Here is a 45,570-nt window from a genome sequence, read left to right as displayed (position 1 = left end):
CCCCATCATCGGAAGACCTCGACCCCTACCCAGCCACGACACGCCCAACCCCGCCCACAACACCTACACCCTCAAATGCGAAGAGCCACAAAAGTCCCTGCAGATCAGTCGCTGGCGCTTCCTTCGCCGCGCAGCTCGTCGAGCATGCCCGCCGTGAAGATGCCCGAGGGCAGGGCAACGACGGCGACGCCCATGAGCGAGGAGATCATGGCGATGGCACGCCCCACGTCGGAGGTGGGGTAGAGGTCGCCGTAGCCGACGGTCGTCAGGGAGACGACCGCCCAGTACACGGCATCGAAGAAGGTGTTGAAGGTTTCCGGCTCGACTTTAAAGATGACGAGGGCGCTGACGAGGATGTAGCCGATGGCCAGGCAGAGGACGGCGAGCAGCGCCTCCCTCTCTTTCTCGAGCACGGCGGCGATGGCGGAGGCGCTCTTCGAGTAGCGAATGAGCTTGAACATCCGCAGGGCCCGAAACAGGCGGAGGACTCGCAGCGTGCGCAGCGCGTCGTTGAGGGCATTGAAGACTGGCAGGATCGACAGCAAGTCGATGACGGCCATGGGGGTGAAGGGATAGATCAGGAACGACAATGCGCCCTTGCCGAGCTTCAGATCCGCCGTCGCCCATCGTGCCAGGTAGTCGGCGATGAACACGAGGACGCAGGCGTACTCGATTGTCTCGAGGACGGGGCTGGATTCCTTGAAGCACAGGGGGAGCAGGCTGGCGATAATGAGCACGGTCATGACGCGCCCGCACCACATTGCCGCTCCACCATCACCATCCAGCAGAGAGTAGAGACGTTTCCGCACCTTTAACACTCCTCATTGATATGCGAGTCACTCGCCGACACCACGCACTGTAGCACCGCGCCGAGGCCCACCGACCACACCCCACACACAGTTGTGGGCCGCTCACAAACAGCACAAGAACGCCTATCTCGTCAAATACTCAACGAACTTCCCCGCACAAACACCATACATATCAATTATTTACGCGTAAGGTAGTGGGCATGGCAACAGATGCATGCACGCTGTTCGCGACACTGATCGACACGGAAGTTCGCGCTTGGAGCGCCGTTGAATCCGCCCTTTCCGAGGCGGGAAACGCGCTCACACTCGGCCGCTTCCTCGTCCTGCGCACAGTCCGCGATACCCCCGCGTGCCGCATTCAGGAGGTCGCGGCGAGTCAGGGCATCACCCTGGGAGCGGCCTCGCGCCTCGTGGATCGCCTCCACCGCGACGGGCTGCTGCACCGCACCCCGTACGAGCATGACCGGCGCGCGACCATCCTGACGGTGACAGAGCAGGGCCTGGCGCACCTCGAGGAGGCCTGCGCGGTCGTCGAGAAGGAGCAGGAGCGCCTCTTCGCCCCACTCTCCACAGCCCAGCGCGAGGAGCTGACGCGCTGCCTCGCGCTCATCGCCGAGGCTGCCAAGGAGCGCGCATGATTCGCTTCGACCACGTCTCCAAGACCTACCCGGGCGGCACACGCGCCGTCGAGGACTTCTCCCTCACCGTCGAGCAGGGTTCCACGACCGTCTTCCTGGGCACCTCGGGCTGCGGCAAGACGACGCTCATGCGGATGGTGAACGCGATGGTCACCCCAACCTCGGGCAGGGTATTCGTACGAGACCAGGACGTCGCAGGCGAGGACCCCGTGCGCCTGCGCCGCTCGATCGGCTACGTCCTGCAGGAGGGCGGCCTCTTCCCCCACCGAAGCATTGCCGACAATATCGCGACCGTCCCGCGCCTGGAGGGCGCCACGAAGCATGCCTCCCGCGAGCGCGCGCTCGAGCTCCTCGAGCTGGTGGGCCTGGATCGCGAGATGGCTGATCGCTACCCCGCCCAGCTGTCGGGCGGCCAGCGTCAGCGCGTGGGCGTGGCTCGGGCGCTGGCCAATCGCGCGGACATCCTGCTGATGGACGAGCCCTTTGGCGCGCTGGATCCGATCGTGCGCACAGAGCTGCAGTGCGAGCTGAAGGAGATTCAGCGGGTGCTGGGCACAACGATCCTCTTCGTGACGCACGACGTGGACGAGGCGTTCACGTTGGGCGACCAGGTTGCCGTCCTCTCGACGGGTGGCCACATCGAGCAGGTGGGGACGCCCACCGAGCTGCTCTCCTCTCCCGCCTCGCCCTTCGTTGCGGAGTTCGTCGGAGCCTCGCGCGCGGCACGCCCGGTGCGCGTCGCCGGGCCGGGCGGCCTGGTTGTCGACGACGCCGGCACCCCCGTGGGCACGCTGACGACCGACGAGGCCGGGGAGCGTCCGTGACCTGGCTGTCCTCCAACTGGGGGCTCATTGGCTCCCTGACTCTTGCTCACCTGTGGATCGCCCTCCCAGCGATCGCACTGTCGGTGCTGCTCTCCGTGCCGATCGCGCGCTGGGCGGCGTTTTCGCGCCGCGGCGGCTGGGTCCTGTCCGCCCTGTCGGCGCTGTACGCGGTGCCGTCGCTGCCGCTCCTGATTGTCATTCCCGTGATCGTCGGGGTGGCGCTGCGCTCGCCGGCCAACATGGTGATTGTCCTGACTCTGTACGGCGTGGCGGTGCTGGTGCGCCAGGTGGCGGAGGGCTTCCGCGCGATCCCTCGCGCGACCCTGCAGGCCGCGAACGCGTGCGGCTACCCGCTCTTTCGGCGTTTCGTCGAGGTGGAGCTCCCCCTGGCGACGCCCGTCATCGTTGCGGGCACGCGCGTGGTCGCCACGTCGACGGTGTCGCTCGTGACGGTGGGCGCGTTCATCGGGGTGCGCTCGCTGGGGACGCTGTTCACTGACGGTTTTCAGCGCGGACTCATCGCCGAGGTCGTGGCCGGCCTGGTCGCGACGGTTCTCCTTGCGCTCGTCATCGATGGGCTGATCCAGGGGATCGGCTGGACCCTCACTCCGTGGACGAGGAGGGGGCGGGCATGAACATTCTCCTCGACGCCCTGAATTGGTTGGCGGTCCCCGCCCACTGGCTGGGCGAGTCCGGGATCCTCGTGAGGGCTACCGAGCACCTGGGCCTCACCCTCCTGATCGTGGCGCTCGCGGCCCTCATCGCGCTGCCGCTGGGCACCTGGATCGGGCACACGGGCAGGGGCCGATGGCTGGTGAGCGCGACGGGCGCGGCCCGTGCGGTTCCGACGCTCGGCGTCCTGACGCTGGCGGGCCTATGGCTGGGTATTGGACTGGCGGCGCCCACGCTGGCTCTCCTCATCCTGGCGATTCCGCCGCTCCTGTCGGCGACCTACTCAGGGATCGCCTCGACGCCGCGCGCGACCGTGGACGCGGCGCGAGCGATTGGGCTCACTGAAAAACAGGTCCTCGCGCAGGTCGAGGCCCCGCACGCGGCCGGCCTCGTCGCGGCGGGCGTACGCTCGGCAACCCTCCAGGTGATCGCGACGACGACGCTGGCGGCCTACACGGCGAACTACGGTCTCGGCCGTTTCCTTTACGAGGGGCTGAAGACCCGCGACTACGCGGAGATGATCGGCGGCGCGATCATCGTCGTCGCCCTCGCGCTGGTGACCGACGCGCTCCTGGCCCTGGTGGCGCAACGCCTTCGGGCCCGCACCCATTCTTTCTCAGACAATGAGGACAACTCACTCAAGGAGACACTATGAAACGCACGATGATCACAATGGCTGCCGTCGCGGCTTCCGCCCTGGCCCTGGCCGCCTGCGGTTCGGCGGAGTCGGTCGGCGGCAACACGAGCACCGGGAGTTCGGAGAACGGCTCGACGACGCTCGTCGTCGGCTCGCAGGACTACTACTCGAACGAGATCATCGCGGAGGCCTACGCGCAGGCGCTCGAAGGGGCAGGCTTCACGGTTGATCGCCAGATGCGGATCGGCCAGCGCGAGGTCTACATGCCCGAGCTTGAGGCCGGCTCGATCGACGTCTTCCCCGAGTACACGGGCAACCTGCTGCAGTACCTGGATGCTGACGCGACCGCGCGATCCACGGACGAGGTGTATTCAGCTCTGCAGACCGCGCTCCCCTCGGGCCTGCGCGCCCTCGAGCAGGCACCTGCGACCGACCAGGATTCTTACGTGGTGACGGCCGACTTCGCGCAAGCCCACTCACTGACGTCGATCGGCGACCTCGCGAACGCGGGCGCGCTCACCCTCGGCGGCAACTCGGAGCTGCGCACGCGTCCCTATGGTCCGACCGGACTGTCCGACCTCTACGGAGTGACCGTCAACTTCACCCCGATCGAGGATTCGGGCGGCCCCCTCACGGTCAAGGCCCTGAAGGACGGCGACATCCAGCTCGCGAACATCTACTCATCCGACCCGGTGCTCGCGGACGGAACGCTGACGGTCCTGACGGACCCGAAGGGGCTGTTCCTGGCCTCGCACGTGGTGCCCCTGGCCTCGTCGCGGGTAAACGAAGACGCGACCGCGGTCATCAACAGGGTGAGCGAGGCGTTGGACGCGCAGGATCTCATCGAGATGAACCGGGAGTCGACGGTCGAGCAGAAGTCCGCCTCTCAGATCGCCCACGACTGGCTCATTTCCGAGGGCCTGCTTTCCTAATTCTCGCTTCTCGACTCGACGAGGCCGGGGCCGGGTGTGTGCGCACGCTCAGCCCCGGCCTCGTCGTATGCCTACTCGGTCACACCCCACGCTCTTTTATGTGACCCACACCATCATTTGACCTACTTTTTACGTTTGTAACCAAAATGTAATGCGCACATGATGGACATCTTTCATGAATTCCACGCGCCACGGGTTAATCTCAGACCATACCTGAGGGCACCGCCCCCAGTTCCACCCATCAACCAGGAGGAGGAATCCATGAACCTGAAGAAGGCATGGCTCGTCATCCCCGCAGCTGCCGCGCTCGCCCTGACCGCCTGCGCCGGCGGCGGCACCTCGTCGTCCGGCTCCGGCGACAAGGTCGTCACGACCAACGGCACCGAGCCCCAGAACCCGCTCCTGCCGGGTCTGACCAACGAAAACGGCGGCGGCAAGATCCTGACCGTCCTGTTCAGCCAGCTCGTCCGCTACGACATCGACGGCACCGCCGTCCTCGACGTCGCCGAGTCCATCGAGCCCAACGAGGACGCATCCGAGTGGACCATCAAGCTCCACAACGACCGCAAGTTCTCCGACGGCACCCCCGTCCAGGCTCACAACTTCATCAAGGCCTGGAACCTCATCACGTCGAAGCAGCAGCAGCAGGCTGCCTTCTTCAGCATCTTCGAGGGCACCGACGACGAGGGTAACGGCGAGATCACCGGCCTGACCGAGGTCGACGACTACACCTTCACCGCGAAGCTGAAGAACCCCACCTCGGACTTCATGTCGCGCCTGGGCTACGTCGCCTACGCGCCGCTCCCGGACTCGACCCTCGCTGACCCCGAGGCCGGTGGCCAGGCCCCCGTGGGCAACGGCCCCTACAAGATGGCTTCGGCCGACGCGTGGGAGCACAACGTCAAGTTCACCACCGTTCCCAACGAGAACTACGTGGGCGACACCAAGGCCCAGAACGACGGCGTGACCTTCGTCTTCTACACGAGCCTCGACGCCGGCTACCAGGACCTGTCCTCCGACTCCCTCGACGTGCTCGACGGCGTCCCGGCCTCCGTGTTCAAGACCTTCGAGTCCGAGCTGAGCGGCCGCACCGTGAACCAGCCCTACGCTGGCATCCAGTACTTCACGATCCCGCAGTACCTGCCCCACTTCTCCGGTGAGGAAGGCCGCCTGCGCCGCCAGGCCATCTCCATGGCCGTTGATCGCGACACCATCACGAAGACCATCTTCAACGGCACCCGTACCCCCGCCAAGGACTTCACTGCTCCGACCCTCGAGGGCTACGACGCCAACATCTCCGGCAACGATGTCCTGACCTACAACCCCGAAAAGGCCAAGGAACTGTGGGCAAAGGCCGACGCCATCTCCCCGTGGGACGGCTCCTTCACCATCGCCTACAACTCCGACGGTGGCCACAAGGAATGGGTCGACGCGACCGCTAACTCCATCAAGAACACCCTGGGCATCGACGCCGAAGGCAACCCCTTCGCCGACTTCAAGTCGCTGCTCGATGCCGAGGACAAGCGCGAGATGACCGGCGCGTTCCGTAACGGCTGGCAGGGCGACTACCCGGCGCTGTACAACTTCCTGCAGCCCCAGTTCGCCACCGGTGCCGACGCCAACAAGGGCGACTACTCCAACAGCGAGTTCGACTCCCTGATGATCCAGGCCTCCTCCGCCACCACGACCGCGGACGCCGTCAAGACCCTCCAGCAGGCCCAGATGATCCTGCTCCAGGACCTGCCGGCCATCCCGCTGTGGTACCCGAACGTCAGCGGCGGCTGGTCGAAGAACGTCGACAACGTCAAGTTCGACTGGAAGGGTCAGCCCGTGATGTACCAGATCACCAAGAAGTGATCGCACGAGGTTAACCTCGATTCAGGGGCGGGCGGCACAAGCCGCCCGCCCCTCGCACATCTCTTTTTGACAGCGCCACACACATCAACGCAGATCAGCGACGCACTGCGCACCCGCATTGACGCGGAACACACTTTCATCTCAAAACAGCACCGCGGGTTTGATACGGCAGACAAATTCAGAGACCGATGCGCCATTTGCCCATTCTTTACCCTATGATGGGACCATAGTCGGCCTCGCCCGCGAGGCACCGCCAGGGATCGGAACCTCCCCTCCCACGACACGAACACTAAAGGATTGTCCATGCTCCGCTACATCGGACGGCGACTCCTCCAGACCATCCCGGTCTTCTTCGGAGCCACCTTTCTGATCTTCGCGATGGTCTACCTGATGCCAGGTGACCCCGTCGCCGCACTCGGTGGCGACCGCGGCCTCTCCGAGGCCGCCGCCGCGCAGATCCGCGCCCAGTACAACCTGGACAAGCCCTTCTGGATGCAGTACCTGCTGTACCTCAAGGGAGTCTTCACACTCGACTTCGGCACCGCGTTCAACGGCCAGAAGGTTACGTCCATCATGGCGACCGCCTTCCCGACGACCGCGAAGCTCGCCATCTACGCCCTCGCCATCGAGACCATCCTGGGCATCAGCCTGGGCGTCATCGCGGGCATGCGCCGCGGCAAGTGGTTTGACTCCACCATCCTCGTGGTCTCCCTCCTGCTGATCTCGGTCCCCACCTTCGTGCTCGGCTTCGTCCTCCAGTACGTCCTGGGTGTCCAGCTCGCGATCCTGCCGACCACGGCCTCGGCCTCCGTCGACATTAAGAGCCTCACCATGCCAGCCATGGTGCTCGGCGGTGTCTCCCTGGCCTACGTCATCCGACTGACCCGCCAGTCCGTCTCCGAGAACGTCTCTGCGGACTACGTGCGCACCGCGCGCGCCAAGGGCCTCTCCGGCGGCGTCGTCATGACGCGCCACATCCTGCGCAACTCCCTCATCCCCGTCGCCACGTTCATCGGCGGCGACCTCGGCGCCCTCATGGGCGGCGCGATCATCACCGAGGGCATCTTCAACATCCACGGCGTCGGCGGCACCCTGTGGAACGCCATCATCAAGGGCGAACCCCAGACCGTCGTGTCGGTGACAACAGTGCTCGTGCTGGTCTACATCATCGCGAACCTAATCGTCGACCTCCTGTACGCCGTGCTCGACCCGAGGATCCGCTATGAGTGACCAGATTCCTTCCGCCAACATCACCCGCACCCGCGCGGGCCAGGACCACTACGTCTCCGACATCGACGAAACCGGCCTCGGCGCCGTCGACGCGGTCGCCGACGAGGGTGCCCCCTCGTCCATGTGGGGCGAGGCCTGGAAGCGCCTGCGCCGCCGCCCGACCTTCTGGATCGCCGCGTTCATTATCACGCTCGCCGCGCTCCTCGCGCTCTTCCCGTCACTCTTCACCGCGACCGACCCGAAGTTCTGCGAGCTCTCCTCGTCGCTGGCTGGCCCCTCCGCCGGACACCCCTTCGGCTTCGACAAGCAGGGCTGCGACATCTACGCCCGCGTCGTCTACGGCGCCCGCGCATCCGTGTCCGTCGGCATCCTCACGACCATCGCGGTCGTGCTAATCGGCGGCACCGTCGGCGCACTCGCCGGCTACTTCGGCGGCTGGTTCGACGCCCTCCTCTCGCGCGTCACCGACGTATTCTTCGCGATCCCGCTGCTCCTCGCCGCGATCGTGTTCATGCAGATGTTCAAGGGCTCGCGCTCCATCATGATGGTCGTCATCGTCCTGTCCATGTTCGGCTGGACCTCCATCGCGCGCATCACCCGCGGTTCGGTCCTGTCCGCCAAGAACGAAGAGTTCGTAACCGCGGCCCGCGCGACCGGCGCTTCCCGCGCGCGCATCCTGCTGAGCCACATCATCCCGAACTCGATGGCCCCGATCATCGTGTACGCGACCGTCGCGCTGGGCACCTTCATCGTGTCCGAGGCCTCCCTGTCCTTCATGGGCATCGGCCTGCCGACGTCGGTCGTCTCCTGGGGTGCTGACATCTCGTCCGCTCAGACGTCCCTGCGCACCAACCCGATGGTCCTGTTCTACCCGGGCGCGGCCCTGGCCCTGACCGTCCTCAGCTTCATCATGATGGGCGACGCCGTGCGCGAAGCCCTCGACCCGAAGGCACGCAAGTGAGCGAAACGAACACCCCCCAGCTCTCCGAGAAGGAGATGGAAGAGATCGTCGAACGAGCCGTCGCCCCCAGCGCGGCCCCGGCCTCGTCCGACATCCACCCGGACGACGCGCAGCCCCTGCTCAAGATCACGGACCTGGAGGTAACCTTTACCTCCTCGACCGGCGTCGTCCCCGCCGTGCGCGGCGCGAACCTGACGATCTACCCCGGCCAGACCGTCGCCATCGTCGGCGAGTCCGGCTCCGGTAAGTCCACGACCGCCGCCGCCGTCATCGGCCTGCTGCCCGGCACCGGCAAGGTCGCGGGCGGAAAGATCGAGTTCGACGGCCGCGACATCACCCACCTGACCAACAAGCAGTGGGTGGAGCTGCGCGGATCCGGCATCGGCCTCGTCCCCCAGGACCCGATGAGTAACCTCAACCCCGTGCTCCGCGTGGGCAAGCAGGTCAAGGAGGCCCTCCTCGCGAACAACGTCGTGCCCCGCTCCGAGGCCGGCCAGCGCGTCACCGCCCTCCTCGAGGAAGCCGGCCTGCCCGACGCGGAACGCCGCGCCAAGCAGTACCCGCACGAGTTCTCCGGCGGCATGCGCCAGCGCGCGCTTATCGCCATCGGCATGGCCGCGCACCCCAAGCTGCTGATCGCCGACGAGCCGACCTCCGCCCTGGACGTGACCGTCCAGCGCCGCATCCTCGACCACCTCGGCAAGCTCACCTCCGAGATGGGCACCGCCGTGCTGTTCATTACGCACGACCTCGGCCTGGCCGCCGAGCGCGCCGAGCAGCTCGTCGTCATGCACCGCGGCCGCATCGTCGAGTCCGGCCCCGCCCTGGAGATCCTCCAGCACCCCCAGCACCCCTACACGAAGCGCCTCGTGTCCGCCGCGCCCTCCCTGGCCTCGGCGCGCATCGAGTCCGCCCACAAGCAGGGCATCAAGGTCACCGACGAGGAGCTCGTCGGCGCCGGCAAGGGTTCGACCTCCACGGACGCCATCATCCGCGTCGAAAACCTCACCAAGGAATTCGACATCCGCGGCGCCAAGAAGGGCCAGGACACCTTCCTGGCCGTCGACGACGTGTCCTTCGAGCTGCGTCGCGGCACGACCCTCGCGGTCGTCGGTGAGTCCGGCTCCGGCAAGTCCACCGCCGCGAACATGGTGCTCCAGCTCCTCAAGCCCACCAAGGGCAAGGTCTACTTTGACGGTGAGGACACCTCGCAGATGAGCGAGGCGGAGCTCTTCCGCCTGCGTCGCCGCCTCCAGGCCGTGTTCCAGAACCCCTACGGTTCGCTGGATCCCATGTTCTCGATCTACCGACTGATCGAGGAACCCCTGAAGATCCACGGCTACGGCACCCTGGAGTACGCGCGCGCCGAAATCAAGCGCGCCGAGGCCACGGGCCGCGAGCCCGAGGAGTGGATGCGCGTCCTCGTCGAGGCCGCCGACGCGAAGCGTTCGCTGACGGCCGCCGAGAAGCGTGAGTTCAACCCGAAGAAGCTGCGCATCGCGCGCGCTTCCGAGCTGCTCGACATGGTGGCCCTGCCGCGTAGCGCCATGCGCCGCTACCCGAACGAGCTCTCCGGCGGCCAGCGCCAGCGCGTGGCCGTGGCCCGCGCCCTCGCGCTCAACCCGGAGGTCATCGTCCTGGACGAGGCCGTGTCCGCCCTCGACGTGCTGGTGCAGAACCAGATCCTGTACCTGCTCAACGACCTGCAGGCGCAGCTGGGCCTGTCCTACCTGTTCATCACGCACGACTTGGCCGTTGTCCGCCAGATCGCCGACGACGTGATCGTTATGGAGAAGGGCAAGCTCGTCGAGGCCAACTCGACGGACGAGCTGTTCAACAACCCGGTCCAGGACTACACGCGCGAGCTGATCGAGGCCGTCCCCGGCCGCAACATCCAGCTCAACCTGTGAGCCACTGACACACGTGAGGGGCCCGAGGCGCTGCGGCGCTTCGGGCCCCTCGCTGTTTGCTGTGTCTATGTTCCGGGTCTTGCTTGTGGCCCCGCTGGTGTTCCGGCGGCGCTTCGGGCCCACGGGTGTTTCGGGCGCCGGAGGGCCCGGCTGTGGGGCCGGGCTGCTTTGTGTGCCCGTGGGCGGCGGCCCGCCCGCGAGCCGTCCGCGCCGCGAGCTTCGCTCGGCGCGTCGCCTCGAAGCCCGGCCAGGCCCCACCACCGCCCACGGGCACCGCAGCCAGGCCCTCCGCGCCCTCCGGCGCCCTCCAGACCGGTGGCCAGTGGGGGTTTTGCAGCATTAGAAGCTGGCTGGCTGTGTATCTCCGGCGTGTCGCAGCTCTAATGATGCAATTCCCCCCCGATTGGCGGCGGCGCGGGCGTGGTTTTCGTTGGTGTGGGCGTGGTTTGCGGTGGTGTGGCCACCAAAGTGCAGACCCATTGGGTGAAAAACGGTGAAGAAAGCCTGTTGTGGCTGAATGAGTCTACGTTTTGGCGGATCCGGCCTCTGGCATGGTGTGGTATTCGCACGCGAGCAACACCACCGCCCCTCCTAAGCAATGTCGCACGTAATTCCCCGAGGACTGCTTCACAGTTTGAATTACTATCATTGGAATTGCAACGTTTGCAGGCTATCTCAAAAAGTGACCGCATTAAATTACGTGCGACTTTTGGAAGAGGCCACCCCTGACATTTGTCATGGCACCACCTGCATCAAAGGACACTTCCGGCCCCACCTAAACGGGCGCAGACTGGGAGCCATGAACGCAGAAGCAACGCCCGCCCTCCAGGCGACGAACATTCACCAGTCTTTCGGCCACGTCGACGCGCTGCGCGGCGTGAACCTGACCCTCATGCCCGGCGAGATCGTGGCACTCCTCGGCGTCAACGGCGCGGGCAAGAGCACCTTCCTGGACATCGTCCTCGGCCTGGCCACCCCCACGCAGGGCGACATCAGCGTCTACGGCATGAGCCCGCGCGAGGCCGTGCGCCGCTCCCTCGTGAGCGCAATGCTCCAGACCGGATCGATGCCGCGCGACGGGAAGGTACGCAACACGATCGACCTGGTCGCCGCAATGCACGCCAACCCGATCCCCACCGACGAGCTCCTGGAGCGCACGAACCTCACCAAGCTCGCCAAGCGCCCCCTCGACAAACTCTCCGGCGGCGAGCGCCAGCGCGTGCGCCTCGCCCTCGCACTGGCCGGCAACCCCGACTTCCTGATCCTCGACGAGCCGACCGCCGGCATGGACGCTCTCGCCCGCCGCGCCTTCTGGGAGACGATGCGCGCCGAGGCCGCGGAGGGCCGCACGCTCCTCTTCGCCACGCACTACCTGACCGAGGCCCGCAAGGACGCCGACCGCATCGTCATCATCGACGCCGGGAAGGTCCTCCTGGACGCTCCCACCGAGCAGGTCGTCGCCGACAACGAGGACCTCGAAGACGTCTTCGAGCGCATCACCTCCCACGCCGACGCCGAGTGAGCGCGACGAACGCCCGCCCCGATGAGCCGGCCCCAGCCTCGTCCCGAGGCCCCCGCCCCACGAACGCAGACACGACACACGAAGAAGGCATCATGACCACCCAGGCACCCGCACGAACCACCGACCGACCGATCCCCTCCCCCTTCACCGGAGCGGGCAAGCTGTGGCGCGCGACGTTCCTGTCCCACATCCTCAACCCGTGGAACATGGCGTTTGCCCTGCTGCTCCCCATGTTCATGTACGCGATGTTCGGCATGACCGATGTTGCGCGCGCGACCCAGACCGGGCGCGGGAACCTGGCAGCAGCGATGATCGCGATGATGACCACGTACGGCGTCATCCTGGTCGGAGGCTCCCTCGGTGCGACGCTGTCCGTCGAGCGCACGACCGGCATCTCGCGCATGTACGCGCTGACCCCCATCCAGCCGTGGGTGATTCTCCTCGTGCGTCTCACGGCCCTCGTGGCGCTGAGCGCGTTTATCACGCTCATCACCTTCAGCTTTGGCCTGGCCACGGGCGCGCAGATGACCCCGGGCGCGTGGGCGGCCAGCGCCGCGGTGGTCGTCGCCCTCTCGGCCCTGGGTGCGCTCATCGGCCTGGCCTGCGGATACACGATCAAGGGCGAGAACGCCTACAGCGCCTCCGCATTCGTCATGCTGATGGGCGCATTCGTGTCCGGCATGTTCATCCCGCTGGACCAGCTGCCGCCCTTCGTCGCACAGATCGCGCCCTTCACGCCCCTCTACGGCGCCGTCCAGGCGATCTACGCGGTCGCCGGAACCGTGACGATGCCGACCGCCGCGTGGCTCAACATCGCCGGGTGGGCGGTCATCACGGCCGGCATCGCCTGGTGGGGCGCATCCCACGACACGGGTCGATAGGCTGTTGCCATGAAGGAGCGCTTGATCTCCCTGGCGTGGGCGGCCCCGTGGATGCTGTTCATGGGGTTTCCCCTGGCCTACGCCCTGGAGTTGACGGATACGGCCCAGCGCGCGAGCATCATCGGGCTGTGCGCCCTCCTCGCGGCCGCTAACTCGGCGGCATGGCTGACCAATCCTCTGCCCGCGCGCAACTCCTTCACGAGGCCGTTCATCCTCTCCCACGCGGCGCTGGCCGCGGTGACGGTCATCTACCTCGTCTACGCGGCCTCCGTCGGTTTCCCTTACGCGTTCATGCTGACGTCGTATCTGCTGGTCGCGTGGATCTTTCAGGCGCCAAGCAGATACATTGTCGCGGGCGTCGTACCGATCGTCGCCATCGCCAGCGTAGCCGCCTATGCCGAGGGAGAGCCGGTATGGATGATCTGGTACCTGGCCCTCCTCATCGGCTTCGTCGGGTTGGCTCGCTGGGGCATGGAGCGCTCGGCCCGTGAACGCCTGCGCCGCCAGGACGCGATCCAGCGCGCGAAGGCCGCCGAACGGGCGCGTCTGAGTACGGACCTGCACGATATCCTCGGGCACTCGCTGACGGGGATCACGATGGTCTCGGAGCTGGCGGGTCGTCTCCTGGAGGCGGGGCGTGTGGAGGAGGCGCGCGAGCAGCTGCGCTCGGTCACGGCTCAGTCGAACGAGGCCTTGGCTGACGTCCGCCGCATCGTGGCGGCCACGCGGGCCCTGTCCCCCGTCGAGGAGCTTGAGGAGGCCCGCGCCCTCCTGGAGGTCGCGCGCATCGACGCGGACATTGCCAGCGAGGGCGAGCCGCCGTCGGGTCCTCGTTCGGCCGCGGCCGCACACGTGATCCGAGAGGGCACCACGAACGCGATCCTGCACGCGCACCCCTCGTGGGTTCGTATTCGCCTGCGCCCTGACGGGGTGACGGTCACGAACGACGGATACACGGCCGCTTACGCCGCGTCGAGCGCGGGGTCGGGGGCGGGCCTCGCGGGCCTGTCCGAGCTGGTCGGCGACGAGGGCACACTCACGTGGGGCGCGTCGGGTTCCACGTGGACGCTCTCGTTGGCCTTCGATTCCGAACCCAACGCCCACTCGTCCTGAGGGGTGAGCACACCCGAGAGATGATCCTGCGACCTGCGCTAGCCTAGTACCCCAAGCGCAGACAGGAGGGTGACGTGCCGATTCGGGTACTCGTGGCCGATGACCAGGCGATGATTCGCGGTGCCCTGGCGGGGCTGCTGGACCTGGAGCGCGACATCGAGGTTGTCGCGCAGGCCGCCGATGGCGCGCAGGCCCTCGAGGAGCTGGCGCGCCTGGCATCAGCGGACGCGCCGGCCCGCGCAAGCGCCCCCGTCGACGTTGCCATCATCGACGTCGAGATGCCTCACATGGACGGCATCACGGCCACGCAGGCGATCCGCGCGCGTTTTCCCGGCGTGCGCGTGCTGATCGTGACGACGTTCGGACGTCCGGGATACCTGCAGCGCGCCCTCGACGCGGGCGCTACGGGCTTCATGGTGAAGGACGCGCCGGTCGAAACCTTGGCGGACGGTGTGCGCACCGTGGCCGCGGGGGGCCGTGCCATTGACCAATCCCTGGCCTTGGAGGCTCTATCGACTGGATCTTCGCCCCTGACGGACCGCGAGGCCGATGTTTTGCGCGAGGTCGAGGGAGGCGGGACCATCGCGGACATTGCCCACTCGCTGGGGCTCAGCCAGGGAACGGTGCGCAACCACGTGTCCTCGGCGATGCTGAAGATGGACGCACGCACGCGCGCCGAGGCAGCGTCCCTGGCTCGCGCGGCCGGCTGGCTGTAGCCAGCTACGCGCCCATGAAGCGCGAGTTGCGCGCCATGAAGGGCAGCAGGCGCACACCCGCGTAGGTGCCCAGCGTGTTCATGATGACGTCATCGATGTCGACGACGCGGTAGGTGCAGGGAACGACACCGAACAGGCCCGTGTACTGGGTCAGCTCGATGAGGCAGGAGACGACGCAGCCGATCGCCACCCACGCCAGGACGCGGCGGTGCGGGATCGAACGGGCCAGGCGAGACCCGTCAGCGGGCGCACCCTCGGGCGCGCGGCGCATGCGCCGGATGCGCCACGTGGTCTCCGCGAGCGCTCCGAGCGGCACGAACAGCGCGATGTTGAGCAGGATCGATAGCGCGTACAGGGTGCCGCGCAGGCTCTCCCCGTCGCGGAACTGGTCAGCGACGGCCACGAAGGACCCGAAAGGCACGTAGTTGTCCCAGTGGATGATCGCAGCGCACGCGGCTACCGGGTCGGAGGGCAGGGGCAGGAGGGTGAAGATTAGCAGGCCCGCGAGGTACAGGATCCAGACGAGAGGCAGCGCGCGCGGGAGCCTCCACATTGTCGAGGCGGGGGCCGCGACCACGGGAATCTCTGCCGTCATCGGGGTGTCCGGGTTCTCCTCGCGAGGCAGGAGCGCACCCGTCTGTTTCGAGCGACGATAGATGAGCGGCAGGGCATCGGAGACCGTTAAGTGCGAACCACTCGAACCAGACGACGAAGACGTATCGGGTGTCGATGCCGGAGAAACGAAGGCGGCACGGTCTGAGCGGCGTCCGAGAAACCACCACAGCGCGCACGTGATCACGCAGACGGCGGCGTAAAGCCCCAGATCAAGCGCCCAGTTGACTGCCGTGTACATGTCACCCCTCTCCTTGAGGGGAACATTACCGGCGTTATCGGGCAATGTTGCGGACGTGCGCTCAGTTCCACACGCGATGGACACAATGTGAGAAAAGGCCTGGGAATCCGCTGGAAATTGTTGGTCAGAATTGCGCGCGGTGACGATTCAGCGCACGGGGAAGGCCCGCGCCCACTCACCCGGCACAGGCTGACAGCTGCTCGGCGAGCACGTCCTGTTCTGCACGGGTCACACTCAGCCCATACGCGTTTTTGACGGCGATCTGACGTTTCACATAGTCACAGTGGAACGCGGTATTGGGCGGCAGCCACTGGTCCGCGGACGAGGCCGACTTGTCCTCATTCGCCGCTCCATCCACCGCGAGCAGGTTTTCCGGGTCGTTAGCGAACTCCTGGCGGCGCTGCGCGTCCCACTGCCAGGCGCCCGATCGCCACGCGTCCGCGAGGGCGACGACATGGTCGATCTGCACCAGGGACGAGGTCTTGTCCCCCCTCTGAAACTCGATCGTGGCACCCGTGTAGGGCTCGGCGAGGGTGCCCGACAAGACCACGCAGTCGTGCGTGCCGGGCTTGAAGGTGGGGCGCGCCAGGTCGCGGGCAAGGATGTCGTTTCGGGTGTCGCAGCCGTTATGGTCGGTGTCCGCCCACCGCTGCCCGAAGGCCTCGCGGTCGTACGCCGGCGCGGAAGGATCGTCGACCGACTCCCGAACCGTGAGCTCGCGCAGCTGCCGGGCCGCCTCGCTATCCGGCAGGGAGGACAGCGCCTGCCCGCTGCGCAGCGGCGGCCACCCCAGGCGCGAGCGCAAGCCCAGCAGATCCCACCCAACGCCGGGCGCGAACACCCACACGAGGGCAGCGACGATCACCAGCAGAACAATCGTGTCCCCGATGCTCCTGCGCCGCTTGCGCGCCATCTCCCTCTCCTTTCTCTCACAGCGCCCACGCAATGAGGGCACCCCGGCCATCCGAGGTGCCCTCATGATGCACCGACCCACCGGCATCTGCGTCCCGGCGGCAAGTGCCTGTGGATAACTAGGCTCGCTTGCGCGACAGCACCAGCTGACGCACGAAGTAAATCGCGATGATGATGAGCGTGAGAGCACCCATCGAGATCAACTGAGCCCGACCCTCGTCGCTCATGAGCATGAGGACACCAATCCCACCCAGGCCAGCCAGGACCAGCCACGGCAGCCACGGCCACCCGGGCATACGGATCACGAGCGAACCCGAGCGTTCCAAGGAGGGATGCAGGCGCATCAGCGAGATGATAATGAACGTCCACACGATGAGCAGAACCATGCCAATCGCGTTGATGAGCATCGTCAGGATCGAACCGGGCAGGTACCAGTTGCCCAGAACCGCCAGCAGCGCCAGGACCACAACGAGGCCGACTGCACGCTTCGGGGTACGCCCCGCCTCGATGTCTCCCGCAAGCTCGGCGGCCAGGACGGCCTCGTCATCCTCGAGGGCGGCCTCGACGACGGAGCGCACACGGGCCTTGTTGGACGCGGACGCACCCAGCAGCCAACGCGGACCCATATCTCGGGCTGACAGGGAGTACGCCATGCGGGAGGAAGCGTAAATGTTCGCGGAGAACGCGGAGATGAGCGCCATAAAGATAATGACGTTCATGAGCGTCCCGACTGCGGGGACACCCGCCATCTCGAGAACGGCGGCGAAGGCGTTCGTATTCATCGCCTCGCTATCCCACGGCAGCAGCGCGATCAGCAGGATGACGGAGCCGACGTAGAACACGAGGATGCGGGTGACGACCGAGCGGATGGCGCTGCTCATGGCGGCCTGGGGATCCTCGGCCTCGGCCGCGGCGATCGTCACGATCTCAAGGCCGCCGAAGGACGTGATGACGGCCAGGAGCGCGACTGCGACACCAGACAGTCCATTCGGCATGAATCCGTTGTGTCCCAGGACGTTCTGTAGGAGGCCCTCGTGCCCCGGCAGGGGGCCGACGATCGCCGTGCGCGCGACAAGATAGGCACCCACACCCAGGAAGGCAATGATCGCAACGATCTTCACCATCGACAGCCAGGCCTCAATTTCGCCGTACTGCCCTGCCGCCAGCAGGTTAATACCCCCAATAACAACGACAATAACGAGGGCAACCACCCACTGCGGAACCGCGGGGAACCAGCCGACGAAGAACGTCGCCGCGCCCGTCACTTCCAGGCCCGACACCATGATCAGCATGACCCAATACAGCCACCCGATCGTGAACCCTGCCCACCGACCGATTCCGGCCTCGGCATAGGAGGAGAAGGAACCCGTCGACGGCAGGGACGAGGCCAGCTCGGCAAGGGCCAGCATGACCGATACGACGATAATCGCGGCCAGCGCATAGGACGCGATGACGGCGGGTCCGGCCTGATGGATCGCTGAACCCGTGCCCAGGAAGAAGCCGGCGCCAATGGCGAGGCCCAGGGCCATCATGGACAGGTGCCACGTCTTGAAATGTTTACGCCCAGCGGGGGCCGACGCGGCGGGAGTTGACGAATCGGGTGTTGATTTGGGAGTCACACCGCCATACTAACGCCTGCCTCTACGCAGAGCTTTCAACTGCGAGTATGTGAGAGTGATGGTCCACTCGCGGGTCTGCGGGAGCCTCCAGCGGCGCCAGTGCGCCATTCCCGTGAAGACGAGGCCAACGATGATGGACGCGCCCATGCCCAGGACCGGCTGGCCCATGTGCCAGAAGATGACGGTGACCAGCGAGCACGCGAACGCGGGGGTTGCGTAGAGGTTGTTGCCGCCGAAGACGCGCGGGACCAGACCTGCGGAGATGTCGCGGACCATGCCACCGCCGATCGCCGTCATGATGCCCAGGAGGATCGCCGGCATGATCGCAAAGCCCGCATCGAGAGTCTTGATCGCACCGGTCGCGCTCCAACAGCCCAGCACCATGCCATCGGCAATAACGAGGAGCACCGACCACGTGCGCGAATCCATGCGGAAGGCCATCGCAATGAGGGCGCCAACAATCGCGAACCACAGGTAGTAGGGGTCCGTGATGGCGACGGGCGCTCCGGTGCGGGTCGTCAGGAGCAGGTCACGGATCATGCCGCCCGCGAGCGCCGTCATGATCGCGAGAATGCAGAAGCCGACGGCATCAAAGTTTCGCTCTCGGGCGACCTTGCCGCCGAGGATGCCATTGAGGAGAACGCCCATGAGGTCGATGGCTCGGAAGACCTCGGGCAGGGAGTTATTCAGCGCGTCGAGCAGGTGCATGGCGATCCGAAAGAGTCGATGAGTGTCGTTGTTCATATGCTACAGGTTTTGTCGGCCTGTCAGCGAGAGCCGCAAGCACACTGTCTCACGCGGCTACCGGGTGAGACAATGTCCCTATGACTGCTCTCTTCGCCGGGCTCACGACCCTGGATGTCCTGCATCGACTCGACCACGGGCCGGACCCGCTGCTCAAGGTCACGTCGACGGACTTCACGATGGCCGCAGGCGGTCCCGCGACGAACGCGGCCGTCACGTACGCGGCGCTGTGCGAGGCCTCGCGCGTTCTCAATGGTTCTGGCGACGAGGCCGGGGCCGCCTCGAGCACTCGCGCTTACTCTGAGGAAGCACCGACTCTGTTGACAGCCCTCGGCGAAGGCCCGGTGTCAGCCTTCCTGGCGGCCGACCTGGCGGCCGTGGGCGTGCGCGTCCTGGACGCGACGGCGCCTGCCGCATCCCCCGCTCCCGAGGCGGGCGAGCACCCCACCGACGCGGGCGAGCGTGAGAGCGCCCCGACCTCATCCCGTGCGTCGCGCGAGCCCGCCGTTTCCTCGATCATCGAGCACCCGCGCGGTCGCATGGTGGCTTCCACGAACGCGCGGCTCGACGCCGACCCGGAGCGTGTTGCGGCGGAGCTGCCCGAGCGCGTGGGCGCGGTCCTCATCGACGGGCACAACCCGGCGCTCGCGCATGCGGCCCTCACCCTGGGCGTGCCCGAAGTTGACGGGGAGGACCCGTTCGCCCCGCTCGAGGCGCGCCCACCCCACCCGCGGATCCTGGACGGCGGCTCGTGGAAGGACTGGCTCACTCCCCTGTTGGGCTTCGTCGACATCGCTGTCGTGTCGGAGGATTTCGCGCCGCCGCTGATGGCGCGCCCGGACGGGGCGCAGGTCGCCGAGTTCCTGCGGGGCTTCGGCATCACGCGCACGGTTCGCACGCGCGGGGATCGCTCCGTGCAGTACTGGTGGGATGGCGCGAGCGGCGAGGTTCCCATCGAAGCCGTCCCGGACGCGTCCACGCTGGGCGCAGGCGACGCCTTCCACGGGGCTTTCGCGTGGGCAATCGAGCGCGGCGGGGACGCGGACCCGGAGCGCCTCATCCGTTTTGCATCGTCCGTCGCCGCGGTGTCCGTGTCCTCTTTTGGCACGAGGCAGTGGCTGGCTTCCCCGGTTCTCGCAGAGCTGGTGCGCGGCTGGTAGGTGGCTGAGGAGGCACAACGGTAGTTCTGCCTGCCTCAGTGCGGGTCGCCCCTGGGACAACGACTGCCAAATAGGCGTCCTTCCTGGCACCGACAGGTCCATAACTTTCCCCACTCGCTACCTTGCGGGCCAACCCGGTACAAAACTCGCCCTGCAGGGCGAGCAGTATCCCGTACCAAGACACACCCTCACTGCACGGAGCGGAGTTTTCTTCCCCGATCACCCCTCCCGCACCGCGCGGTGCATAGTGGGCGTCAGTGCTGCCTCACAGAACCAAGAAGCGAAAGAAAAACCACCCCTGCACGGGGATCCGGCACCCCAGATGAAACATTTTCCACCCCTGCACGGCATGGATCGGGCCATCATGAAATTTTCATCGCCCACACACACCCAAAATGCCCAATTTCCGACCATTTTCACCGTGCTGGGGCGATATTTCTTTCACAGAGACACCCCACACAACCACACGATGCTACGCAGGGGCGATATTTCTTTCATACACCCCCTCGAAGCACCCCCGGCGCGGCGGACACCGGAGAAACCAAGCACACCTCGAGACACAGAGCCAGGCCACGGAGCCCGAAGGTCTCGGCAGGACCAGGCCCCAGAAAAGTCGCATGCAATTCGATTGGAAGAAGTTTCAACAACGTCTGAAAACGTTGCAATTCCAACAATCAAAATTCATGGTTTGAAAGAGTCGTGGGGGAATTGCATGCGAAATTGATTGTGGACCAGGCGCCGCCGGTGTGGAGGGCACCGGAGGGATTGGTGGGCCTGGCTGCGGCGCCCGTGGGCGGCGGCGGGGCCAGAGCAAGCACACGCGCCCCAAGCCCCGCCCGATTGGAGGCCGCCTCGGGGGCGGCGGCGGGGCCTGGCCGGGCTTCGAGACGACGCGCCGAGCGAAGCTCGCGGCGCGGACGGCTCGCGGGCGGGCCACCGCCCACGAGCACACCAAGCAGCCCGGCCCAAACACACAAGCGGCGCCCGGAACACCAGCGGGGCAACAAGCACCGCCGGAAATCAGGCGATCAGCGGCTCACGGGCACCCAGCGGCTCGCCCACTCGGCGGCGACATCCGTCAGCACGGGCAGGTGCGCCGAACCGGAGGCGGCGAGCGCACGATCCACGGCCTCGTCGATGACGGGCACGCCGTCGACCGGCGTGTACTCGCCCGCGATGCCTTCGGGGGCAGCGGTCATTTCGACGAGGGAGCCGTCGGGCAGCAAGTGGAAGACCTCGCGCGTGCGGTCGAGCAGACCGGTCTCCTCATCGAAGGAGTCGTGCGTGATGAGCACGGGAACGCTGAGGCCGCGCAGCGCGTCCTCGCCGGAGACCATGGACATGTCGGCGAGGGTGCGCTTGGAGATCGTGAACTGCTGGCGCACGGACTCTGAGTCGTCGGGCACGGTCGTGGCCCCGTGGTGCTCGAGATCGGAGAGCTGCACGTCGGAGAACACGAGGTTCCAGTCGTAGGACAGGGGGCCGAGGACCGGGGAGACCAGCACGTATGTCTGCAAGGCGGGCGGGCGCGAGCGCAGTGCGACGGCGGCGCCGAACTCGTGGCCGACGCAGATTTGGCGTGCGAAGCCCTGGTCGGCGAGCCAGCCGGACGCGGAGCGGAAGTCTTCGATGAGGGGGTCGAAGGTGATGATTTCGTCGCCCGAGGCGCCGTGGCCGGAGTAGTCGAAGCTGAGAGTCGCATAGCCGGCCCGACGCAGCGCACGACCGAGTGAGTCAAACATGCCCGATGCGTGACGATCCGACAAAAAGGTGTGAGAAAAGATCACCGCGGCGTCGCGGCAGTCCACGGGACGCGTGAATGTACCGGAGAGGGATACTCCCCGGGGCGTCTCAATCGTTACCTGGCTCACGCTATAAACATAGCGTGTGAGGGCCGCTCACGGAAAGAGGGGCCCACACTGTGCACGAATGTGACAAGAGGACACCTGAGACTAGAAGCATCCGTGAATAATCCCCACTCATGGTGAGGATCGTGCGGCACGGCGGGCAGCACCACTAAGATGGGACGCATACGCGCCGGTGAGAGCCGCGCCCACGGGGCTTGCGAAACACCCACCACAACGGGACGCCCCACCACTTGCAGCGAGAGAAGGACATTCATGGGAACCAAGACTGGAATCCTCATCGGAGTTGGCATCGGATACGTCCTGGGCACCCGAGCAGGCCGCGAGCGCTACGAGCAGATTCGCGCGAACGCCTCGAAGCTGCGCCGTTTCCCGATCGTGGCACGCCCCCTGGATGCGGCTGGCCAGAAGATGTCCGACATCGTGCGCGCGGGCGGCGAACAGGTCACCGATAAGGTCGCCGATGCCGTGAAGGAACGCCTCTTCGGAGCCCCCGCCTCCCAGCCGACGACGGTCGACGCGCAGACCACCTCTTCCACGACGCAGCGTTGAGCGCGCGAGGGAACGAGGCCATGAACGCGGACCCGCTGACCGACGGCCAGGAGCCCACGCGCGCGCAGCTTAAGCGCTGGCGCAAGCACCTGGCCGAGGAGCGCATGGAGGCCCGCACCTACCGCGACCTGTCCGAGCGCCGGACGGGCGAGGAGCGCGCGGTCCTCTTGCAGCTCGAGGAGGCGGAGCGCCGCCACGAGGAGTATTGGCTGGCGCGCCTGGGTGATCGAGCCCTGCCCGCCCCGAAGCCGCCGCTGCGCACGCGCGCCGCGTCGGTCCTCGCGCACCTCTTTGGCACGATTTTCATTCTGGCGATGGCCCAGCGCGCGGAGCAGCGTTCCGCCCGCGACGTGGATGACGACGTGCCCGCGCACATGCAGGCGGATGAGCACATTCACGCCGAGGTCATTCGTTCCCTGGCGGCGAAGTCCCGCGAGACCCTGGCGGGCACGTTCCGCGCGGCGGTTTTTGGCGCGAACGACGGCCTCGTGTCGAACCTGGCGCTCGTGCTGGGTGTGGCGGCGACGGGCATGGAGCCCCACGTCGTTCTCCTGACGGGCATTTCGGGCCTGCTCGCGGGCGCCCTGTCGATGGCGGCCGGCGAGTGGGTGAGCGTGCGCAGTCAGCGCGAACTGCTCGATGCCTCGATCCCCGACCCGGACGCGCATCAGGCGGTGCCGGACCTGGACGTGGACGCGAACGAGCTGGCGCTTGTGTTCCGTGCGCGCGGCGAGAGCGAGGAGGAGGCCGAGCGGCACGCGAGGCAGGTTTTCGCACGCCTCGCCAAGCCTGCGACCGGCGAGTCCGGCGCGATCGCGGTACGCGCCGCACTGGGCGGTAGCCCCGAGTCGGACGGCGCGGGGGACCAGGTGGGCACACCCATGAAGGCGGCGCTGTCCTCGTTCTGTTTCTTCGCTGTGGGCGCGTTCTTCCCTCTGATTCCCTACCTGCTGGGCATGACCGGCATGACCGCGATTGTCGTCGCGGCTGTGATCGTCGGCGTCGCCCTGCTGTTTACGGGCGGCGTGGTCGGCATCCTGTCCGGTCAGTCCCCCGCGCCCCGCGCGCTGCGCCAGCTCGTCGTGGGTTACGGCGCCGCGGGGGTGACGTACCTGCTGGGCTCACTGTTCGGCACGTCGATCGCCTGACGCCTCGTCTCCAGCGGGGACGAGGCCGGGGCTGACCCGCGCGCTCCCCTGACCTCGGGGGTTCGCGAAGCGGAGGCCGGGGCCCAGATGCGGTGTCCCTGTGTCACACTAGGGTCATGACGGATTTTCTTTCTCGGGCGCGCGGCGCTCTCATGGGCCTGGCTGTCGGCGACGCGGTGGGCACCACGAATGAGTTCAAGTGGGCGGGCACCTTCGAGCCGATCACGGACATGGTGGGCGGCGGCCCCTTCCTGTTGAAGCCCGGGCAGTGGACGGATGACACATCGATGGCGCTATGCATCGCGGACTCCCTGCTGGCGAAGGGCCGCTACGACTCCTTTGACGTGATGGAGCGCTACCAGCGCTGGTATTCGAAGGGTTATCGCTCGTCGACGGACAGGTGTTTCGATATCGGCGGCCAGGTGCGTGCCGCGCTGTTCGATTACGAGCACGAACAGCGCGTGCCGGTGACCGCCGAGCGCTCGAACAGTGCCGGTAACGGCGCGATTATGCGCCTGGCGCCCATGGTGATCGCGGGTTTCCGCTCGCGTTCCCCGCGCGAGGTGGTCACGACCGCTCGCTTGAGCGCGCGCGAGACGCATTTCTCGGTCGAGGCCGAGGCCGCCACCGAGGTCTTCGCCGCCCTGCTGGTGGGCGCCCTGCTGGGGTGGTCCCCGGAGCAGCTCATGGACGTGTCGTGGGCGTCAACGGGCGCGGCGTTCGACGACATGGCCGCAAGGGTGATCAGCCCCGATCCGCAGGTTCGTGCCTCGTGGGAGGCGGAGACAAGCGGCTACATCGTCAACGGCCTGCGCCTGGCGGTGCACGGCCTCCTAGATTTCCCGTCCTTCAAGGACGCGACCCTGGCGATTTCGAACATGGGCGGCGACTCGGACACGAACGCTGCGATCTACGGGCAGCTGGGCGGCGCTTTCTATGGGATCGAGGGTATCCCGGCCTCGTGGAGGGAGCGCGTGTACCTGGGCGAGGAGATCGACCAGCTGGCGCGTGACCTCGTGGATCTGCGCCTGGAGCCTCCCGTGACTCGCTTCGACGAGGACCTGCAGGACGAGGCCTCCGCCTGACGGCCCAGACTCGTCACACCCTCACCCACACCCACGCCCTCACCCAACAGTTACCCCCAAATGTCGCATGCAATTCCCTCGCACCTATTTCAACGTTTGAAATCAGACCGTTGAAATCATGCGGATTTAAGCCGCACTCAAAAACTGACCCAAGGGAATTGCATGCGACTTTGGGTGTGTCACGCCTTCCACTGCTGCCACGCCGCCAGGTGCCGGGCGGCCGCCTCTGGCCAGCGACTAGACTGGCTCTATCATGCCTGACTCTCGCTCCGCCACGCCCAAAGCACGCAAACCGCGCCCGCGCAACGCCGGACGCAGGCGCCCCCGCGAGCACGCGCGCCCATTCAAGCCTTTCACGCCGGAGCAACTAGCAGAGCGCGCCGCGGCAATCCCCGTCATTTCCTTCCCGGATCTGCCGGTGAGCGCCCGCCGCGATGAGATCGCCCAGGCCATCCGAGACCACCAGGTGGTCATCGTGTCGGGCGAGACCGGCTCGGGCAAGACGACGCAGCTGCCGAAGATCTGCATGCAGCTGGGCCGCGGCGTCGCCGGCATGATCGGGCACACCCAGCCGCGCAGGCTCGCGGCGCGTTCGGTCGCGGATCGCATCGCCGACGAGCTGGGCCAGACCGTGGGCCGCGAGCGCGGCCAGGTGGTCGGCTACCAGGTGCGTTTCACGGACGAGGTCGGCCCCACGACCCTCGTCAAGCTCATGACGGACGGCATCTTGCTGGCGGAGATTCAGTCGGATCCGATGCTGCGCCGCTACGACACGCTCATCATTGACGAGGCCCACGAGCGCAGCCTGAACATCGACTTCATCTTGGGCTACGTGGCGCGCCTGCTGCCCGCGCGCCCGGACCTGAAGGTCATCATCACGTCGGCGACGATCGATTCGGATCGTTTCGCGCGCCATTTCGGCACGTGGGAGGGCGCTCCCGGTTCGGGTCGCCTGATCGAGCCCGCGCCGGTCATCGAGGTGTCGGGCCGCACTTACCCGGTCGAGATCCGCTACCGTCCCCTCGGCCCGACGACGCCCTCGTCGTACACGTCCGAGGCCTCCGGCAAGCAGGCGGACGATCCCATCGAGATTATCGAGACCACCGAGGTCACCGAGTCCGGCCCGATGCAGCTGGTCTTGGAGGACCCGGACGACGAGCTGGCGACGCTGGGCTACGGCATGGGCGAGGACATCGATGTGGAGACCGCGATCTGTCACGCGGTGGACGAGCTGAGCGCGGAGGGCGACGGCGACATCCTGGTCTTCCTGCCCGGCGAGCGCGACATCCGCGACACGGAGGCGGCCCTCCTCGATCACTTGAAGGGACGAGGCCGGCGCGCGGGAGACGACAAGGGCGCGCGTCCGGGAGACATCGAGATCCTGCCGCTGTACGCGCGGCTGACGGCGGCCGAGCAGCATCGCGTGTTCGAGCCGCACCGCCTGCGCCGCGTGGTCCTGGCGACGAACGTCGCGGAGACGTCACTGACGGTGCCGGGCATCCGCTACGTCATCGACCCGGGTTTGGCGCGTATTTCCCGCTATTCCAACAAGACGAAGGTACAGCGCCTGCCGATCGAGCCGGTCAGCCAGGCGAGCGCGAACCAGCGCGCGGGCCGATGCGGACGAGTCGCGGAGGGCGTGGCAATCCGCCTGTTCTCGCAGGCCGACTACCTGTCGCGTCCGCGCTTCACGGAGCCGGAAATCCTGCGCACGTCGCTGGCCAGCGTCATCTTGCAGATGGCGTCCCTCGGCCTGGGCGCCGTCGAGGACTTCCCGTTCCTGGACGCCCCGGATCGGCGCGCGGTGCGCGACGGCGTGGCCCTCCTGGTGGAGATCGGCGCGCTCGCGCAGGATCGTGAGGGCGCGGACGCGGCCCCGGCCTCGTCCCAGTACAGGCTCACCGGCATTGGCCGGGACCTGGCGCGCCTGCCGATCGACCCGCGCCTGGGGCGCATGCTCCTGGAGGCCGAGCGCCTGGGCTGCGCCTCGGAGGTGCTCGTCATCGTGGCGGCGCTGTCGATCCAGGACGTGCGCGAGCGCCCGGCCGAGCATCAGGGCACGGCGGACGCCTCGCACGCGCGCCTGGCGGACCCGCATTCGGACTTCATCACGTACCTGAACCTGTGGCGCTACCTGGCGGTACAGGCGCGCGACCTGTCGGGCTCGGCGTTCCGGCGCATGTGCCGCGCGGAGTTTTTCCACTACCTGCGGTGGCGCGAGTGGCGCGACGTGGTCGGCCAGCTGCGCCAGATGGCCCGGGCGCTGGGGATCGCCGCGGGGCCGGTGGGCGAGCCGTCGACGGGCGACGTCGTGGAGGCCGCCCAGTTCGGCGGCGCGCAGGACGCGGCCGTTCGCGCGGTCCTGGCCTACGGGCAGGGCACGGCGAGCGTGGACGCGGACCAGGTGCACCGCTCGCTGCTGGTGGGCCTGCTGTCCTACCTGGGATCGTGGGATGAGACGAAGCGCGACTACGAGGGCGCGCGCGGCACGCACTTCACGATCTGGCCGGGTTCGGGCGTGAGCGGGCACCCCGCCTGGGTGATGACGGCGGAGCTCGTGGAGACCTCGCGCCTGTTTGCACGCACGGTGGCCCGCATTCGCCCGGAGTGGGTGGAGCCGGCGGCGCGCGGCCTGCTCAAGCGCTCGTATTCGGAGCCGTTCTGGTCGGTCGCGAAGGGCGCGGCGATGGTCCGCGAGCGGGTGACCCTCTATGGGCTGACGCTGGCGGCGGACCGCGAGGTGCTGCTGGGGCGCTTGGGGGATCTCGTCATCGACGAGGCCGTGGCCGCCTCGCGCTCTCACGCTCCGCGCGCGGGGTCGCTGGAGGCGCTGGCGGCCGGGTTGGTGTCGGCGTCGAAGGATCCCCTGTCGTCGGGGTCGTTTGAGCCGCGTCATTTCGAGGAGCTGGCGGCCGCGCGCGAGGGGACGACGGCCCGCGAGCTGGCCCGCGAGATGTTCATTCGCAACGCCCTGGTGGATAGCCAGTGGAGGGAGAGGCACGGTTTCCAGCGCCGAAACGAGGCCCTGGTGGAGCAGGCTCGCGAGGTTGAGCGCCGTAGCCGCACCCACGGCCTCGTCGCGGACGAGCAGGCGCGCTTCCGTTTCTTCGACGATTTGATCCCCGAGCACGTGACCAGCGCGGCGGCGTTCAACCGCTGGTGGAAGGACGAGCGCCGCTCTCACCCGGACTTACTGATTTACCCGGCGTCCCTGCTGATGCCGCGCGAGGCGACCTCCGGCGAGGGCTTCCCGGATCGTTGGCAGTGCGGCGACCTGTCGCTGCCCCTGAGCTACGAGTTCGCGCCGGGCAGCCCGCGTGACGGCGTGTCGATGCGCATCCCGATCGAGGTGCTCGAGCGCGTGAGCGACGCGGGCACGGACTGGCTGGTGCCGGGCATGCGCGAGGACCTGCTGACCGAGGCGATCCGCGCGCTGCCCAAGGGCGTGCGCCGCCTGCTGGCCCCCGCGCCGGACGTGGCCGCGTCGGTGGCTCGCTGGATCGAGCAGGCGGGCGACGAGCCGGTCGAGGCCGTGGTGGCGTCAGCGGCGGACAAGTCCTCCGGGAAAGCGACGAAGGCCGCCGACTCCGACGAGCCGGACCCGCTGAGCCTGGACGCCGCGATGGGCCGACTGGCCGCGTGGGGCGCGACCTCCGGCCGTCTCTCAACGCGCAATTCCCCTGCGAAGGCACCGAAGAAGGCCACGCAGAAGGAGACGCCCACACAGGCGCCGGCCACTCAGGGTCCCGAAGCGACCGCCGCGAGCGAGGCGCCCAAGCCCCGCCCCCTCACCGAGCGCCCCGTCCTGGAGGCCCTCGCCCACGCGGTGCGCGTCCTGCGCGGCGTGGACCTCAGCGAGGCGGACCTGGCGCACGCGCGCGCCCACCTGCCCGACCACCTGCGCATGACCTTCGTCGTCACCGACGCGTCGGGCAAGGAGCTGGGCGCGGGCAAGGACCTGGCCTACCTGCAGCGATCCCTCGCCAGCGACGCGAACAAGGCGGTGCGCACGGCCGTGCGCGCGGCCCTCGAGGAGGCCAGCGAGAAGCAGGCGCGCAGGAACAAGCGCGGGCGCGGGGCCTCGGAGAAGGCCGCCGCGCGCGGTGGGGAGGATTCCCCCACCCCCAAGGGCGCGCAGTCTGCCCCAAACGGGGGCGCGCACGCGCCAAAGGACGCCCAGGCCTCGGCCCCAGCGCCGGACCCGGCGTTCCACGCGGACGGCGTCACGCAGATGCCGACGCTGCCGCGCTCGATCACGCAGACCTCGGGCTCGATGACGCTGCGGGCCTTCCCCGCCCTGGTCCCCCAGGGCAGCGCCGCGGCCCCGGCTGCGGGCGTGCGCGTCATGGCCAGCGCCGCCGAGGCCGATCGCGAGCACCGCGCCGGCCTCGCCCGCCTGCTGCTCTCCCGCGTCGCCCTGGCGACGAACCGGGTGACCACGCGCTGGACGGGCCGCGAGGCCCTCATGCTCGCGGCCTCCCCCTACGCGGACACGGCGGCCCTGGTCGCGGACGCGCAGCTGGCCTCGGCCCTCGCCCTCGTGGACGAGCTGAGTACACCGGCCGACGTGCGCGACCCCGAGGCCTTCGAGACCCTCGTGGCGGCCGCGCGCGACACCCACGAGGACCGCGTCTACCAGATCCTCTCCCACGTCGTGCGTGCCCTGGAGGCCAGCGCCGAGGCCGACGCCGCCGTACGCTCGCACCCCCAGGCCTCGCTCGAAGAGACGACGCGCGACGTCGCGGCGCATGGGAAGACCCTGCTCTACGAGGGTTTCGTGTCGGCGACGCCCGCCTCCGCGCTGCCGCACCTGGCCCGCTACCTGCGCGCCGGGGCCGTGCGCATCGAGCGCGCCGCCTCGTCGCCGGGGGCACTGGCCCGCGACCTGGAGGACATGGACCGCATCCACCAGGCCGAGGCCGAGATCGCCGCCACGCGCGAGGCCCTGGAGCGTCGGCCCTACGACGCCCGCCGAGACGCCGCGCTCACCCAGGCGCGGTGGATGGCCGAGGAGCTGCGCGTGTCCATGTTCGCCCAGACCCTGGGCACGCCCAACAAGGTCTCCATGAAGCGCCTGCTCGGCGTGCTCGCGGGGGCGCGGTGAAACGGGAGGAGGCTCGATCCCTCGCGCGCTCCCTCATGGACGCGGCTGGGCTGGCCGACTGGCGTTTCCGCTTCGACCACGCCAAACGCCGTGCCGGGGCGTGCACGCACACATCGCGCACGATCAGCCTGTCCGGGCCGCTCACCGACCTGTACGACGCGGAGACGATCCGGGGCGTCGTCCTGCACGAGATCGCCCACGCCCTCGTCGGCCCTGAGCACGGGCACGACGCCGCGTGGAAGCGGGCCGCACGCGCCCTCGGCGCCCCCGATTCCGCCCGGCTGCCCTCGTCCCTGCCCTCCCCGGACGCGCCCTGGGTGGGCACGTGCCCGCGCTGCGGGGCCACACGACGCCTGTACCGGGCACCGCGCCGCGTCTCCTCGTGCGGGGTGTGCTCGCGCGCCTTCAACCCCGCGCTGATCCTCACGTGGGAGCACCGCGGGCGGGCCGCCTCACCCGGGCGCGCCTACGAGCGCGAGCTCGCCTCGATCCGCCGCCGTTAGCGTTACCGACGCCGACGGAGTGCGCGCGCGGCACGCATCCGCCCACGTCACAGTTTTATTACCCGTACGAGCGCGCACACACCCACCCGACGGCGATACCCTTGATTCCAACACCCCCGAGAGAAGGAAGCCATGGGTACCACCGCCAGCCCCGACGCCAGCACCGCTCCCGACCGCGAGGTCCTCACCTGGGAGGGCTTTGGCGACGCGTCCCGTGAGCTCACTCAGCAGATCGTCGACTCCGGCTGGATCCCGGACCTGATCGTCGCCATCGCGCGCGGCGGCCTCATCCCGGCTGGCGCCATCGCCTACGCGATGGACGTCAAGGCCATCGGCACCATGAACGTCGAGTTCTACTCCGGCATCGGCGAAACCCTCGAGGAGCCCCAGCTGCTTCCCCCGCTCATGGACGTCTCCGCGATGGACGGCAAGCGCGTCCTCGTCGTCGACGACGTCGCCGACTCCGGCAAGACCCTCAAGATGGTCATGGACCTCATCGACGAGCACGGCCTCTCTCTCGACGGCTCCGCCGCCGTGCGCGTCGAGGCGCGCAGCGTGGTCATCTACAAGAAGCCCGTGTCCATCATCGAGCCCGACTACGTGTGGGCGTACACCGACAAGTGGATCAACTTCCCCTGGTCGACGCTGCCCGTCATCAAGCCGTGACTTCCTTACGGGCGAGCTCAGGACCGCAGTCGGCTGCTGCCTCTCCTGAGTGCGCCCAGGCCTCGTCGATCACCCGGCGCATCGTCGAGGCCGTGGCCGAGCGCGCCCGCCTCGGTGACCCCGTGCGCGTGCTGGGCCTGACCGGCCCTCCCGGGACCGGCAAGACAACGATCACCGCCGAACTGGCGCGCGCCCTGCCCGAGGCCGGCATCGCGGTCGCTGGCCTGGCGCCCATGGATGGCTTCCACATGTCCAACGCGGTGCTGGCCGCGCGCGGGATCGCCGACCACAAGGGCGCGCCCGACACCTTCGACGTGGGCGGATACGTCGCTCTCCTGGGGCGCGTGCGCCGCGCGGACGGCGTGGTCCTCGCCCCCGACTACCGGCGCGACCTGCACGAGCCCGTCGCCGCCTCTCTGCCCGTCGAGGTCGACGGCGTCGTCATCACGGAGGGCAACTACCTGGGTCTCGAGCTGCCCGGCTGGGCGGACGTGCGCGGCCTCATCGACCTGCTCGTATTCATCGATACGCCCTTCGAGGAGCTTGCCTCGCGCCTGATCGACCGCCACGTGAGTTTCGGCCGGGACCGCGCGGACGCCGCGCACTGGGTGCGCACGGTGGACGCGGCGAACATGGCCCTCGTCGATCGCACGAAGGAGCGCGCGGACCTGGTCCTGTCGCTGTAGGCGCGACTCACGCACCGGCACCCCCATAATGTCGCATGCAATTCCCTTGAGGACTGACGCATCACTTCCTCACAATCCGCATGATTTCAACGAATTAAATTATGTATTTGTAGGACACGCAGGGGAATTGCATGCGACTTTTCAGGGACCGGCCATGCCATCCGGTTTCGTGCGTACAACGGACAAGTAGCGTGCATTTTCAACTACTTCCAAGTAAGGTGAACCTATGTTCCTCTTGCTAGGCCTTCTTGGTGGCTTCATCACGGGTATCTCCCCGTGCATCCTTCCCGTCCTACCCGCACTCTTCCTGGGAGCCGCTGGCTCCCGCGACTCAGCATCCTCCTCGAACGAGGCCGCACGTTCCTCTGAGGAAAGCAAGGCGGGCGTTGATTCATCGCTCTTCCGTCTCGCGCCGGGCGTGAACCTGGGCGGGGAAGCTCCGAAGAAGGCAGCCGTGAAGGCCGACGGCAGCGAGTCGGTGACGCGTCGTCCCGTGCTCATCGTCCTGGGCCTCGTCACCTCGTTCATGATCATCACGGTCGCGGGTTCGGCGCTGCTGAGCCTGCTGAACCTGCCGCAGGCACTGATCCGCTGGACCGGCATCATCCTGCTGCTGGCCGTGGGTATCGGCATGATCGTCCCGAAGATCATGGAGGTGCTCGAGCGCCCCTTCGCCCGCCTGGCACCTCGTACGACGGGCGACAGCGCAGGCTTCGGCCTCGGCCTCGTCCTGGGCGCGGCGTTCGTGCCGTGCGCGGGTCCTGTGCTGACCTCGATCATCGTGGCCTCGAGCTCCGGGCAGATCACGTGGCACATCATCGGCCTGGCCATCTCCTTCGCGATCGGCGTGTCGATCCCGCTGATGATCGTCGCGATCGCCGGTTCGGGCGTCGCGGCCCGCTTCCTGAAGACCCGCCAGCGCCCCCTGCGCATCGCCGCGGGCGTGGCCATGATCGCGCTCGCGCTGGGTATCGCGACGGACGCCCCGATGGCGCTGCAGCGCATGATCCCCGACTACACGGCCTCGCTCGAGGCCAGCACTGAAGGCGCCTGTGAGGACGGCACGTGCGAGCCCGAGAAGGAGGTCGAGGCGAGCACCGACTTCGCGCAGTGCGCACGAGGCGGCGCGAAGGATTGCGGTGCCATGCCGACGCTCCAGGCCTCGGAGTGGCTCAACTCCCTGGGCCAGCCGTCCGGCACGGTGACGCTCGTGGACTTCTGGTCGAGTTCGTGCACGAACTGCCAGCGCGAGATCCCCGAGCTCGAGGCGATCTACGAGAAGTACAAGGACTACGGCCTGGTCGTCGTGGGCGTGCACTCGCCCCAGCAGGCCTACGAGCGTGACGCCTCGGTCGTGAACGCGTCGATCGAGAAGCTGGGCATCACCTACCCGGTGGCTCTGGACCCCGACCTCGAGGCCTTCAAGGCTTACGGCGCGACGGCGTGGCCGACGCACTTCATCGCGGGCGCGGACGGCAAGCTGGTCGCGATGGGCCGCGGCACGAAGGGCGTCGAGGAGCAGATCCGCACTCTCCTCACCGAGGCGGGAGCGTCCCTGCCGGACTGAGGCACCGCGCAGGCCTCCATACACGCAGCGAGCGGCTACCGCAAGGTGGCCGCTCGCTCTATTCGGCGGCAATACTGGCCCCCTATCAATTCCGCATGCAATTCCCCCACCCCTCTTTCAACATTTGAAATCAGATCGTTGAAATCATGCGGTTTTCGCGAGGCACCAAATAGACCTCGGCAGGGAATTGCATGCGAAATTTCTTAGTTATCCACAGATTTTTCAAACAGCTCACACAAAGCGTCACAAAGTAGCACGATCTATGCATGGATCTCAACGAAGAGCTACGTAAACGACAAGGCATCACCAAAATTTCAAGCCTGCGCCACGCAGACCTCACTCCTTCAACGCTGCCAGCTGGCATCAGTCACTACCGCGGTTGGATCTACGACCACACCAGGTACACGTTAGATCAGGTACGCGCTTTCGTATACAACGCTTGCCTCTCATGTGTGAGTGCAGCGAAGTTCTATGACCTGCCAGTCGCCACTGGGGAACTCCCACAGCGCACGCATTTGTCCGTCAGACACAGCCGAGGAATGCACTACTCAAAGCTCCGCCGTTTCGACGATGTGTGCGTCCACTGGGAACCCGTCCTGAGCAAAGAAGAAGAACGCACACACGTAGCCAGCATCGGGACAGTCTTGGAGCGAGTGCTCGTCTGCATGCCGCTAAAGGTCTCGCTGCCCATGCTTGATGCCGCGCGCAATCGTGGCCTCTACGACGTCTCGACGCTCACTATCCCACCAACGGGCAGCCGACTGCCTCACCTCAAAGAAGCTCTCTCCCTGTCGTCGGATCGAGCCCGCTCAATCCTCGAAACAGTTGCCGTTTGCAACTGATCGACATGGGGTTGACACCGCAGGTCGGTGTCTGGATTGAAGGAGTCGGCGAGGTCGACATGATCATTCTCGGCTTCATCGTCATCGAGGTGGATGGGTGGGCCTTCCACTCATCGAAAGAGCAGCGCGAGAAGGACCTCAAACGCGATCGAGAACTTTTACGGCGCGGATTCATCGTCCTTCGATTCACCTATGACGACGTCATGAATGGCGACTTCGCGCGAGAGGTCCCGGTATCGGTGCAGGCCCTCCGTCGCCTCGTACCCGACACCAGAACGGAGGACGCACACGCCACCGTGAAGAACGCTGGCTTCCTCGACATCCTGAGCGGATACCTGCCTAGTTATCACCTTCAACACTAATTTCGCATGCAATTCCCCCACTGCTCTTTCAACATTTGAAATCAGATCGTTGAAATCATGCGGTTTTCTAGGGATGCCTCAAAGGACCCTCAGGGGAATTGCATGCGAAATTTAGAAGAGACAGGCACCTAGACAGCCTCGACTACAAGACGCAAGTCACCGCGCGGCACGTGCCGAGGCGCCGCACCCGTCAGCGCGCCGTGCCCGTCAGCGCGCAGCGCCTGTCAGCTGAGAAGCCTCAAAATCTGCGGGGTGACCCGCTCGATGACCTCAAGGGTGTCCAGGAAGTCCTGGTGGCCGCCGTACCACGGGTCGGGCACGTCGCCGCTGCCCTCAGGGTCGAGGTCGCGGTACAGGCAGATGCGCGGCCCCTGCCCCAGGTCGGCGGCGGATGCGGGCGCGCCCTCGTGCTCAACCCCCGCACGATCAGCGAGGCGCTCCAGGACGCTCAGGTGGCGCGACGTCATGGCCAGCACGAGGTCCCACTCCCCCAGCTCGCCGGCGCGGATCTGGCGCGCACGGTGGTCGGGCACGGCGTACCCGGCGTCGCGCAGGACGCGAGCAGCGCGGCGGTCGATCGGGTTGCCCTGCTCTTCATCGGAGACGCCGGCGCTATCGACGACAACGTCCACGCCGGCGCGCGCGGCGGCCTGTTCGAGGATCGCGTGGGCCATCGTGGATCGGCAGATATTGCCGGTGCACACCATGAGGACGCGTGCGGGGCGGGTCATGATCGTTTCCGTTCGTTCGGGGCGGGACGAGGCCGTGGCGGGGACGAGGCCGGGGCGGGCCTCAGAGCAGCGTCAGGTAGGCGCGCACGGCCTGGGCGCTGTGGGCAGCGGCGCGGGCACCGTCCATGTGGAAGGCCTGGTCGGCGGTGGGGCCGCACAGGTCGGAGACGGCTCGCAGCGAGATCCAGTCGACGTCGGAGGACCAGCAGACCTGGGCCATTGCGCAGGTTTCCATGTCGGTGCCGATGGCGTCGGGGAAGCGCTCGCGCATGGGGCCGACGTTGGCTTCGGTGCAGAAGGAGTCGGAGGAGACGATGCGGCCGCGGCGCACGGGGTGTTCGATGAGGCCGCGCAGGATGGGCAGGCGTTCTTCGGCGGCTTCGGAGGTGGTGTAGTCGACGGGCATCTGGGGGACCTGGCCCATGGCGTAGCCGAAGGCGGTCGCGTCGGCCTGCCCGTAGATGGCGCGGGTGCCGACGGCGATGTCGCCGACGTTGATGTCGCGCGCGAGGCCGCCGGTGGTGCCGGCCGCGATGACGATGGGGGCCTCGACGAGGGTGAGGGCGCGCGCGGTCGCGGAGGCGGCGTTGGCCAGGCCGATGCCGGAGGTGACGACCAGGACGGTGCGTCCGTCGAGGATGCCGAGCACGAAGCGCTGGGTCTTGTGGGTGCCCGCGAGGATGGCCTGGGGGGTCTCGTCGTCGCCGATGGGCGCGAGTTCGTGCAGGAGGGGCGCGGCCTCCATGTCCATGGCTGCTTGGATGATGGCGTCGACGCGGATGCGCTCGGGGAAGCTGAGGTTCATGGTTCCCATCGTAGGGGACGAGGCCCGCCGCGGTCGCGCTCGCCTCGCGCGGGGGCGGCACGGGGCGCGCGCCACAGGGGACGTAAAGCGGGGCCGAGCCCCTGCCTCGTGCCGGTTAGGCGGAGCGGCGGCGCACCCACGCGCACGCTCCGGCGAGGCCGAGGAGGGCGGCGCCGAGGCCGAGGTGGGGGTAGATGCCCGAGGAGCCGGAGTTGGGCAGGACACCGACCTGGGTGTCGACGACGCGGATGGCGGGCAGCGCGGCGGTGCCCGTGCCCGTCGCGGCGGGGATGACGCGCACGGAGGTGAAGCCCTCGTCGGCGCCGAAGTCGGTGGCGATCACCGTGGAGGCCGAGGCGTCGGCGCCCACCTCGATGTGGAAGGGCACGGCGCGTGGCAGGAGGACGTGCCCGGCGGGGGCGCGGGTCTCGACGAGCCAGTAGGTCTTGCCGGTCTCGAGGGGCGCGGTGACGAACTGCGATTCGCCGTCGGAGGTGGACACGGGGGTGCCGGTCAGGGCCTCGTTGTCGTAGATCGCGAAGGCGGCGCCCTCAAGCGGGTAGGTGCCGTCCTCGTTGGCAGTGCCGACGGGCTGGGTGCCGGCCTTTTCGATGCGGATGGTGCGCGGGCGGGCGGGCGCGCAGGCCTCGTTGTTGGCGGCGCCGTCGTGGTCGTAGGGGCCGGCGACGGAGTTGTAGAGGCCGCGCTTGGGGGTGAGGCGCCCGTTCGAGGGGACGCACTCGAGGGCGGCCTCGCTGTATCCGGCGGCGGCCTTGTCGCGGGCGACCTTCATGCGGATGAACCAGGTCGCGGACTTTCCGGGTTCCACGGTGGTGCCCTGGGTGAGGACGTAGGTGGCGGCGCGGTTCTGTTCACGGGCGCCGCGCAGTCCATCGAGAGAGGTGGCGATCGCCGCGGAGCGCAGGGTGAGGCCGGGCGCAAAGGCCGGGGTGTCGACGAGGCGGCCGGTCGTGCCCGCGATCGTGCCGTCGTTCGTGGCGGTGACGCGGTAGGTGATGATGATCGTGTCACCGGAGGCGCCCTCGACGCTTTCGACGGTCTTGTCGATGCGCAGCTTGGGGGCCTGCTGCTGAATCGTGAAGTTGCAGGTGATGGGCACGGCGGCCGCGGTCTTGGCCGGGGGCACGTCGGAGAAGTCGATGCCGCCGGTCATGGGGTCGCGGGTGACGTTGACGGCCTCGCCGATACCGTTCACGCACGTAATGTCAGTGAGCTCCCAGCGAGCGGAGTTCGGGTCGTCGGAGACCTTCCAGGGGCCGAAGTAGCCGGGTTCGCCGAAGCGCAGGGGGCGGCGCCCGGGGATGCGCGGGCCGGTCTCGGCGATGACGAACTGGGAGTAGCCGGGGATGAAAGCCTGGTAGTCACTGAGGACAGTGCCGTCCTTGCCGTAGCCCGTGGGGGTCAGGGGGCTGTCCTCGAAGGAGGACCAGTCGACGAAGCCACCCGCGTTCTCGGCGGTCTTGAGGGGCTCGCCCGTGGGCGAGACGAAGTCGCCGATGCCCAGCGTCGTGAAGTTGAAGGAGGGGATCTTGCCGCCGATCGCCTCAGATTCCGGGGTGACGGTCTTCGCGATGCGGATGTAGCGTTCCTGGCTGAAGGTTGCGTATAGGCACCCGTAGGAGGTCTTGTTTTCCTTCGAGCTGAAGGTCGACACGGGGGTAACGCCCGCGGGCGGCGTGTCCGGGCAGGCGCCGTCGCCGCTGGGGGTGAAGCCGGCGATGACGAGGCGGTACGGGATTCCGTCGATCATGACGGTCTTGTTCGAGGTGGTCCGCGAGATCGTCAGGACATCATCGGAGTTGGGGCTCTGGTCGGGCGTGCCCGCGGCGTCGGGGTAGGCGGCCGGGTTGTTCGTGTAGATGTCGCGGTTGCCTCGGCCCTTGCCGACGTGGCGGTAGCAGTACCAGACGCCCGGTCCGGCGTCGCGGTTGAGGGCGGCGAAGGGCGCGTTGGCGGGGCAGGAGTTCGGGCCGTTGGCGCGCGAGGCGAGCATGTAGGCGCCCTCGTCGCTGAGGGCCGCGGTGGTGTCGGTGTCGTCCTCGGTCTCCTCCTGGTCGAAGGGGAAGGAGTCCTCGATGCCGCCGATGCTGACATCGATCGACGAGTGGACCCACTGGCTGGCCGAGTGCACCTGGAAGTTGTTGTGTCGCACGGTGCCCAGCAGGAAGGGCTTGCCGATGGGGACGTCGCCTGGGTTGTTGGGCTTGTAGCCCAGGGCGTTGGTGTTCTGCGGCGAGATGACGCCGGTGGCGACGGGGTTGGCGGCGGGCAGGCCGCGCGCGATGTAGGTCCAGTAGTCGCCCGAGGCGACGGCGGCGTCCAGCATGGGCTGGGCGGTTCCCACCTGGAGGGGGGACGAGGACTGGGCGGGGTCGGCCGCATCAAAGGGGCCGGCACCGCGTACTGTCCCGACGTAGGCGTTGTCGGGAACGTTCGTCGTGCGATCGAAGCCCGAGCCGTTAATGGTGGCCGCGCCGAGGCGGCCGGCGGATGAGGTGACGGGGACGGTGCCCCCGCCGGGGGGCTCGAGCGCAGGGTCTGCGTCGGCGCGATCAGGGACGACGAGGCCGGGGAAGGCAGCTGCGCTCGCGACAAGGAGGGCGGCCAGGGTACGCGCGACGGTGCGACGAGGCCGGGACTCGGCCCTCGCGTGCGTGGCGCGGCGGGAGCGTGCGCCGCTGGGGTGATGCTCCACAAGCCCTCCAGATTGTTTGACAGTTACTCACTGACTTTAGCGTAGATGCGCGGAAACGCGCGGGTGAGCTTGCTCGCTCGTCCGCGCGTTTCCGCGAGTCAGGCGGCCCGAGGGGCCACGCGAAGGAGGTGCTTACTGCTTGCCGCGTTCCTCGAGCATCTTCTTGAGGGCGGCGGTGCGGCCGGCGTCGATCTCATCCTCGGAGATCTGCTCGGCGTCCGTCAGCAGGTCCGGAGTGGCGGCGGGCGCCTCGGAGGCGGCGGTCGAGGCCTCAGCGGGGGCGGCCGCATCTGCGGAATACGAAGCGGCCTCGGCGGACTCAGCCCCGGCCTCGTCCCCGGCCTCAGCCGAGGCGAGCGCGCCAGCGGCGGCACCCTCGACCTCCTGCGGCTCCTCGTCCTTGCGCTTGCGGGAGCGCAGCCAGAGGATGCCGGCGACGAGGAGGATGACGGCGACGGACGCGAGGACGGCGATCATCCACGGCTTCATGACGGAGCCCTTGACCTGCGCGGCTTCGGCGGCGACGGCTGCCTCGTCCATGGGGACGCGCTCGCCGGTCACGAGGAGGCGGTGCGTGTTGACGCCGTAGGGCGTACAGGTGATGAGGGTGGCCAGATCCTTGCCCTCGACCTTGTTGAGGGACTCGGTCTCGTGGGGCAGGACGACGCGGATGTCGGTGACCTGGTACTTGAGGTGGCGTCCGGCGGTCTCGATGTAGAAGTAGTCGCCCATCTTGACGCTGGTCAGCTGGTCGAACATGGTCGCGTTACCCAGGCCGGTGTGTCCGGTGAGGACCGTGTGCGTGGATTCGCCGCCGACGGGCAGGGCGGTGCCGAAGAGGTGGCCAACGCCCTTGTCGAGCGTCGCGGTGTCGGTGCCGTGGTAGATCGGCAGGTTGACGTCGATCGAGGGGATCTTGATGGTCGCCATGACGTCGTTGAGGTTGAGCTGGCTCAGGTAGTCCTGGTACTGGGCGGTGCCGGGGCGCTGGGCGTCCAGCCAGGGATCGAGGATGGGCGACTCGGAGGCCTTGAGGTTGTATTCGTCGGCGCGGCGCAGGGATTCGGCGACGGCGTCGGGGCCCGCGTTGTCAGCGACGGCGCTGAATTCGGAGGCGATGCGTTCCTGGCGCGCGTTGTTGTACTGGGTCGCGAAGACGGGGTACAGGAGGACCAGGATGCCGGCCAGCAGCAGGATCGGGGGCGCGATCGTGAGGAGACGCCACTTGAGGGGTGTCTTCTTCTTGTCGGGCGCTTGGGTGCTCACGCTTTCTCCGTTCATTGCCGAGGCCGTGGAAGTTTGTCTGGTTACAGGGTAGTACTGCCGGGGGCGATTGCGGGCAACGCGAGGGGGGTGTGGACCCGCGGGTCCACACCCCCCTGTGTGTCGCTAGCTAGCTAGGCTCAGGCGTCGGCCTGCTCCTTGCGGCGCTTGTTGGCCAGCGCGATCGCACCGGAGCCGCCCACGAGGAGGGCGCCAGCGCCGATCAGGACGCCAACACCGGCAGCACCGGTCAGCGGCAGGTTGAAGCCGCCGCGCTTCGGGACGTCCTTCACCGTGGTCTTGAGGGTGTACTCGTTGTCAGCGGTGGAGTTGGACTCGAGGACCTGGAAGGCGATCGGGCGGGTCTGGAGCTCGAAGCCCTCGGGGGCCTTGGTCTCGACGAGGCAGTACCAGCCGCGGTCAGCCTCGGCGACAGCAGCGTTGTTCTCCCAGTCGTTGTTGCGCAGGCCGTCGATGGTGACCTCACCGTTGGCGTCGGTCGCGTAGGTTTCCTTGCCAGCGGGCGCGAGCTTGGTGTCGAGGGACGCGTCAACGGACTGGAAGTTCTCGGTGGGCTTGGTCGTGGGCGTGCACTTGTAGACCTCGAACTCAGCGCCTTCGAGCTTCTTGGTGTCCTCCACGGAGGAGACCTTCGTGATCTTCACCTTGCCGAACTTGGAGACAACCTCAGAGTTCGGGTAGTCCGGCGGGGGAACGGTACCGGAGTTGGGCTTCCAGCCGTTGGAGGGAGCGTTGGGGAGCAGGGTGGCCTTGTTCTTGAACAGGCCGTCGTTCTCCACCTTGTCCTTGACGGTGCCGGCCAGGTCCATCTGGACCTTGGTGTTGTCGTCCTTGCGGTTCTCGACCAGCTTCTTGCGGCCGGCCTCGGTGAACTCGGCGGTCCAGAACTTGGTCTTGCCGTCGGTGCCGTCAGCGGCGATCAGCTTGTAGTCGGTGTCCTTGGCCAGGGCGACCTCGCCGGTCTTGCCGTCGATGATCTTCAGGGCGATCTTGGCCTCGGGCAGCTCCACGCGCTTGTCGTACTGGTCGACGACGTCGTAGAAGTCGAGGGCCTCAGCGGCGGGGATGTCCGACTTGATGGTGTAGGAGATCGCGGAGCCGATGGCGGGGGTGTTCGCGTCGGCGACGGTCTTCTCGATGCCAGCCTTGGAGTTCTTCGGGTAGGCGTGGACGTTGTAGACCCACTTGTTCAGCTCGGTCGGGTGCGTCATGGGCACCGTGATGATGAAGGGCTTCGCGCCGACGTAGCCGGCGGGGGTCTCGGTCTCGGTCACGACGTAGGCGCCGAGCTTGAGGCCATCGAAGGTGGCCAGGCCGCCGCCGGCGGTGGTCTTCTCGCCGGCATCTTCAACGCCGTCAGCCTTCGCGGTGTCAACGTTGCCGTTGTAGCCAGCGAGCTTCTCCCAGCCGGCCTGCGTGGTGAGGTCGACGGTGGTCAGGCGCTGAATCTTGAACTTGGCGCCGTCGAGGGGGGTGCCGTGATCGGAGGTGTCCTCAAGGCCGTTACCGGCCATGGTGCCGTTGTTGGCGTCCTTCACGTACTTGTGGATGGTGATGGAGCCGGTCTTGGAGGTGTCGAGGTCGACCAGCGAGGGGGCGCGCTCAACAGTGGCAGCGAGGCCGAAGGCGGGGGCAGCCTGGGTCGCAGAGGTGGCGGCGGGCAGGGCCAGTGCGCCGGCGGCGACGGCGAAGGCTGCGAGCAGGCTCAGGCTGCGGCGGGTCTTCGTGGTGCTCATGGGTTTTCTTTCTCCTGTGTGTGTGATTTCGGGAGTTTTTTCTGATGGTGGGTCTCGTGGTCACGGGACCTCATGGGTGGCTCAGGCGATTGCCTTGCGCCTCTTGGTGGTGACCACGGTCATCACCATCGCCCCGGTCATCAGCACAGCTGCGGCGCCGATGTAGGGGTAGATTCCGGTGCTGCCGGCCTTGGGCAGCTCGCCAACCTCGGTGTCCTTGACAACGATGGTGGCCTTGCGGGTTCCGGCGACCAGGAAGCCCTGGGGGCCGGGGAGGCTGGAGGCCTCGGAGGTGAAGGACTGGACGGCGCTCTTGGCCCACTTGGCGGAGTCCGTGAGGTCGTCCGCAAGTTCCACGTTCGTTCCGGAGCTGTTGCCGCGGGGGGTGGTCAGCGTGAACGCGATGGGCTTGGGCAGCAGGGAGTGTCCCGCGGGGGCCTTGGTCTCGACGAGCCAGTACATGGTGTCGAGGTTCAGGTCGTTGACGCTCCAGTAGTAGCCATCGGTCGCGGTCGCCTGGGTCAGGGTCTTGACCACGGTGGCGTTGGCGTCGGCATTCGGGTTGGCGTTGTAGATCGCGAACTCAGCGCCCTCGAGGGGGTACAGCGTGACTCCGTTGGGGCCCGTGTACTGGTTCGAGGCGTCCGCGAAGGTCTTGCCCGTGTTCTGCGTGCCGGCCTTGATCACCACGAAGTCGTGGGGAACGGTCGGGCCACAGGCCTTGTTGTTGCTCGTGCCGTCGGAGTCCTTGCCGTTCTCAGCCAGGACCTCGTTGAAGAGGCCCTTGCCGGGAGCCAGCTCGTTGTTCCCGTTGATGGAGCAGGCCAGGTCGGCCTCGTTGTAGCCGGCGGCTGCAGGGTTACGGACGACCGCGAAGCGGATCCAGTATTCCTTGGTGGCCTTGGGGGCCAGCTCGACGCCGTCGGTCAGCGTGTAGACGCCGTTCGTGGCGGTGGCGTTGGACGCGGAGTCCAGGCCGGCCTGGGTTTCGGCGATCTTCGCGGACTGGATCTCCAGGCCCTTGGCGAAGTCGGGCTTGTCGGTGAGCTTGCCGGTGTTGGCGGCCAGCGAGCCGTCGTTGGTGGCGACGATCTTGTAGTCCACGTTGAAGCTCGTGGCGCCGTTCGCGCCGCCGTTCGCCTCGATGGACTTCTCGACGCGCAGCTTGGGAGCCTGATATTCGTTCACGAACGTACAGGTGATGGGGGCTGCCTCGTTGGAGGCGGCACCTCCGACGTTCTTGAAGTTGACGCCGCGCTCGGTCTTGGTCACGGCGACGTCTTCACCGATACCGTTGACACACTTGATGTCCTTGAGGCTCCACTTGTCCTCGCCGCCGGTGTTGATGTCCTTCTCCGTGATGGTGAAGTCGGAGTTACCGACCTCGAAGGGGATGAACACCGAGTCGTACTTCGCCTGGGCCTCACCGAAGGCGGTGGGGGTCAGCGTCGCGGCCGGGTCGGCTGCGGAGATGTACGAGGTCTTGGCGGGAGCGGAGGAAGCCGTGGGCTTCGTGACGGTCACGGTGCCGGTGGTCGCCGGGGTGCGGTCGGTGTTATCGTGCCAGGTCGCGCCGGTCTCCACCAAGAAGTTGGCGGCAGGGATCGTCGGGTTGGCGCCCGCGGGGTCCTCGACGGCCTTCGCGATGCGCACGGAGCGCTCCTCGGTGATGACGCCGTAGAGGCAGCCGTAGTTAACCGAGAGCTCCTGCGTGATGAAGGTGTCGGTACGCTTGGCGTCCGCCGGAGGCGTTGCCGGGCAGTTGGCCGTCGGGATGGAGTTGAAGTTATCCGGGGTCAGGAAGTTGGTCGCATTCGTCGCAGGGGTGAAGCCCCACAGCTGAAGTCGGTAGGTGCGGCCATTCTTCGTGAAGGTACGATCCGAGGTCGTCTTCTTCAGCTTGACGGTATCCCACACGTAGGGGTTTTCGTTGACGTTACCCTTGGCACCGGGCCACTCGATGGGCAGGGCCCTCTTCGTAGTGATCTGGTTGTAGGGCTGCTCGGCACCCTTGTTGTAGTACTGGCTGTAGAGGTCGTACTCACCGTTACCCTCACCCACGTACTTGACGCAGTAGTAGCGTCCGGAGCGAGACTCGGGCTTGTTGACGTAGCCCTGCGAGCGGTCAGCCGCATTGACCGGGTCAGGCTCGTAGGCCGTACCAATGAAGACTCGCTCGCCGGTTGCGGGGTCGGTCACCCACTTGGGCGTGCCGTAGTAGCGCCCCTGGTCCATAACGGCGTCGCGCAGGTACTGAACACCAGATTCAGGAAGCGCTCGTTCCGTTGCATCCTTACCGTTAATTCCGATGTCCGTACGGCAGGTTCCGGTTCCAGCAATACCGGGGTGCTTGACGTAGGCGCCGCCCTTGCGATACATGATCGTCGAAGACAGAGTATTGAACGTCTCATTGTTAACAAACGGGAACGACTCACCGGGATCACCGGGGATCAGGCCGGTCATCTGAAGGTTCAGTGAGGAGTGCAGGTACGGCTGGATCTGAGCCGTACCACCGATCGGCAGGTTGTTGTGGCGGATCGCACCAAGCAGGAACACCTGGCCGGGGTCGACCGCGCCGGGGTTGTTCGGCTTGAAGCCGATGGCGGACTGGCCGTTCACCCAGATAGCCTTATCGCCCGCATTCTTCCACTTGTCATAGTGGGCCTGCATCCACGCCTTACTAGCGGGGGGATCACCATAGTCGACAGACTGATCATCCCACTTCCACGGCATGCCTCGGGCGATGTAGGTCCACGCATCGTTCGCCTTAGCGTATGGACCACCAAGACTGGTCGTGACGGGAGTGTTGCCCGTGCGAATACGCTCCTCCGTCATGCCCTTGACGATGCCGTAACGAATGAAGTTGTTGTAGTCAGTCGTCTCATCCGTCTCAGAGCCATTGGTAATACCTTTACCCATCCAGGCAGAGACTTCGCCGACGTCAATCTTCGTTGCACCGGGCTCCTGGGCAGCCTGGGCGGCCTGGGGGGCGGCGACCTGGGAGACGACCAGCGTGCTGGCCGCAGTAGCCACGACGGCCAGGGCGGCCAGGGCGCGGGACGCAACTCCTGCTCGCTTGGTCCGCGCGTGGCCTGCGCGCGCTCGACTCGTTGCCATTAATCGATCTCCTTGAAGACTGTTGCTTCGCTGTGTCGTACTCGGGGGGATGTCCCGAGAGGTTTTTCCACAACCTTGATGACACTCAGCGTACGACGCGGTTACCGAAAAATGCAACCCATTTTCTGCAGCTTTGCTAGTGGTCTACCTTACAGAAAAACAGTCAAGTGATATTTCCGCAGGATATCAACGGTTGACCTACTGGTTTCAATCTATGAAAACATGCTTTTTCGGCTATTTTCATCTTTTTTAACGGCTGGCAACAAATCAAAATGTGGAACTTTGTAGCGCTTTACAGATCCCCAACAATCAACCGTCGATCCTATTTTCAGACCGGTGTCACCCCCAAAGCGTCAAGCAATGCAAGGAAAATCCTTTGTCCTGTCACCCATTTCCACTCAAACTTCTTCCCACCTGCGAACACATAGGACTTTCGCCCTACTCGCACCCACTCCGCCTGCTGCCGCACCTATACGCCCCCTCCTCCCCAGACGCCCCGATACGCCCCTCCCTCCCCAAAGTCGCATGCAATTCCCAAACAGGAGTGACTCAGCAGCATGAACTGATACGAACATGCAATGCGCACAGGGGGAATTGCATGCGAAACTGCGGGACACCATGCCATCCGCCCTATCAAAAGTCGCACGTAATTCCCCCAGAGTCTCGTTCATCAACAGCTCGAAAACCGCGGAATATCAACGATCCGATTTCAAACTCTGAAACATTCTCAAGGGAATTACGTGCGAAACTGCTGAGCTGCACCACGGTTCCTGGGATGCCCCACCCAGAGCCGCCGCATGGACTGCGGGGC

At 66.9% G+C, this 45,570-nt stretch carries 36 protein-coding genes; 24 read left to right on the top strand and 12 right to left on the bottom strand.

The features are described 5' to 3' along the window. Positions 1-104: 104 nt before the first annotated feature. Positions 105-809, bottom strand: a complete 705-nt coding sequence (locus CYJ22_RS07930) for an ion transporter (protein ID WP_016460832.1) — start codon at positions 807-809, stop codon at positions 105-107. A gap of 200 nt (positions 810-1,009) precedes the next feature. On the opposite strand from CYJ22_RS07930, the gene CYJ22_RS07925 reads away from it, so the two are divergent. From CYJ22_RS07925 to CYJ22_RS07865, 13 genes are all read left to right on the top strand, one after another. Beyond that, a complete protein-coding gene (locus CYJ22_RS07925; protein ID WP_101602229.1) occupies positions 1,010-1,447 on the top strand; it encodes a MarR family winged helix-turn-helix transcriptional regulator in 438 nt (145 codons plus the stop codon). Continuing rightward, positions 1,444-2,271: an ABC transporter ATP-binding protein gene (locus tag CYJ22_RS07920; protein WP_101602228.1), complete on the top strand. Its 828-nt coding sequence runs from the start codon at positions 1,444-1,446 to the stop codon at positions 2,269-2,271. Before CYJ22_RS07925 ends, CYJ22_RS07920 begins: the two co-directional genes overlap by 4 nt. Further along, entirely contained in the window at positions 2,268-2,906 is a 639-nt protein-coding gene (locus CYJ22_RS07915) for an ABC transporter permease (RefSeq protein ID WP_101602227.1), read from the top strand. The genes CYJ22_RS07920 and CYJ22_RS07915 overlap by 4 nt, the downstream gene beginning before the upstream one ends. Next, complete coding sequence (locus tag CYJ22_RS07910; protein WP_034464535.1) at positions 2,903-3,598, top strand: ABC transporter permease; 696 nt, start codon at positions 2,903-2,905, stop codon at positions 3,596-3,598. Before CYJ22_RS07915 ends, CYJ22_RS07910 begins: the two co-directional genes overlap by 4 nt. Further along, positions 3,595-4,512, top strand: a complete 918-nt coding sequence (locus CYJ22_RS07905; protein WP_101602226.1) for an ABC transporter substrate-binding protein — start codon at positions 3,595-3,597, stop codon at positions 4,510-4,512. Before CYJ22_RS07910 ends, CYJ22_RS07905 begins: the two co-directional genes overlap by 4 nt. A gap of 261 nt (positions 4,513-4,773) precedes the next feature. Then, a complete protein-coding gene (locus CYJ22_RS07900; protein ID WP_101602225.1) occupies positions 4,774-6,369 on the top strand; it encodes a peptide ABC transporter substrate-binding protein in 1,596 nt (531 codons plus the stop codon). A 303-nt stretch (positions 6,370-6,672) separates the two neighbouring features. After that, entirely contained in the window at positions 6,673-7,599 is a 927-nt protein-coding gene (locus CYJ22_RS07895; protein ID WP_009054567.1) for an ABC transporter permease, read from the top strand. Further along, positions 7,592-8,560 carry an ABC transporter permease gene (locus CYJ22_RS07890; RefSeq protein ID WP_009054569.1) on the top strand — a complete coding sequence of 323 codons (969 nt, stop codon included), beginning with the start codon at positions 7,592-7,594 and terminating at the stop codon, positions 8,558-8,560. The genes CYJ22_RS07895 and CYJ22_RS07890 overlap by 8 nt, the downstream gene beginning before the upstream one ends. Further along, complete coding sequence (locus CYJ22_RS07885; protein WP_101602224.1) at positions 8,557-10,470, top strand: dipeptide ABC transporter ATP-binding protein; 1,914 nt, start codon at positions 8,557-8,559, stop codon at positions 10,468-10,470. Before CYJ22_RS07890 ends, CYJ22_RS07885 begins: the two co-directional genes overlap by 4 nt. 799 nt (positions 10,471-11,269) lie before the next feature. Beyond that, on the top strand, positions 11,270-11,992 hold the full coding sequence (locus tag CYJ22_RS07880; RefSeq protein ID WP_007589661.1) for an ABC transporter ATP-binding protein: 723 nt from the start codon (positions 11,270-11,272) through the stop codon (positions 11,990-11,992). A 92-nt stretch (positions 11,993-12,084) separates the two neighbouring features. After that, positions 12,085-12,873, top strand: coding sequence for an ABC transporter permease (locus CYJ22_RS07875; protein WP_034496935.1), 789 nt, complete (start codon positions 12,085-12,087; stop codon positions 12,871-12,873). Between the two features lie 9 nt (positions 12,874-12,882). After that, positions 12,883-13,986, top strand: coding sequence for a sensor histidine kinase (locus CYJ22_RS07870; RefSeq protein ID WP_101602223.1), 1,104 nt, complete (start codon positions 12,883-12,885; stop codon positions 13,984-13,986). Between the two features lie 74 nt (positions 13,987-14,060). Then, the gene (locus CYJ22_RS07865; RefSeq protein WP_034496932.1) at positions 14,061-14,702 is read left to right on the top strand and encodes a response regulator transcription factor; all 642 of its coding nucleotides are present in this window, start codon (positions 14,061-14,063) and stop codon (positions 14,700-14,702) included. A gap of 4 nt (positions 14,703-14,706) precedes the next feature. Here CYJ22_RS07865 and CYJ22_RS07860 read toward each other — a convergent pair whose 3' ends face one another. The 4 genes from CYJ22_RS07860 to CYJ22_RS07845 form a co-directional block, all read right to left on the bottom strand. Then, positions 14,707-15,555, bottom strand: a complete 849-nt coding sequence (locus tag CYJ22_RS07860; RefSeq protein ID WP_101602222.1) for a VanZ family protein — start codon at positions 15,553-15,555, stop codon at positions 14,707-14,709. Positions 15,556-15,730: 175 nt separating this feature from the next. After that, positions 15,731-16,468, bottom strand: a complete 738-nt coding sequence (locus CYJ22_RS07855; protein ID WP_007589668.1) for an HNH endonuclease family protein — start codon at positions 16,466-16,468, stop codon at positions 15,731-15,733. Between the two features lie 118 nt (positions 16,469-16,586). Beyond that, entirely contained in the window at positions 16,587-18,086 is a 1,500-nt protein-coding gene (locus CYJ22_RS07850; RefSeq protein WP_081493514.1) for an amino acid permease, read from the bottom strand. Positions 18,087-18,095: 9 nt separating this feature from the next. Beyond that, the gene (locus CYJ22_RS07845) at positions 18,096-18,794 is read right to left on the bottom strand and encodes a trimeric intracellular cation channel family protein (RefSeq protein WP_034496929.1); all 699 of its coding nucleotides are present in this window, start codon (positions 18,792-18,794) and stop codon (positions 18,096-18,098) included. A gap of 116 nt (positions 18,795-18,910) precedes the next feature. On the opposite strand from CYJ22_RS07845, the gene CYJ22_RS07840 reads away from it, so the two are divergent. Next, on the top strand, positions 18,911-19,990 hold the full coding sequence (locus CYJ22_RS07840) for a PfkB family carbohydrate kinase (protein WP_101602221.1): 1,080 nt from the start codon (positions 18,911-18,913) through the stop codon (positions 19,988-19,990). A 1,028-nt stretch (positions 19,991-21,018) separates the two neighbouring features. Here the strand turns inward: CYJ22_RS07840 and CYJ22_RS07835 are convergent. Then, positions 21,019-21,861: an alpha/beta hydrolase gene (locus CYJ22_RS07835; protein WP_007587879.1), complete on the bottom strand. Its 843-nt coding sequence runs from the start codon at positions 21,859-21,861 to the stop codon at positions 21,019-21,021. 249 nt (positions 21,862-22,110) lie between these two features. Here CYJ22_RS07835 and CYJ22_RS07830 point away from each other — a divergent pair, with 249 nt between their 5' ends. The 10 genes from CYJ22_RS07830 to CYJ22_RS10310 all read left to right on the top strand — a co-directional run bounded on the left by CYJ22_RS07830 (position 22,111) and on the right by CYJ22_RS10310 (position 34,370). After that, complete coding sequence (locus CYJ22_RS07830; RefSeq protein ID WP_101602220.1) at positions 22,111-22,407, top strand: protoporphyrinogen oxidase; 297 nt, start codon at positions 22,111-22,113, stop codon at positions 22,405-22,407. 20 nt (positions 22,408-22,427) lie between these two features. After that, positions 22,428-23,555, top strand: coding sequence for a VIT1/CCC1 transporter family protein (locus tag CYJ22_RS07825; RefSeq protein WP_007587880.1), 1,128 nt, complete (start codon positions 22,428-22,430; stop codon positions 23,553-23,555). Positions 23,556-23,671: 116 nt separating this feature from the next. Further along, a complete protein-coding gene (locus CYJ22_RS07820) occupies positions 23,672-24,640 on the top strand; it encodes an ADP-ribosylglycohydrolase family protein (RefSeq protein WP_007587878.1) in 969 nt (322 codons plus the stop codon). A 253-nt stretch (positions 24,641-24,893) separates the two neighbouring features. Continuing rightward, a complete protein-coding gene (locus CYJ22_RS07815; protein WP_101602219.1) occupies positions 24,894-29,744 on the top strand; it encodes a DUF3418 domain-containing protein in 4,851 nt (1,616 codons plus the stop codon). Continuing rightward, a complete protein-coding gene (locus tag CYJ22_RS07810) occupies positions 29,741-30,247 on the top strand; it encodes a SprT-like domain-containing protein (RefSeq protein WP_101602218.1) in 507 nt (168 codons plus the stop codon). Before CYJ22_RS07815 ends, CYJ22_RS07810 begins: the two co-directional genes overlap by 4 nt. A 132-nt stretch (positions 30,248-30,379) precedes the next feature. Then, positions 30,380-30,913: a phosphoribosyltransferase gene (locus CYJ22_RS07805; protein ID WP_101602217.1), complete on the top strand. Its 534-nt coding sequence runs from the start codon at positions 30,380-30,382 to the stop codon at positions 30,911-30,913. Continuing rightward, the gene (locus tag CYJ22_RS07800) at positions 30,910-31,599 is read left to right on the top strand and encodes an AAA family ATPase (RefSeq protein WP_101602216.1); all 690 of its coding nucleotides are present in this window, start codon (positions 30,910-30,912) and stop codon (positions 31,597-31,599) included. Before CYJ22_RS07805 ends, CYJ22_RS07800 begins: the two co-directional genes overlap by 4 nt. Positions 31,600-31,825: 226 nt before the next feature. Then, entirely contained in the window at positions 31,826-33,166 is a 1,341-nt protein-coding gene (locus CYJ22_RS07795; protein WP_101602215.1) for a cytochrome c biogenesis protein/redoxin, read from the top strand. Between the two features lie 266 nt (positions 33,167-33,432). Next, entirely contained in the window at positions 33,433-34,008 is a 576-nt protein-coding gene (locus CYJ22_RS10315) for a hypothetical protein (RefSeq protein ID WP_243390479.1), read from the top strand. Continuing rightward, positions 33,999-34,370, top strand: coding sequence for an endonuclease domain-containing protein (locus CYJ22_RS10310; RefSeq protein ID WP_243390478.1), 372 nt, complete (start codon positions 33,999-34,001; stop codon positions 34,368-34,370). Before CYJ22_RS10315 ends, CYJ22_RS10310 begins: the two co-directional genes overlap by 10 nt. 224 nt (positions 34,371-34,594) lie before the next feature. Here CYJ22_RS10310 and CYJ22_RS07785 read toward each other — a convergent pair whose 3' ends face one another. The 6 genes from CYJ22_RS07785 to CYJ22_RS07760 form a co-directional block, all read right to left on the bottom strand. After that, the gene (locus tag CYJ22_RS07785) at positions 34,595-35,101 is read right to left on the bottom strand and encodes a low molecular weight protein-tyrosine-phosphatase (RefSeq protein WP_101602214.1); all 507 of its coding nucleotides are present in this window, start codon (positions 35,099-35,101) and stop codon (positions 34,595-34,597) included. 61 nt (positions 35,102-35,162) lie between these two features. Continuing rightward, positions 35,163-35,906 (bottom strand): 5'-methylthioadenosine/S-adenosylhomocysteine nucleosidase, encoded by a 744-nt coding sequence (gene mtnN, locus CYJ22_RS07780; RefSeq protein ID WP_101602213.1) that lies wholly within the window; start codon positions 35,904-35,906, stop codon positions 35,163-35,165. Positions 35,907-36,021: 115 nt separating this feature from the next. After that, positions 36,022-38,622: a SpaA isopeptide-forming pilin-related protein gene (locus tag CYJ22_RS07775; RefSeq protein WP_101602212.1), complete on the bottom strand. Its 2,601-nt coding sequence runs from the start codon at positions 38,620-38,622 to the stop codon at positions 36,022-36,024. 132 nt (positions 38,623-38,754) lie between these two features. Continuing rightward, positions 38,755-39,888 (bottom strand): class C sortase, encoded by a 1,134-nt coding sequence (locus tag CYJ22_RS07770; protein ID WP_101602211.1) that lies wholly within the window; start codon positions 39,886-39,888, stop codon positions 38,755-38,757. A 137-nt stretch (positions 39,889-40,025) separates the two neighbouring features. Beyond that, positions 40,026-41,642: a SpaH/EbpB family LPXTG-anchored major pilin gene (locus CYJ22_RS07765; RefSeq protein ID WP_007589865.1), complete on the bottom strand. Its 1,617-nt coding sequence runs from the start codon at positions 41,640-41,642 to the stop codon at positions 40,026-40,028. Positions 41,643-41,723: 81 nt separating this feature from the next. Then, positions 41,724-44,759: a prealbumin-like fold domain-containing protein gene (locus tag CYJ22_RS07760; RefSeq protein WP_101602210.1), complete on the bottom strand. Its 3,036-nt coding sequence runs from the start codon at positions 44,757-44,759 to the stop codon at positions 41,724-41,726. Positions 44,760-45,570 lie beyond the last annotated feature (811 nt).

The organism is Schaalia odontolytica (genome assembly GCF_002847525.1).
Taxonomy (GTDB): Bacteria; Actinomycetota; Actinomycetes; order Actinomycetales; family Actinomycetaceae; genus Pauljensenia; species Pauljensenia odontolytica_B.
Note: the sequence above shows the minus strand (reverse complement) of the source record. Positions and strands in the feature narration are given on the sequence as shown.

Bases quoted from the DNA above. Each gene is read 5' to 3' on its own strand.
- CYJ22_RS07905 (WP_101602226.1), top strand. From the start codon at position 3,595: ATGAAACGCACGATGATCACAATGGCTGCCGTCGCGGCTTCCGCCCTG.
- CYJ22_RS07920 (WP_101602228.1), top strand. From the start codon at position 1,444: ATGATTCGCTTCGACCACGTCTCCAAGACCTACCCGGGCGGCACACGC.
- CYJ22_RS07765 (WP_007589865.1), bottom strand. From the start codon at position 41,642: ATGAGCACCACGAAGACCCGCCGCAGCCTGAGCCTGCTCGCAGCCTTC.
- CYJ22_RS07870 (WP_101602223.1), top strand. From the start codon at position 12,883: ATGAAGGAGCGCTTGATCTCCCTGGCGTGGGCGGCCCCGTGGATGCTG.
- CYJ22_RS07805 (WP_101602217.1), top strand. From the start codon at position 30,380: ATGGGTACCACCGCCAGCCCCGACGCCAGCACCGCTCCCGACCGCGAG.
- CYJ22_RS07890 (WP_009054569.1), top strand. From the start codon at position 7,592: ATGAGTGACCAGATTCCTTCCGCCAACATCACCCGCACCCGCGCGGGC.
- mtnN (WP_101602213.1), bottom strand. From the start codon at position 35,906: ATGAACCTCAGCTTCCCCGAGCGCATCCGCGTCGACGCCATCATCCAA.
- CYJ22_RS07860 (WP_101602222.1), bottom strand. From the start codon at position 15,555: ATGTACACGGCAGTCAACTGGGCGCTTGATCTGGGGCTTTACGCCGCC.
- CYJ22_RS07820 (WP_007587878.1), top strand. From the start codon at position 23,672: ATGACGGATTTTCTTTCTCGGGCGCGCGGCGCTCTCATGGGCCTGGCT.
- CYJ22_RS07815 (WP_101602219.1), top strand. From the start codon at position 24,894: ATGCCTGACTCTCGCTCCGCCACGCCCAAAGCACGCAAACCGCGCCCG.
- CYJ22_RS07855 (WP_007589668.1), bottom strand. From the start codon at position 16,468: ATGGCGCGCAAGCGGCGCAGGAGCATCGGGGACACGATTGTTCTGCTG.
- CYJ22_RS07900 (WP_101602225.1), top strand. From the start codon at position 4,774: ATGAACCTGAAGAAGGCATGGCTCGTCATCCCCGCAGCTGCCGCGCTC.
- CYJ22_RS07785 (WP_101602214.1), bottom strand. From the start codon at position 35,101: ATGACCCGCCCCGCACGCGTCCTCATGGTGTGCACCGGCAATATCTGC.
- CYJ22_RS07875 (WP_034496935.1), top strand. From the start codon at position 12,085: ATGACCACCCAGGCACCCGCACGAACCACCGACCGACCGATCCCCTCC.
- CYJ22_RS07895 (WP_009054567.1), top strand. From the start codon at position 6,673: ATGCTCCGCTACATCGGACGGCGACTCCTCCAGACCATCCCGGTCTTC.
- CYJ22_RS07845 (WP_034496929.1), bottom strand. From the start codon at position 18,794: ATGCACCTGCTCGACGCGCTGAATAACTCCCTGCCCGAGGTCTTCCGA.
- CYJ22_RS07925 (WP_101602229.1), top strand. From the start codon at position 1,010: ATGGCAACAGATGCATGCACGCTGTTCGCGACACTGATCGACACGGAA.
- CYJ22_RS07825 (WP_007587880.1), top strand. From the start codon at position 22,428: ATGAACGCGGACCCGCTGACCGACGGCCAGGAGCCCACGCGCGCGCAG.
- CYJ22_RS07880 (WP_007589661.1), top strand. From the start codon at position 11,270: ATGAACGCAGAAGCAACGCCCGCCCTCCAGGCGACGAACATTCACCAG.
- CYJ22_RS10315 (WP_243390479.1), top strand. From the start codon at position 33,433: ATGGATCTCAACGAAGAGCTACGTAAACGACAAGGCATCACCAAAATT.
- CYJ22_RS07830 (WP_101602220.1), top strand. From the start codon at position 22,111: ATGGGAACCAAGACTGGAATCCTCATCGGAGTTGGCATCGGATACGTC.
- CYJ22_RS07840 (WP_101602221.1), top strand. From the start codon at position 18,911: ATGACTGCTCTCTTCGCCGGGCTCACGACCCTGGATGTCCTGCATCGA.
- CYJ22_RS07760 (WP_101602210.1), bottom strand. From the start codon at position 44,759: ATGGCAACGAGTCGAGCGCGCGCAGGCCACGCGCGGACCAAGCGAGCA.
- CYJ22_RS07795 (WP_101602215.1), top strand. From the start codon at position 31,826: ATGTTCCTCTTGCTAGGCCTTCTTGGTGGCTTCATCACGGGTATCTCC.
- CYJ22_RS07910 (WP_034464535.1), top strand. From the start codon at position 2,903: ATGAACATTCTCCTCGACGCCCTGAATTGGTTGGCGGTCCCCGCCCAC.